43 protein-coding genes and 5 pseudogenes (2 of these 48 running past the window's edge) are annotated in these 57,671 nt (G+C 73.0%); 32 read left to right on the top strand and 16 right to left on the bottom strand.

What is annotated here, in order from left to right; all coding sequences use genetic code 11:
* The 7 genes and pseudogenes from OV079_RS09045 to argH all read left to right on the top strand — a co-directional run.
* A protein-coding gene (locus OV079_RS09045; RefSeq protein ID WP_267767482.1) for an N-acetylornithine carbamoyltransferase crosses the window boundary here: on the top strand, nt 1-494 show its 3' end. It extends 511 nt beyond the left edge of the window; 494 of the gene's 1,005 nt are visible here — the last part of the coding sequence; its start codon lies off the left edge, out of view; the stop codon is at nt 492-494.
* A 52-nt stretch (nt 495-546) separates the two neighbouring features.
* Nucleotides 547-1,776, top strand: coding sequence for an argininosuccinate synthase (locus OV079_RS09040; protein ID WP_267767480.1), 1,230 nt, complete (start codon nt 547-549; stop codon nt 1,774-1,776).
* Nucleotides 1,773-2,213: pseudogene (locus OV079_RS09035) on the top strand (M20/M25/M40 family metallo-hydrolase); the annotation flags it as partial. The gene OV079_RS09040 and the pseudogene OV079_RS09035, both read left to right, overlap by 4 nt.
* The gene (locus tag OV079_RS09030) at nt 2,108-3,145 is read left to right on the top strand and encodes a M20/M25/M40 family metallo-hydrolase (protein ID WP_338089059.1); all 1,038 of its coding nucleotides are present in this window, start codon (nt 2,108-2,110) and stop codon (nt 3,143-3,145) included. The pseudogene OV079_RS09035 and the gene OV079_RS09030, both read left to right, overlap by 106 nt.
* A 13-nt stretch (nt 3,146-3,158) precedes the next feature.
* Nucleotides 3,159-4,487: an acetylglutamate kinase gene (locus OV079_RS09025; protein ID WP_267767479.1), complete on the top strand. Its 1,329-nt coding sequence runs from the start codon at nt 3,159-3,161 to the stop codon at nt 4,485-4,487.
* A 235-nt stretch (nt 4,488-4,722) separates the two neighbouring features.
* Nucleotides 4,723-5,673 (top strand): N-acetyl-gamma-glutamyl-phosphate reductase, encoded by a 951-nt coding sequence (argC, locus tag OV079_RS09020; protein WP_267767478.1) that lies wholly within the window; start codon nt 4,723-4,725, stop codon nt 5,671-5,673.
* Nucleotides 5,674-5,930: 257 nt separating this feature from the next.
* Nucleotides 5,931-7,226, top strand: coding sequence for an argininosuccinate lyase (gene argH, locus OV079_RS09015; protein WP_267767477.1), 1,296 nt, complete (start codon nt 5,931-5,933; stop codon nt 7,224-7,226).
* Nucleotides 7,227-7,408: 182 nt separating this feature from the next.
* Here argH and OV079_RS09010 read toward each other — a convergent pair whose 3' ends face one another.
* Nucleotides 7,409-8,734 carry a hypothetical protein gene (locus OV079_RS09010; protein ID WP_267767476.1) on the bottom strand — a complete coding sequence of 442 codons (1,326 nt, stop codon included), beginning with the start codon at nt 8,732-8,734 and terminating at the stop codon, nt 7,409-7,411.
* Between the two features lie 337 nt (nt 8,735-9,071).
* The gene (locus tag OV079_RS09005; protein WP_267767475.1) at nt 9,072-10,301 is read right to left on the bottom strand and encodes an aspartate aminotransferase family protein; all 1,230 of its coding nucleotides are present in this window, start codon (nt 10,299-10,301) and stop codon (nt 9,072-9,074) included.
* A 519-nt stretch (nt 10,302-10,820) separates the two neighbouring features.
* Here OV079_RS09005 and OV079_RS09000 point away from each other — a divergent pair.
* The 4 genes and pseudogenes from OV079_RS09000 (at nt 10,821) to OV079_RS57485 (ending at nt 14,321) form a co-directional block, all read left to right on the top strand.
* Entirely contained in the window at nt 10,821-11,966 is a 1,146-nt protein-coding gene (locus OV079_RS09000; RefSeq protein WP_267767474.1) for an MlaD family protein, read from the top strand.
* Nucleotides 11,963-12,142, top strand: coding sequence for a hypothetical protein (locus OV079_RS08995; RefSeq protein WP_267767472.1), 180 nt, complete (start codon nt 11,963-11,965; stop codon nt 12,140-12,142). Before OV079_RS09000 ends, OV079_RS08995 begins: the two co-directional genes overlap by 4 nt.
* A gap of 82 nt (nt 12,143-12,224) precedes the next feature.
* Nucleotides 12,225-13,106, top strand: coding sequence for a hypothetical protein (locus OV079_RS08990; RefSeq protein ID WP_267767470.1), 882 nt, complete (start codon nt 12,225-12,227; stop codon nt 13,104-13,106).
* A gap of 172 nt (nt 13,107-13,278) precedes the next feature.
* Nucleotides 13,279-14,321: pseudogene (locus OV079_RS57485) on the top strand (TauD/TfdA family dioxygenase).
* Here the strand turns inward: OV079_RS57485 and OV079_RS08975 are convergent.
* Nucleotides 14,297-15,235 (bottom strand): bile acid:sodium symporter family protein, encoded by a 939-nt coding sequence (locus tag OV079_RS08975; protein WP_267767465.1) that lies wholly within the window; start codon nt 15,233-15,235, stop codon nt 14,297-14,299. The pseudogene OV079_RS57485 and the gene OV079_RS08975 overlap by 25 nt on opposite strands.
* Nucleotides 15,236-15,369: 134 nt before the next feature.
* On the opposite strand from OV079_RS08975, the gene OV079_RS08970 reads away from it, so the two are divergent.
* On the top strand, nt 15,370-17,184 hold the full coding sequence (locus OV079_RS08970; RefSeq protein ID WP_267767464.1) for a S10 family serine carboxypeptidase-like protein: 1,815 nt from the start codon (nt 15,370-15,372) through the stop codon (nt 17,182-17,184).
* Between the two features lie 78 nt (nt 17,185-17,262).
* Here OV079_RS08970 and OV079_RS08965 read toward each other — a convergent pair.
* A pseudogene (locus tag OV079_RS08965) lies at nt 17,263-19,052 on the bottom strand (phosphoenolpyruvate carboxykinase (GTP)).
* Between the two features lie 591 nt (nt 19,053-19,643).
* Nucleotides 19,644-20,432, bottom strand: coding sequence for a hypothetical protein (locus OV079_RS08960; RefSeq protein ID WP_267767461.1), 789 nt, complete (start codon nt 20,430-20,432; stop codon nt 19,644-19,646).
* A gap of 7 nt (nt 20,433-20,439) precedes the next feature.
* Here OV079_RS08960 and OV079_RS08955 point away from each other — a divergent pair, with 7 nt between their 5' ends.
* From OV079_RS08955 to OV079_RS08945, 3 genes are all read left to right on the top strand, one after another.
* On the top strand, nt 20,440-20,652 hold the full coding sequence (locus OV079_RS08955) for a hypothetical protein (RefSeq protein ID WP_267767459.1): 213 nt from the start codon (nt 20,440-20,442) through the stop codon (nt 20,650-20,652).
* 453 nt (nt 20,653-21,105) lie between these two features.
* Nucleotides 21,106-22,554, top strand: a complete 1,449-nt coding sequence (locus tag OV079_RS08950) for a Vgb family protein (protein ID WP_267767456.1) — start codon at nt 21,106-21,108, stop codon at nt 22,552-22,554.
* A 173-nt stretch (nt 22,555-22,727) separates the two neighbouring features.
* Nucleotides 22,728-24,233, top strand: coding sequence for an NHL repeat-containing protein (locus tag OV079_RS08945; protein ID WP_267767454.1), 1,506 nt, complete (start codon nt 22,728-22,730; stop codon nt 24,231-24,233).
* A 118-nt stretch (nt 24,234-24,351) separates the two neighbouring features.
* On the opposite strand, the gene OV079_RS08940 is transcribed toward OV079_RS08945, so the two are convergent.
* From OV079_RS08940 to OV079_RS08930, 3 genes are all read right to left on the bottom strand, one after another.
* A complete protein-coding gene (locus OV079_RS08940) occupies nt 24,352-25,758 on the bottom strand; it encodes a hypothetical protein (protein WP_267767451.1) in 1,407 nt (468 codons plus the stop codon).
* A 176-nt stretch (nt 25,759-25,934) separates the two neighbouring features.
* Nucleotides 25,935-28,523, bottom strand: a complete 2,589-nt coding sequence (locus OV079_RS08935) for a hypothetical protein (protein WP_267767448.1) — start codon at nt 28,521-28,523, stop codon at nt 25,935-25,937.
* Nucleotides 28,524-28,663: 140 nt separating this feature from the next.
* A complete protein-coding gene (locus tag OV079_RS08930; RefSeq protein ID WP_267767447.1) occupies nt 28,664-29,482 on the bottom strand; it encodes a TIGR02452 family protein in 819 nt (272 codons plus the stop codon).
* A gap of 110 nt (nt 29,483-29,592) precedes the next feature.
* On the opposite strand from OV079_RS08930, the gene OV079_RS08925 reads away from it, so the two are divergent.
* The 5 genes and pseudogenes from OV079_RS08925 to OV079_RS08905 all read left to right on the top strand — a co-directional run bounded on the left by OV079_RS08925 (nt 29,593) and on the right by OV079_RS08905 (nt 33,440).
* Nucleotides 29,593-30,447 (top strand): peptidylprolyl isomerase, encoded by an 855-nt coding sequence (locus OV079_RS08925; RefSeq protein ID WP_267767446.1) that lies wholly within the window; start codon nt 29,593-29,595, stop codon nt 30,445-30,447.
* Nucleotides 30,444-30,893 (top strand): hypothetical protein, encoded by a 450-nt coding sequence (locus OV079_RS08920; RefSeq protein ID WP_267767445.1) that lies wholly within the window; start codon nt 30,444-30,446, stop codon nt 30,891-30,893. Before OV079_RS08925 ends, OV079_RS08920 begins: the two co-directional genes overlap by 4 nt.
* Nucleotides 30,857-31,486 carry a HupE/UreJ family protein gene (locus OV079_RS08915; protein ID WP_267767443.1) on the top strand — a complete coding sequence of 210 codons (630 nt, stop codon included), beginning with the start codon at nt 30,857-30,859 and terminating at the stop codon, nt 31,484-31,486. The genes OV079_RS08920 and OV079_RS08915 overlap by 37 nt, the downstream gene beginning before the upstream one ends.
* Nucleotides 31,483-32,511, top strand: a pseudogene (locus OV079_RS08910) (DUF3604 domain-containing protein); the annotation flags it as partial. The gene OV079_RS08915 and the pseudogene OV079_RS08910, both read left to right, overlap by 4 nt.
* 41 nt (nt 32,512-32,552) lie before the next feature.
* Complete coding sequence (locus tag OV079_RS08905) at nt 32,553-33,440, top strand: DUF3604 domain-containing protein (RefSeq protein WP_267778487.1); 888 nt, start codon at nt 32,553-32,555, stop codon at nt 33,438-33,440.
* Nucleotides 33,441-33,758: 318 nt separating this feature from the next.
* Here the strand turns inward: OV079_RS08905 and OV079_RS08900 are convergent, their stop codons facing one another.
* The 4 genes from OV079_RS08900 to OV079_RS08885 all read right to left on the bottom strand — a co-directional run bounded on the left by OV079_RS08900 (nt 33,759) and on the right by OV079_RS08885 (nt 37,370).
* Nucleotides 33,759-34,607 carry a hypothetical protein gene (locus tag OV079_RS08900; protein WP_267767441.1) on the bottom strand — a complete coding sequence of 283 codons (849 nt, stop codon included), beginning with the start codon at nt 34,605-34,607 and terminating at the stop codon, nt 33,759-33,761.
* A 22-nt stretch (nt 34,608-34,629) separates the two neighbouring features.
* Nucleotides 34,630-34,845, bottom strand: coding sequence for a hypothetical protein (locus OV079_RS08895; RefSeq protein WP_267767439.1), 216 nt, complete (start codon nt 34,843-34,845; stop codon nt 34,630-34,632).
* 167 nt (nt 34,846-35,012) lie between these two features.
* Nucleotides 35,013-36,656, bottom strand: a complete 1,644-nt coding sequence (locus tag OV079_RS08890) for a DUF4215 domain-containing protein (protein WP_267767438.1) — start codon at nt 36,654-36,656, stop codon at nt 35,013-35,015.
* A gap of 162 nt (nt 36,657-36,818) precedes the next feature.
* On the bottom strand, nt 36,819-37,370 hold the full coding sequence (locus tag OV079_RS08885; RefSeq protein ID WP_267767436.1) for a ferritin family protein: 552 nt from the start codon (nt 37,368-37,370) through the stop codon (nt 36,819-36,821).
* 62 nt (nt 37,371-37,432) lie between these two features.
* Here OV079_RS08885 and OV079_RS08880 point away from each other — a divergent pair, with 62 nt between their 5' ends.
* From OV079_RS08880 to OV079_RS08870, 3 genes are read left to right on the top strand one after another with little or no spacing between them, the layout of a single operon-like run.
* Nucleotides 37,433-38,335 carry a LysR family transcriptional regulator gene (locus OV079_RS08880; protein WP_267767434.1) on the top strand — a complete coding sequence of 301 codons (903 nt, stop codon included), beginning with the start codon at nt 37,433-37,435 and terminating at the stop codon, nt 38,333-38,335.
* Nucleotides 38,336-38,389: 54 nt separating this feature from the next.
* Nucleotides 38,390-39,865, top strand: coding sequence for a flavin-containing monooxygenase (locus OV079_RS08875; RefSeq protein ID WP_267767432.1), 1,476 nt, complete (start codon nt 38,390-38,392; stop codon nt 39,863-39,865).
* Nucleotides 39,866-39,905: 40 nt separating this feature from the next.
* Nucleotides 39,906-40,325 (top strand): VOC family protein, encoded by a 420-nt coding sequence (locus tag OV079_RS08870; RefSeq protein ID WP_267767431.1) that lies wholly within the window; start codon nt 39,906-39,908, stop codon nt 40,323-40,325.
* Nucleotides 40,326-40,505: 180 nt separating this feature from the next.
* Here the strand turns inward: OV079_RS08870 and OV079_RS08865 are convergent, their stop codons facing one another.
* Together OV079_RS08865 and OV079_RS08860 are read right to left on the bottom strand one after the other, a co-directional pair.
* Nucleotides 40,506-42,332 (bottom strand): DUF2330 domain-containing protein, encoded by a 1,827-nt coding sequence (locus tag OV079_RS08865; protein WP_267767429.1) that lies wholly within the window; start codon nt 42,330-42,332, stop codon nt 40,506-40,508.
* Nucleotides 42,333-42,595: 263 nt separating this feature from the next.
* Nucleotides 42,596-44,611: a tetratricopeptide repeat protein gene (locus OV079_RS08860; protein ID WP_267767427.1), complete on the bottom strand. Its 2,016-nt coding sequence runs from the start codon at nt 44,609-44,611 to the stop codon at nt 42,596-42,598.
* 57 nt (nt 44,612-44,668) lie between these two features.
* Here OV079_RS08860 and OV079_RS08855 point away from each other — a divergent pair, with 57 nt between their 5' ends.
* Entirely contained in the window at nt 44,669-45,427 is a 759-nt protein-coding gene (locus tag OV079_RS08855; RefSeq protein ID WP_267767426.1) for a hypothetical protein, read from the top strand.
* Entirely contained in the window at nt 45,310-46,260 is a 951-nt protein-coding gene (locus OV079_RS08850) for a hypothetical protein (protein WP_267767424.1), read from the top strand. Before OV079_RS08855 ends, OV079_RS08850 begins: the two co-directional genes overlap by 118 nt.
* Nucleotides 46,261-46,650: 390 nt before the next feature.
* Here the strand turns inward: OV079_RS08850 and OV079_RS08845 are convergent, their stop codons facing one another.
* Nucleotides 46,651-46,800 (bottom strand): hypothetical protein, encoded by a 150-nt coding sequence (locus OV079_RS08845; RefSeq protein WP_267767423.1) that lies wholly within the window; start codon nt 46,798-46,800, stop codon nt 46,651-46,653.
* Nucleotides 46,801-47,057: 257 nt separating this feature from the next.
* Nucleotides 47,058-47,675: a 30S ribosomal protein S4 gene (rpsD, locus tag OV079_RS08840; RefSeq protein ID WP_267767421.1), complete on the bottom strand. Its 618-nt coding sequence runs from the start codon at nt 47,673-47,675 to the stop codon at nt 47,058-47,060.
* Between the two features lie 186 nt (nt 47,676-47,861).
* Here rpsD and OV079_RS08835 point away from each other — a divergent pair, with 186 nt between their 5' ends.
* From OV079_RS08835 to OV079_RS08810, 7 genes and pseudogenes are all read left to right on the top strand, one after another.
* Complete coding sequence (locus OV079_RS08835) at nt 47,862-48,764, top strand: heme/hemin ABC transporter substrate-binding protein (RefSeq protein ID WP_267767420.1); 903 nt, start codon at nt 47,862-47,864, stop codon at nt 48,762-48,764.
* A 367-nt stretch (nt 48,765-49,131) separates the two neighbouring features.
* The gene (locus OV079_RS08830) at nt 49,132-50,163 is read left to right on the top strand and encodes a FecCD family ABC transporter permease (protein WP_267767419.1); all 1,032 of its coding nucleotides are present in this window, start codon (nt 49,132-49,134) and stop codon (nt 50,161-50,163) included.
* Between the two features lie 694 nt (nt 50,164-50,857).
* Nucleotides 50,858-51,001 (top strand): annotated as a pseudogene (locus OV079_RS57480) (ATP-binding cassette domain-containing protein); the annotation flags it as partial.
* Between the two features lie 4 nt (nt 51,002-51,005).
* On the top strand, nt 51,006-52,616 hold the full coding sequence (locus tag OV079_RS08825) for an ATP-binding cassette domain-containing protein (RefSeq protein ID WP_267767418.1): 1,611 nt from the start codon (nt 51,006-51,008) through the stop codon (nt 52,614-52,616).
* The gene (locus OV079_RS08820; RefSeq protein ID WP_267767417.1) at nt 52,613-54,682 is read left to right on the top strand and encodes an MXAN_6640 family putative metalloprotease; all 2,070 of its coding nucleotides are present in this window, start codon (nt 52,613-52,615) and stop codon (nt 54,680-54,682) included. The genes OV079_RS08825 and OV079_RS08820 overlap by 4 nt, the downstream gene beginning before the upstream one ends.
* Nucleotides 54,683-54,920: 238 nt before the next feature.
* The gene (locus OV079_RS08815; RefSeq protein WP_267767416.1) at nt 54,921-55,805 is read left to right on the top strand and encodes a hypothetical protein; all 885 of its coding nucleotides are present in this window, start codon (nt 54,921-54,923) and stop codon (nt 55,803-55,805) included.
* Between the two features lie 611 nt (nt 55,806-56,416).
* On the top strand, nt 56,417-57,671 hold the 5' portion of the coding sequence (locus OV079_RS08810) for a RecQ family ATP-dependent DNA helicase (protein WP_267767415.1). It continues 176 nt past the right edge of the window; the window shows 1,255 of its 1,431 coding nt (coding positions 1-1,255); its start codon is at nt 56,417-56,419; its stop codon lies off the right edge, out of view.

Genomic DNA, 57,671 nt, shown 5'->3' with positions numbered 1-57,671 from the left:
TGACGTGGACGTACCACCCCAAGCCGCTCAACACCGCGGTCGCCAACTCGGCGCTGATCATCGCCGCCAAGCTCGGCATGGACGTCACCCTCCTCTGCCCCACGCCCGAGTACGTCCTCGACCGGCGCTACATGGACGCCGCCGCCGAGTACACCAGGGCCGCCGGCAGCACCCTCACCGTCACCCACGACATCGAGCAGGGCTACCGCGGCGCCGACATCGTCTACGCCAAGAGCTGGGGCGCGCTGCCCTACTTCGGCCGCTGGGACGAGGAGAAGCCGATCCGCGAGGCCAGCCGTCGCTTCATGGTCGACGCCGCCAAGATGGACCTGACCCCGAACGGCCTGTTCAGTCACTGCCTCCCGGTCCGCCGCAACGTCAAGGTCACCGACGAGGTCCTCGACTCGCCGCGCGCGATCCACATCGACGAGGCCGAGAACCGCCTGCACGTCCAGAAGGCCGTCATGGACGCCCTCCTGCGCGGCGCCCTCTGAATCCGTCCGCTCGCTGATTTCGCCCCGCTCGCTCGCTCCCAGGATCCCCCAGATGTCCCAAAGTACAGCTTCGAACAAGAAGGTCGTGCTCGCCTTCTCCGGCGGCCTCGACACCAGCTTCTGCGTGCCTTACCTGCGGGAGCGCGGCTACGACGTCGTCACCCTGTTCGTCGACACGGGAGGGGTCGACGACGCCGAGCGGGCCTACATCGAGCAGCGCGCGCGCGACCTCGGGGCCGTCGAGCACGTCACCGAGAGCGGCGCCCAGCCGATCTGGGACGACGTCGTCGTCCCGCTGGTCATCGGCGGCCAGCTCTACCAGGACGTCTACCCGCTGCTCGTCAGCGACCGCTACATCATCGTCGAGCGCGCCCTGGCGCTGTGCGACGCCCGCGGCACCCGCGTGTTCGCCCACGGCTGCACCGGCATGGGCAACGACCAGGTCCGCTTCGACCAGACCGTGCGCTCGCTCGGCGACTACGACATCGTCGCCCCGATCCGCGACATCCAGCACGAGCACCACGCCGTGCGCGCCTACGAGGCCGAGTACCTGCAGAAGCTCGGCCACCACGTGCGGCCGAAGACCGCCAAGTACAGCATCAACGTCAACCTGCTCGGCGTCACCGCCTCGGGCTCGGAGATCGACGAGTTCCAGGCCCCCGGCCCCGAGACCTGGCAGATGTGCGCGCGCCCGGAGAGCTGGCCCAGGCAGCCCGCGCGCATCGACATCGAGTTCGAGCGCGGCGTCGCGATCAAGCTCGACGGCGAGGCCATGCCGGGCCCCGAGATCCTGCGCCGCCTCAACGAGCGCCTCGGCGCCTACGGCGTCGGCCGCAACATCTACACCGGCGACACCACGATCGGCCTCAAGGGCCGCATCGTGTTCGAGTGCCCCGGCATCACCGGCCTGATGACGGCCCACCGCGCGCTCGAGGAGGCGATCCTCACCGCCAACCAGAACGGCTTCAAGCCGCTGGTCGCCAAGAAGTGGGTCGAGCTGGTCTACCGCGGCTTCTTCTTCGAGCCGCTCAAGGACGACCTCGAGGCGTTCCTGCGCTCCTCGCAGACCTTCGTGAACGGCACCGTCACCCTCGAGACCGCCGGCGGCGTCGTCACCCCGGTGGCGGTCCGCTCCGAGCACATCCTGCGCAACAAGGGCGCCGTCTACGCCCAGTCGGCCGACTGGGACGCCCGCGAGGCCGAGGGCTTCATCAAGCTGCTCGGCATGAGCTCGACCCTGTCCGCGCGCGTCAACCCGCGCCGGCGCCCCGGGCAGCGATGACCGAGGCCACGCTCCGGCGCACCCTCGAGCACCTGGGGCGCCTCGTCGCGTTCGACACCCGCAACCCGCCGCGGGCGATCGCCGGCGACGTCGGCCTGTTCGCCTACCTCCGGGACATGCTCCAAGGGTCAGGTCTCGCCTGCGACACCGTCGACCTCGGCGACGGCTGCGTCTACCTGCTCGCCGTCCGCGGCGCCCTGCAGGTGCTGTTCAACGTCCACGTCGACACCGTCCCGGCCGACCCCGGCTGGACGGCCGACCCGCACGTCCTCCGCGTCGAGGGCGACCGCGCGATCGGCCTCGGCGCCTGCGACATCAAGGGCGCCGCCGCCTGCCTCCTCAGCGTGCTCGAGACCACCACCGGCCCCGCCGCGGTGCTGTTCTCGTCCGACGAGGAGGCCGGCAGCAGCCGCTGCATCCGCGAGTTCCTGGCCCGCTCCGACCTGTCCCCGCGGACATCCGAGCCCGCGCGCGCCGACCTGTCCGCGCATGCCGACCTGTCCCCCCGGACATCGGACCTGTCCCCGGGCCAGCTGGCGCCGCGCGCCCCGACCTGTCCCCGCGGACATCGGACCTGTCCCCCGGACCAGCCGGCGCCGCGCGTCCCGACCTGCCCCATGGGCCAGCCGGTGCCGCTCCGCCCGTCTTCGCCGACCTGTCCACGCGGACCTCTGACCTGTCCCCGCGGACATCCACGCCGCGGCACCCGACCTTCCGCAGCGTCGTCGTCGGCGAGCCGACCCGCTGCCGCGCCGTCCTCGAGCACCGCGGGATCGGCACCGCCACCGCGGCCTTCTCCGGCACCGGCGGCCACGCCTCCGCCGCCCGGGCCCTGCGCGACAGCGCCGTCCACGAGGCTGTCCGCTGGGCCAGCCTCGCCCTCGCCCGCGCGGGCGAGAGCGAGGCCGCCGGGTCCGCCGGCTCGCTCCGCGGCCTGCGCCTCAACCTCGGCGCGGTCGAGGGCGGCCTCAAGGCCAACATGATCGCCAGCGCCGCCACCGTGCGCTTCGGCGTGCGGCCGCCGCCCGAGCTGCCGCCCGCGGCCGCTCTGGCCGAGCTGTTCGCGCTCGCGCCCGACCCCGAGCGCGTCCGCTTCACGCCCGGCTTCCTCGCCCCCCCGCTGCCCGCCGGCGGCCCCGGGCGCCTCGCCGACGCCCGCGCGGCCGCGGCCGCCCTCGCCGAGCGCCTCGGCCTCCCGCCCGGCGACCCGGTCGACTTCTGGACCGAGGCCGCCCTGTTCTCCGCCGCCGGCTGCGACGTCCTGGTCTACGGGCCAGGTTCGATCGACCAGGCCCACACCGCGGGCGAGTACGTCCCCCTGGCCGACCTCGTCGAGGCGGCGAACCGCTACCGCGCGATCCTGTCCTGAAGATCCAACGACCATGCCCAACCCCCGCGAGCTGATCGTCAAGCTCCTGCGCAACCTCGGCGGCCGCAAGGAGGTCGAGCAGTACCTCAAGCAGTTCTCGAGCGTCGAGCACAAGCGCTTCGCCGTCATCAAGGTCGGCGGCGGCCTGCTCGCCGACGACCTCGAGAGCCTCGCCTCCTCGCTCAACTTCCTCCACCAGGTCGGCCTCCACCCGGTCGTCGTCCACGGCGTCGGCCCGCAGCTGCAGGCCGCCTTCGAGGCCGCCGGCATCGACCCGACCGACTGGGCCCAGCGCACCTCGCCGCGGGCGCTCGAGCAGGTGCGCCGGGTGTTCCGCACCGAGAACCTGCGGCTCGTCGACATGCTCGAGGAGATGGGCGCGCGCGGTCGGCCGGTCGTCGGCGGCGTGTTCGCGGCCGAGCTCGACGACGACGATCGCGGCAAGGAGCAGCGGGCCCGCATCGTCCGCGTCGACACCGACGCCATCGACTCGAGCCTCAAGGCCGGCTCGATGCCGGTGCTCGCCAGCATCGGCGAGACCGCCGGCGGCCAGATCCTCGACCTCGGCCCCGACCTCGCCGCGCACGCCCTCGCGGTGCGCCTGCAGCCGTACAAGATCGTCCTCCTGCGCGCCAAGGGCGGCCTGCGCGACGAGTACGGCGACCTGCTCTCGGCCGTCAACCTCGCCGAGGACTACGAGCCGCTGCTGGCCGAGCCGTGGATGACCAGCAGCACCCGCCACAAGCTCGAGCTGATCCACGACCTCCTCGGCAAGCTCCCGCGCGCCTCCTCGGTCTCGATCACCTCGCCTGACCTCCTCGCCATGGAGCTCTTCACCCACAAGGGCTCGGGCACCCTCGTGCGCCGCGGCGAGCGCATCATCCTCCACGAGTCGCTGCAGAGCGTGGACCTGCCGCGCCTCGCCGGCCTGCTCGCCGCCGCGTTCGGCCGCCCGCCGGTGGCCGACTACTTCACCCGCAAGCCGTTCCGCCGGATCTACCTCGCCGACAGCTACCGCGCCGCCGCGATCCTCACCGACGAGGGCCCGATCCCCTACCTCGACAAGTTCGCGGTCACCGGCGAGGCCCAGGGCGAGGGCATCGGCGGCTCCTTGTGGCTGCGCATGACCCGGGAGACGCCGAAGCTGTTCTGGCGCGCCCGCGTCGACAACCCGATCAACCCCTGGTACTTCCAGCGCGCCGACGGCAGCTACACCGGCGGCGCCTGGACCGTGTTCTGGACCGGCATCACCGACTTCCCGACCATCCAGGAGTGCGTCGAGCGGGCCCTCGCCGCCCCGCCGACCCTCGAGGCCGCGCACACGATCGGAGACGCCGCGTGACCGCGCCATCTGTCGCCCTGGCCCCGACGACATGCTCGATCGAGCATGTCCCCAGCACCATGCTCTTCGCTACATGCCCCATGGGACATGGTACTCCCCGGCCCATCGGCGCGTCCTGCCCGCCGCTCGCCGCTCGCCCGCCCGGGACCGTGTTCCTCCGAGGGGTCCGCCAGCGCCGGGTGACGGCCCCGCTCGCCGCTCGCTCCTTCGTCGCCGACGCCTGCGGAGGTGCGCCGTGAGCCTCACCCTCGGCCTCGTCGGCGCCCGCGGCCACGTCGGCGGCGAGCTCGCGCGCCTGCTCGCCGGCCACGACGGCCTGCGCCTGGCCCGCGCCGCCTCGCGCCAGGGCGTCGGCGAGCCGCTCTCCGCCCACCTCGCCCACGCCCCCGCCGACCTTGTCCTCGAGGACATGTCCCCCGAGACAGTCGCCTCCTGGCCGGTCGACGCCGTCGTGCTCGCCCTGCCCAACGGCCTCGCCGCCGCCTACGCCGAGGTCCTGGCCGCCGGCCCGCGCGCGCCCGTCCTCGTCGATCTCTCGGCCGACTTCCGCTTCGACCCGGCGTGGGCCTACGGCCTGCCCGAGCGCCACCGGGCCCGGATCCGCGGCGCCCGCAAGATCGCCAACCCCGGCTGCTACGCCACCGGCATCCAGCTCGGCATCGCCCCGCTGCTCGAGCTGCTGGCCGGCCCGCCGCAGGCCTTCGGCGTGTCCGGCTACAGCGGCGCCGGCACCACCCCCTCGCCGCGCAACGACCCCGAGCGCTTGCGCGACAACCTCATGCCGTACGCCCTCACCGGCCACCTGCACGAGCGCGAGGCCAGCCACCACCTCGGCCACGCCGTCCGCTTCGTCCCGCACGTCGCCCCATTCTTCCGCGGCATCACCCTCACGATCACCCTGCCGCTCGCGCGCCCGCTGGAGCGCGACGCCCTGGTCCGCCGCTACCGCGACGTCTACGAAGGGGAGCCGCTCGTGCGCGTCACGGACGACATCCCCGAGGTCCGCGCCGCCGCCGGCCGCCACGACGTCACCATCGGCGGCTTCCAGGTCGACGACCGCCACGCCGTCGTCGTCGTCACCCTCGACAACCTGCTCAAGGGCGCCGCCTCGCAGGCGGTGCAGAACCTGAACCTCGCCCTCGGCCTGCCCGAGCGCCAGGGCGTGCCGCAGGATCCGAACCCCTGACCTGCCCGCGCGGCGCGCATCGCATGTCCCCAAGGCCAGGAACCACGCCGCCCGTCCGCTCCTGTCCCGAAAGCCAGGAGTCACTCGCCCGCCGCCGGCCCATCTCCTGTCCCCAAGGCCAGGATCGCCGCCCGCCCATCTCCTGTCCCCAAGGACAGAATCACCGCCGCCCGCCTCTCCTGTCCCCAAGGACAGGATCGCCGCCGCCCGCCACCGCCACCGACCGTCCGCCCGCCACCAGCCGCCAGGAGAACCGCATGAGCACCCGACCGCTATGGGACAAGGGCCAGGCCGCGCTCGACGCCGCCGCCCAGGAGTTCTGCGCCGGCGACGACGTCGTCCTCGATCGCCAGCTCATCCTCCACGACATCCGCGCCTCGATCGCCCACGTCCACGGCCTCCAGCGCATCGACGTCCTCGCCGCCGCCGAGGCCGAGGCGCTCGTGGAGGGCCTGGGCGCGCTCGCCGAGGCCGTGCGGGCCGGCAGCTTCGTGCTCGACGAGCGCTTCGAGGACTGTCACTCCGCGATCGAGTGGTACCTGAGCGAGCGTCTCGGCGACGTCGGCCGCAAGGTCCACACCGGCCGCAGCCGCAACGACCAGATCCTCGTCGCCATGCGCCTGTGGCTCAAGGACGCCCTGGCCGCCCTGCGCTCCCGCTGCCTCGACTGCGCCGACGCCTGCCTGCGGCGCGCCGAGACGACCCAGGACGTCGCTCTGCCCGGCTACACGCACCTGCAGCGGGCCGTCCCCTCGTCGCTCGCCGCCCTGCTCGCCGGCCACGCCGAGGCCTTCCTCGACGACGCCGAGACCGCCCGCGCCACGTCGAGCACCCTCGACTCGAGCCCGCTCGGCACCGCGGCCGGCTACGGCGTCAACCTCCCGCTCGACCGCGACGGCGTGGCCCGCGAGCTCGGCTTCTCGCGCGTGCAGGTCTCGCCGATCTACGCCCAGAACAGCCGCGGCAAGCTCGAGCTGCTGGCCGTCCAGGCGCTGCACCAGGCCCTGCTCGACGTCCGCCGCCTGGCCTGGGACCTGTCGCTGTACTCGACCGCCGAGTTCGCGTTCGTGCGCCTGCCCGACGCCTACACCACCGGCTCGTCGATCATGCCCAACAAGCGCAACCCCGACGTGGTCGAGCTGCTGCGCGCCGTCCCGTCGGTCACCGAGGGGGCGATGTCCGAGCTGTCCTCGCTGCTGTCGCTGCCGAGCGGCTACCACCGCGACCTCCAGGCCACCAAGGCGCCGGTCCTGCGCGCGTTCACCCGCGGCCTCGCCGGCCTCGCCCTCGTCCCCGCGCTCGTCCACACCCTCGAGCTCGACGCCCCCCGCATGGCCGCCGCCATCGACCCCGAGCTGTACGCCACCGACCGCGCGGTCGAGCTCGCCCGCGCCGGCGTGCCGTTCCGCGACGCCTACCGCCAGGCAGCCGCCGAGATGCACGACCTGAAGGACCGCTCTCCGGCCGCCAGCCTCGCGGCCCGCGTCAGCCTCGGCGGCCCCGGCAACCTCGGCCTCGACCGCCTGCGCGCCCGCCTCGACGCCCTCCGCTGAGCCGTCAGGACGGCCTGTCCCGAAGGACATGCCCTTCGAGACATAACACCAAGGACATGCCCGTCGAGACATGTCCGAAAAACCATCTCACCGACCGCGCCCGCGCACCGGCCTCACGTGAAGCGGTTGCTCGGCACCGGGCTGCCGGCGCGGTGGACCAGCCGCCACCTCGCGCACCGGCCTCACGTGAAGCGGTTGCTCGGCACCGGGCTGCCGGCGCGGTGGATCAGCCGCGACCCGCCCTCGCGGTGCAGCCCGGGGCGCAGGTCTGCCGGCAGCCCCGCCATTGCGCGGTCGATGCCCAGGACCACCTCGATCGGCGTCGCGCTGTCGTCCGCCACCGGCGTCGCCGCGACGAGCCCGCCCAGCTCGACCTCATCACGGTCGTCGGCCTCGGCCTCGGCGACCTTGCGCGTCGCCGGATCGTAGGTCAGCGCCCCGCCGGTGAACGGATGCCGCACGACCTGGGCCAGCACCGTGCCCACGTCGGGCGCGTACGCGAACGGCTCGATCCAGTCGGTCACGTGGACGAACAGCGGCCGCCCGGGCGCGTGCCGCCGCATGCCCCCGAGGAAGGCAGGATCCTCGACGACGTCGAGGCTCCACGCGACCACGAGCCCGCGCTGCCCCGGATCGTCCGCCCACGCCTCGACCGGCAGATCGAGCACCTGCCCCGCCGCGTGCGCGAGGATCCGGCTGGCCCGATCGGGGGCCGTCAAGATCCGCTCCGGCCGCCGCCCCAGCGCCGCCAGCAAGCGTTGCAGCCGATCGAGCCCGAGCCGCTGCAGCGCCGGCGAGTCGTTGAGGAACGCGTAGCGCCCGTGCATCGGCTCCGGGTGGCCGTGCGGCGACTCGTGCAACAACAGCGACCCGTTGAGCACCGCGTGCCAGGCCGTCAGCGCGTCGTCGCCGAGCCCGACGCCCGCGGCCACCAGCGCGTCCGCTCGCGCCAGCATCCCCGCCAGCGCGTCGCGCATGAACACCTCGTTCGGCGCGGTCACCCCCGCGAGCTGCCCCAGCCGCGCCCGCGGCCGCTCGAGGTCGCCGCACATCAACCAGTAGAAGCCCGACAGGTACGCCAGCAGCGGATCGTCGTCCGCCCGCCCCGAGGCCTCGACCACCAGCGCCGCCGGCCCGTAGTGCAGCAGATGCTCGAGCGCGTTCGCCAGCTCGCCGACGATCCCCGGCTGCCCCGGCGCGATCTGGTTGGCGCGCTCGAGCACGCTCGCCGCGATCGCGAACTGCCGCTGCTCCGCGAGCCACCAGCCGGCGTCGTAGAGCGCCCGCGGATCTTCCGGAGCCGCCGCCGCTCGCGCCAGGTCCACCACCCCGTCCCGCCCCGCCAGCTCGCGCGTGATCACGAGCGCTACCGCCATCGCCTCCGCGAACGACCGGGCGTCGAGCGATCCCCCGTTCGGGTAGCCGAACACCTGCGTGAGGGCCACCCAGCCGCCGGACGCGTCGCCGGCGGCCACCTGTTCGCGGATCGAGTCGAAGCTCGCAGTCATGCAGCCTCGACCATACCACGGCGCCCGCGGCCCGATCAGCGGGCTTTTTCGGCCCTCGCGGATGCTCCTTCGAACATGCCCGATAGGACATGTCCTACCTCGCCCGACCGCGCGTGACGTCGAGGACCGCGTGCGTCGGCTCGTCGAGGCGCGTACGAGCCGTGCGGTCGGCCCCGAGCCCCGGCATCGCCCGGGCGAGCGAGCTCCGGCTCCCCGGTCCGCGCCCCGCTCGACCGAGCGAAGGCCGTCACCTCTGGACCCGCATCGCCTCCTCGCGCCGCGCCCTGCGGACCGCGCCCGATCGCGCCGCGTCCTGTCCCTGAAGACAGGTTCGCCCTCAGCCGGCGAGCACCTTGGCGAACACCGCCAGCGCCTCGTCGATCTCGGCCGTCGTCACGATCAGCGGCGGCACGAAGCGGACCACGCGCGGCCCCGCGGGCACCACCAGGAGCCCGGCGTCGAGCGCCGCGCGGGCGATCTCGGCGGCCGTGCGCGGCTCCGCCGGGCCCAGCTTCGCGCCGAGCAACAGACCCCAGCCGCGCACCTCGGCGATCTTGCCCGGCGACGACTTCGCCAGCGCCTGCAACCCCGCGCGCAGCTGCTCGCCGCGCAGGCGGGCGTTGTCGACCAGCTTGTCCTTCTCGAGCGTCATCAGCACCGTCAGCGCCGCCGCGCAGGCCAGCGGGTTGCCGCCGAACGTGCTCGCGTGATCGCCGGGCTCGAACACGTCGCAGCTGCGCCTGCACAGCATCGCCCCGATCGGCAGCCCGCCGGCCAGGCCCTTCGCCAGGGTGATCACGTCGGCCTCGACCTCGAGGTGCTGGTGGCCCCACCACTTGCCGCTGCGGCCGACGCCGACCTGGACCTCGTCGAACATCAGCAGGATCCCGCGGGCGTCGCACAGCTCGCGGATCTTGCGGAACACCGCCGGGTCGCCGGGCCGGATCCCGCCCTCGCCCTGGAGCGGCTCCAGCAGCACCGCCGCCACCTGCTTGCGCTCGCGGTCGAGCTCGACGATCGCCTCGTTCAGCGCCGTCGCGTCGTTGAACGGCACGTGGACGAAGCCCGGCACCAGCGGGTCGAAGTTCTGCTGGTACTTCGCCTGCCCGGTGGCCGTCACCGTCGCCAGCGTGCGCCCGTGGAAGCTCGCCTGCGCCGCGATCACCACCGGCCGCTCGATGCCGAGGCGCGTGCGCCCGTACTTGCGCGCCAGCTTGATCGCCGCCTCGTTGGCCTCCGCCCCCGAATTGCAGAAGAACGCCCGCTCCCCGCCCCCGAGCGCCGCCAGCAGCGCCGCCAACGCGCCCTGCTCGGGGATGTAGAACAGGTTCGACACGTGGTGCAGCTTGCCGATCTGGCGCGTCACCGCCTCGACCAGGTTCTTGTGGGCATGTCCCAAAGTGCAGGTGGCGATCCCGGCCGCGAAGTCGAGGTAGGCCCGGCCCGTCGTGTCCCACACCCTGCACCCCTCGCCGCGCTCGAGCGCGATCGGGAAGCGGGCGTAGGTCGACATCACGTGAGCATCGAACGCCTGCGCGTCGAACGGGGCGGGAGACGAAGCGGACATGGCGCCGTGGACATTCCACATCGCGCCCCCGCTGTCGAGTAGCCGTCCGCAGGGGGCCTTGCGAGGGAGCCCTGGCGCGCCGCGCCGGCGCCGACGCGCGGGGACGCAGGCCGCGCTGACCGAGCCGATCCGCACCGTTCAGCCCGGCGCCGCGGCGCCCGGTCACGCCGTCCTGGATCCCTGCGACAAGGCAGCTCCGCCGCGCGGTTCGACCTCTTCTCCCCACGCCGAGAGAGACCCCGAAGCGCCGGCAGCAGACCTTCGACGCAGCCTCGCCTTCCCACGGCTCGACCCCCGGACACGTCCGGCCGTCGAGCTCGCAGGTCCGTGCTCGTCGAGCCGTCGACCGCTCCGTCCATCTCCGGCCTGCCGCTGCCTGACGCGACGGCCGACGACCCGCGAGCCTCGGCAAAACCTCGCCGCAGCGCGCGATCTCGGTCGCTCCGCCCTGTGCGAACGCCGCGGCGGGCCCGCTGAGGCGACCTCCTCACGCGCGGCCGGATCCGCTACGATCCCCGGATGGCCCGCCGGAGCGAGCAGAGCCGCAACCAACTCGTCGGGCTCATCGTCATCATCAGCGGCCTCGCCAGCCTCGTCGGCCTCGTCGTGTTCAGCCAGGGCAAGAACCTGTGGAAGGAGCGGGTCTCGATCACCGCCGACTTCCGCCAGGTCTCTGGTCTGCGTGAAGGCAGCGCCGTCCAGATCGAGGGCATGGAGATCGGCACCGTCGTCAAGCGCGAGTTCGTGTGGGTCGACTACCCGTGCGACCCGCAGACCGAGGACCGGGGCCGCTTCGGCCAGGGCCGCACCGACGACTGCGACCGCACCATGTTCTGCGCCGCCGAGGGTCGCTGCGCCGAGCTCGAGTCGTACTCCTTCAACAAGGACCTCCACGCCCCGTGCGAGGAGGACTCGCAGTGTGGCCAGGGCGAGGTGTGCGTCACCCAGGAGATGCGCCGGCGCTACCGCGGCGTGCTGTGGACCGGCGGCACCGGCATCTGCGACGGCTTCACCACCGATCACAGCCGGATCCGCGTGACCCTGTCTGTCTTTCAGGACAGCATGATGCACATCCGCGACGACAGCCGGGCCGCCATCTCGCAGAACGGCGTGCTCGGCGACCAGATCGTCCAGATCTCGGTCGGCCGCGGCGAACCGATCCAGCCAGACGGGCGGATCCAGACCACCCCGTCGATGTCCGAGACGATCGACGCCGTGAAGGAGAAGGTCGACGGCGGCTTCGTCAAGGTCGAGGAGGCCATCGGCGGGATCGCCGAGCTCGCCGCCGCCATGGGCGACGGCGAGACCGTCAAGAACATCCAGGACCGGCTCGCCGCCGGCGACGAGAACCTGCGCAACACCGCGGCCGGCAAGGGCATGGTCGGCGCCATGCTCAACGACGAGGACCTGCTGCGCAGCTTCGGCAGCTCGCTGCGCGGCGTGCAGGACGGCGCCGCCGACCTCGACCACTTCCTCGCCAAGGGCCAGAAGGCGCTGACGAAGTTCGACGACAGCATGCAGCCGCTGGTCGACGACGGCCGCAAGAAGATGGCCGCCATCTCCAACGCCCTGCACGACCCCTACAACGTCAACGTCTCGACCCGCCTGCTCTACGACTCGCAGGGCAAGATGCTCAAGAGCGTGCAGGACACCTCGGCAACGTGAACAAGATCGTCGCCGGCATCGAGCGCGGCGAGGGCACCATGGGCCGCCTCGTGCGCGACCCGAAGATCTACGACGACCTCGTCGAGTTCTTCCGCGGCTTCCAGCGCGACGGCAAGATCCAGTTCCTGATCCGCTGGGCCCTGTCCTCGGGTCGGCGCGAGCGTCCCGCCCGCTGACAGCCCCCTCGGACCGCCCGCACGCCCGCGGACCGGGCGAACTCTGGACCGCCCGCCCGCGCGTGCTAGCTCGCGCGCTGCGATGCCCAAGCTGTCCCACGAGGCGCTGGTCCAGCTCGTCCGTCACGCGCCGGCGCTCATCCCCGACCTCATGTGGCCGGGTGTCGCCGCGCCGGGTCCGGTCCGGATCAGCGCCGCCGAGTTCGTCGACCTCCACTTCGCCGAGCACCGCGCCGACGCGGTCCTGGGCCTCGGCGGCGCGCCCGAGCGGCCCGACGAGGCCCTCGTGGTCGAGGTCCAGGTCGAACGAGACCCGCGCAAGCGCTGGACCTGGCCGCTGTACGTCGCCGGCCTGCGCACGCGCCTCAACTGCCCCGTGACCCTCGTGGTCGTCTCGCTCGACCGCGACGTCGCCCGCTGGTGCGCCGAGCCGATCGACCTCGGCCGCCAGCGCAACGTCCTGCGCCCGTGGGTGCTCGGTCCCGAGGCCGTGCCCGCGGTCACCGACCTCGATCGGGCGCGCGAGCTGCCGGAGCTGGCGGTGCTGTCGGTCGCCGCCCACGCCGACGCGCCGGGCGTCGAACAGATCGCCCTGGCTGCGCTCGACGCGAGCCGCGAGCTCGACGACGAACGGGGGATCCACTACCCTGACTTCGTCGTCGGCCTGCTCGGCCGCGCGGCCCGCCTCGCCCTGGAGCAGCTCATGGCCACCAAAAAGCGCTGGGAACCGATCAGTGACATGTTCCGCAAGCCCTGGCTCGAGGGCATCGCCGAGGGCGAGGTCAAGGGTCGCGTCGCCGGCAAGGCCGAGCTCGTCCTGAAGCAGCTCCAGCTCAAGGGCTTCAGCCTCACCGACGCCCAGCGCCAGCGCGTCCTCGACTGCCGCGACGAGGCCGTCCTCGAGACCTGGGCCGCCCGCGTCCTGGTCGCCACGCGCCTCGACGAGGTCCTCACCGACGACTAGGCCGCGACGCTGTCCCAAAGGTCATCCGGGCGCCTCCCGGCGCTGCGCCTGCGCCCCGCCGCCCACCACGACCTGTCCCGAAAGCCATCTTCCCGCAGCCGACGATGGCGCGACCTCGCCCGGCCTCGTACACGCCGCGCCACGGTCGCCCGATCTGTGCCATCGTCGGCGCATGCGACTCAGCGAGATCCGCGGCCCCGGCGGCGGCGCAGTCCCGGTCGTCGAGCCGGACGGCGACGCCCGCGTCGACGCCTTGCGCGCCTGGCTCGACGCCGAGAAGACCTGGCTCTCCGGACAGCTGCGCAGCCACGGCGCGGTCCTGCTGCGCGGCTTCGGCGTGCGCGTCCCCGTCGACCTCGAGCACGTCGCCCGTGCCATCGAGCCCGGGCTGAAGAACGAGTACCTCGGCACCTCCCCGCGCGACGCCCTCAGCGAGTACGTCTTCTCCGCCAGCGAGCTGCCGCCCTACTACCCGATCCCGCAGCACTGCGAGATGTCGTTCCTGCGCGACCCGCCGCGGCGGCTGTTCTTCGCCTGTCTGGTCGCCCCGCAGGGAGGCGGCGGAGAGACCCGCTGTGCGACTTTCGCCGCGTCGTCGCCGACCTCGATCCCGACGTGCGCGACCGCTTCGTCCGCGGCGGGATCCGCATCATCCGCAACTACGACGGCCCCGACGGCGGCGGACGCTTCGACCTGTGGAAGCTCAAGCGCTGGGACGAGATGTTCTTGACCACCGACCGCGCGGTCGTCGAGGCCAAGTGCGCCGAGCAGGGCTTTCAGGTCACCTGGCTCCCGGGACAGCGCCTGCGCCTCGTCAGCGAGCACGACGCCCTGCGAGCCCACCCCGAGTCGGGCGAGCCGGTGTGGTTCAACCATGTCCAGGTGTTTCACGCCGCCAGCGCAGCCGCCGAGCTGCGCCGCGTCCATGCCCGTCAGGGCGACCTGCGGAGCCTCGCCCTCTCGCAGTTCGCCCGGCTCCTGATCGGCGCGCGGCGGCGCTCCACCGCGGCCGACGCCCTGCCGATGCACTGCACCTACCGCGACGGCCGCGAGATCGACGCGGCCGACCTCGAACACCTGCGCGACATCATCTGGCGGCACATGGTCGTGTTCCCGTGGCGCGCCGGCGACATCGTCGCCATCGACAACTTCTCCGTCTCGCACGGCCGCCTGCCGTACCGCGGTCCGCGTCAGGTCGTCGTCGCCTGGGCCTGAGCGTCCTCTTCGCGCAGCGCCCGGCGGCGCCACACGAACGCCAGGGTCAGCCCCGCGATCAGGTGCCACACGCCCCACCAGGCCGCGATCATCGCCGTCCCGCCGAGCCCCGGGAAGAAGTCGAACGCCAGCACCAGCGCCAGCCCGGCGTTCTGGATCCCCACCTCGACCGCGATCGCCCGCCGGTCGCGGCCCGGCAGCCCGGCTGTCCTTGCGACCAGCCAGCCCGACAGCAGCGCCAGCCCGTTGTGCAGCGCCACCGCCCCGCCGAGCAGCGCCCAGTGGTCGGCCAGGATCCCGACGTTGCGGCTCAGCCCGATCACGATGAACAGCGCCAGGCAGCCGACCGAGAACAGCTTGAACGGCCCGCGCAGCCGGTCCGCCAGCCCGGGCCGGCGCGCCGCCACCAGCATCCCGAGCGCCAGCGGGGCGCCCAGCACCGCCAGCACCGTCGTCACCAGCTCTTTCGGCGACAGCGCGACCGAGCGGACCAGCGCCGCCGTGTCCGCGGACATGCCTGACCAAAAGGCCAGGTTGAGCGGCGTCGTCACCACCGCCAGCACCGTCCCGATCGCGGTCAACGTCACCGACAGCTCGGTGTTGCCGCGGGCCAGGTGGGTGATGAAGTTCGACATGTTGCCGCCGGGGCACGCCGCCACCAGGATCATCCCCAGCGCCACGCTCGCCGGCGGTCGCAGCACCACCACCAGCGCGAACGTCAGCGCCGGCAGCACCACCACCTGTCCCAAAAGACCGACGACGGCCGCCCGCGGGTGCCGGAGCACCGCCGCGAAGTCGCGCGGGCGCAGGTCGAGCGCCACCCCGACCATCACCAGCGCCAGCACCACGTTGAGCACCACCAGGCTGCCCGGCTCGAACGCCAGGGTCACCCGATCGAGCTCTGCGCCGGTCATCGAGCCTCACCCTACCACCCCTGCGCGCGGCCTACGAGCGGCCTCGCCGCCTCTGCCCCCGCGTGCCCTCACCGCGTGCCTCGTCGTCCTCCGCCGGCGCGCACATGCGCGGCCCGCCGCGTTAGGCTCGATCCATGTCGACTCTTGCTCGCGTGGTCGCTGCGCTGCTGCTCCTCGCGGCCTGCCCCGACGCTCCTCCCGCCAGCGACAGCGACGGCACCTCGACCTCGACGACCTCGACCTCGACCTCCGTCGACCCCACCACGACCTCGTCGTCGACGACGACCACCACGACCTCGACCACCACCGAGGCCCCCGACCCCACTACCTCGACCACCGCCGCCGGGACCACCGCCGCCCCGACCGGCTGCGACGCCCCCCCGCCGTGCGACACTTGCAGCTGCGAGGACGACGTCTTCCACCGTCACTGTCCCGAGCTGTCCCCCGAGGCAGGTTATCTCGACGTCGACGGCGTCGACTACGAGATCGGCGAGGGCGACGTCGTCATCCCCATGACCAGCTCGCCGGCGCGGCTCTTCTACAGCTTCCACCCCGCCGACGACGATCCCGGCGACGCCCCGCTCCTGCTCCTCTTCAACGGCGGCCCCGGCGTGTCCACCGGCCTGATCCTCGCCGGCAACACCGCGCCCCAGACCCTCGGCGCCGATCTCGAGCCCGTCCCCAGCCCCGCCCCGTGGACCGCCCTCGGCCACCTCCTCTACATCGACGCCCGCAACACCGGCTTCTCGCAGCAATCGATCGCCGACCCCGCGCAGATGGGCCTGCGTTCGGCCGAGCTCAACAGCCGCAACTTCAACAGCTACCTCGACGCCGCCGACTTCGCCCGCGCCCTCCTGCGCTTCTGGGACGACCACCCCGCCCTCGCCGGGCGTCGCCTCGTCCTCGTCGGCGAGAGCTACGGGGGCATCCGCGCCTCGATCCTGCTGCACATGCTGCTGTTCCCGGCCCGCTACGAGCAGGGCCCCGGCCGCTACCGCGACCCCGCCCTCGCCGCGGCGATCGCCGCCCACCTCGCCGCGCGCTTCCCCGGCGACGAGCCCCCCGGCCCCGACCTCGTGGCCGGCGAGCTCGGCCACCTCGTCCTCGTCCAGCCCAGCCTTGCCGGCGCCGCCCAGCAGGCGCGCGCCGGTGACCTGCTCGAAGCGCCAGGTTCTCCGGTTCATGTCCTCGCGGACAGTCTCGGCCTCGAGTTCGTCGCCTGCGCCGCCAAGCCGGACCCGTGCGACCCGTGGGCCAACGTCATCAACTTCGTCGAGAACGCCGGCCGCAGCCGCTACGACATCGACGGCCCCGGCACCTGGCTCAGCGACCTGTTCGCCCGCACCCGCGCCGGCCTGTCGCGCCGCGACACCCTCGCCGCGGTCCTGCAGGTCGCGCCCGAGGCCATCGACGGCCTCGCCGCCGCCGATCGGCCGACCGCCTTCCGCGTGCGCAACCCGGGCGACTACCCGGCCGACGCCCCCGACCTCGCCGAGCACCTCGGCGCCCTGCCGGCTTGGGACCGCTTCTTCCTGCCGTTCTCGGTCGAGGCGCTCGACGGCTTCCGCGGCCCGGCCGCGATCATGGCCGGCGTCCACTCGAGCGACCCGCACTACGGCGCCCTGTTCCTCCACGACCTCGCCTACGCCCGCGTCTTCATCACCGACGCCGCCCGCGACCTCGCCGTGTGGGGCCCCTCGATCGCCCCCACCCTCGAGCTGTTCAAGAGCGTCGTCGTCGGCGTCGAGCACGTCGACGACCTCCCGCGGGGCAGCGAGCGGCCCGGCGAGCTGCACGTCCACTTCCGCCCCGACGCCTTCGCCGGCGAGCCCGACCCCGGCCTGCGCACGATCCGTCTGGCCCCGTACGACGCCTCCCACGCCGTCACCTACGACCGCCCGGTCGAGCTGCGCGCCGACGTCGCCGCCTGGCTGGCCGAAGCGCCATGACCTCATGGACATGCCCGATCGGGCATGCACGAAAGGGCATGGTCCGGAGACCATGCCCTTCCCATGGCTAGCGCGCGCTCACAGGCGGCTGATCAGCAGCTCGCGCTCGAAGATCATCGTCTTCGGCAGCGCCTCGGACAGCTCGAGGAACAGCTCCTCGTGCGACAGCGTCTGCTTCTTGACGCGGTCGCGGGCGTAGCCCATCAGCTCGTCCCACTGGGCCTCGGAGAAGTCGAGGCCGCGCCAGTCGATATCGTGGTAGTGGGGGATCCAGCCGAGCGGCGACTCGACGCCGATGGCCTGGCCGCGCGAGCGCTCGACCACCCACCGCAGCACGCGCATGTTCTGGCCGAAGCCCGGCCACATGAACTTGCCGTCCTGCTTGCGGAACCAGTTGACGTGGAAGATCCGCGGCGGCTCCTTCACGCGCTTGGCCATCGACAGCCAGTGGCGGAAGTAGTCGCCCATGTTGTAGCCGCAGAACGGCAGCATCGCCATCGGATCGCGGCGCAGCGCCCCGACCTGGCCCTCGGCCGCGGCGGTCTGCTCCGAGCCCATGGTCGCGCCGATGTACACGCCGTGCGACCAGTTGAACGCCTGGTAGACCAGCGGCACGTCGTTCATGCGGCGGCCGCCGAAGATGATGGCGCGGATCGGCACGCCGGCCGGGTTCTCCCACTCGGGGTCGATGACCGGGCAGTTGCGGGCCGGCGAGGTGAAGCGGGCGTTCGGGTGCGCCGCGTTGCGGCCGCAGTCGGGCGTCCAGTCCTTGCCGGTCCAGTCGATCAGGTGCTTGGGCGGCTCCTTCGTCATGCCCTCCACCACACGTCGCCGTCGTCGGTCAGCGCGACGTTGGTGAAGATCGAGTCGCGCGCGCACGAGATCATCGCGTTGGGGTTGGTCTCCATCGACGTGCCCGGGGCCACGCCGAAGAAGCCGGCCTCGGGGTTGATGGCGCGCAGGTTGCCCTCGGCGTCGGGCTTGAGCCAGGCGATGTCGTCGCCGACGCAGGTGACCTTCCAGCCGGTCATCTCCTTGGGCGGGATGAGCATGGCGAAGTTGGTCTTGCCGCAGGCGCTGGGGAACGCCGCCGTCACGTAGGTCTTCTTGCCGTCGGGGCCCTCGACGCCGAGGATGAGCATGTGCTCGGCCAGCCAGCCCTCGTCGCGGGCCATCGCCGAGGCGATGCGGAGCGCGAAGCACTTCTTGCCGAGCAGCGCATTGCCGCCGTAGCCGCTGCCGAACGACAGGATCGTGCGCTTCTCGGGGAAGTGGGTGATGTACGTGTTCTCGGGGTTGCACGGCCACGCCGGGCCGGCGTCGCCGGCCTCGAGCGGCTGGCCGACGGAGTGGACCGCCTTGACGAAGCGGCCGTCCTCGCCGAGCGCGTCGAGCACCGCCTTGCCCATGCGGGTCATGATCTTCATGTTGGCGACCACGTACGGCGAGTCGCTCAGCTGCACGCCGGTCTGGGCGATCGGCGAGCCCAGCGGGCCCATGCAGAACGGGATCACGTACATCGTCCGCCCGCGCATGCAGCCGTCGTAGAGCCCGTTCAGCTTCTTGCGCATCACCAGCGGGTCCTCCCAGTTGTTGGTCGGGCCCGCGCCCTCCCGGGAGGCGCTGCAGATGAACGTCCGGCTCTCGACGCGCGCCACGTCGCGCGGGTCCGAGCGCACCAGGATGCTGTTGGGGCGCTTCGCGGGATTGAGGCGGATCGCCGCGCCGCTCTCGATCAGCAGCCCCAGCATCCGATCGTACTCGGCGTCCGAACCGTCGCACCACTCGACGCGGTCCGGCTTGCAGCGCGCCGCCCACTCGTCCACAAAGCGTTGCAGCTCTTGGTGTTTCGTCTTGGTCTCGCTCATAAGTACCTCGTGCGCTCGGGGACTGTTATGCGTCGCCAAGCCTACCCCGGGGGGCCGGGTGGGGGTAAGAAAACTCAACCGTCGGCCATGCCGCGGACTTGGACTTCCAGCCGCCCGGGCGAACGGCGTCGGGCGCCCGCGCTGCGCGACGCGCAGGCGATTGCACGGGCGTGCCGCCGGGCCGCGTGACCGAACTCTGCCAGGGCGATCGCCGCCGGCCGAGGTCGCCGGGGCCCGCCTCGGCCGCGACACGTGCGTGCTGCCGACCCCTGCGACGCCGCTCTCGGCCCCGGCACTTTCCCTCGTTCGCGTCGGCCCGCGCGAGCGTCGGACCCTCGCCGTGCGCCCGCCGCACGTCGCCGGCTGCTCCCCGGACCGGACGCCGATCTCGCGCTGCGGTCTCGCCCGGACCACTGTCGGGCTCGCCGCCGCGGCGAGGCCTGCGCACCGCCGCACGCCGCGGCCTCGCCGCGCGGCATGTCTCATGGGACATGACTGCAAGGTCATGCCCTGACGGACACTTCACGCCCCGCGCCGCGCCCGGCCCGCCGCGCGGCTCCGAAGCACCTGTCCCCGAAGACATCTCCGCGCTCACTGCGGGATGAGCGGCGCGCAGGTCGACACCCCGGCGCCGACGATCCGCAGCGGCGCGTCCTCGACCACGACCTTCAGGTCCTGCACGCCGTTGCCGTCGCTGTCGTCGTAGTCGAGGTGGGTCACCTCGCTGGTGCTGTCGGACTCCTTGTCGGTGAAGAAGTAGAAGTCGCCGCCGAAGAACGCGAACGCGAACCCGCCGCCGGTCTTCACGCCGGGCAGCGGCGTCACCTCGATCGTCGCGCCCGTCGCCTTGTCGACCTCGACCAGCACCGACGGGTCCGGTCCGGCGAACAGGAACGCCCGGCCGTCGCCGGTGCCTGTCACTTCGGCCAGGCCGTAGTCGCTGAGCCCGTGCGGCACCACCGCCAGCGTCTCCGGGTCGACGCTGAAGAACTCGCTGACCATGTCGCCGTTCGCCACGCCGTTGTAGTGGTTGCCGTAGATCCGGTCGCACTTGTCGTCGGCGCTGTTCGACACGAACGCCATCCCGAAATTCTCGATCCCGTTCTGCAGCGGCGTAAAGCCGGGGTCGCTGCACTGCGTCGTGTCGGTGACGTCGATCTTGCGCAGCTTCATGTCGCTGTACTGCACCCACGCGAAGCCCTCGCGGTCGACCCCCATCGAGAACGTCGACGGCGCCAGGCCGCAGTCGGCCGGCCCCAGCAGCTCGAAGTCGTGCGTCTGCGGGAAGTACTTCCACAGCTGCGCCGTCTTCGACAGCACGAAGATCCCGTCGTCGAGCGGCACCTCGAGGTCCGGGCACGGGCACTTCTCCTCGACCACTCCGGTCGTGCTCGTCTGCTCCGTGGTCGCGGTGCTCGTGCTCGTGCTCGTGCTCGTCGCCTCGGTCGTCGTCGTCGTCGACGGCTCGCCGGTGGTGCTCGTGCTCGTCGGCGGGGCTGCTGTCGTCGGCGTCTCGCTGGCGGTTTCGCTGGCGCCCTCGCTGCCCTCGCCCCGGGCCCGCCGCTCTCGCTCTCGCTCGCGGCCGTGCTCGTGCTCGTGAGCCCCTGCCCGGTCACGCCGGTGATGCCGGGCCCCGCCGACGCGTCGGCGGTCGTATCGCCCGCGCTCCCGTTGCAGGCGGGGAGCAGCGCGGCGGCCAACAAGACGTAAGTCGTTCGCATGGCGGCACCATACCCTCCCGCCGGGCCCGCGCGTCGGCCCTGGAACGGCGGCCCGCAGGCCGGGGCGCCCCTCCGCGCAACCGCGGCACACGGCGCGCGCGACATCGCCGCGCGCGCTGGCAATGTCCGATCGGACATGTCGCATTCGCCAGGTGATGCCTCGCGGTCTCCCCGATCCGCGAGCGGGCTCGACCCTCGCGCTTGCAGACCGGCCCACCCGGGTTATGACCTCTGCCGAGCGCCTCGAGGCACGCGTGGATCCACACGACCCGCGCGCGAAAACCCCCGGGACAGCGCTTGCGGCGCGTTACCGAACCACCGATGGTATTTTCATGTCTCTTCCGTCTCGTTCGCACGTCCTCGGCGCCCTCGTGTCCCTCGCGCTCCTCGGCTGCGGCGACGACAAAGCCGGCACTGCGAGCGCGACCATGGGGACCACCACCGTCACCACCGCCCCGCCGCCGACCACCGGCGGCGGCACGCTGCAGCCGAACACGACGGACGGCAGCGCCAGCGGCGACGCCACCATGACGGGCACCACCACGACCACCGTCGGGGTCACCAGCACCGGCGTGCCCACCAGCACCGGCAGCACCACCGAGCAGGTCAAGTTCGACCTCGGCGTCCAGCCTGACGGGGGCAGCAGCGGCTGCAGCGGCAACGGCGGCGGCGGCGGCAAGCCCGAGTTCAGCTTCATATGGATCGCCAACTCGGTCGAGGGCACCGTCAGCAAGATCGACACCTTCACCGGCGTCGAGGTCGGCCGCTACGTCACCGGTCCGGACACCTCCGGCCTCGGCGACGCCAACAACGGCCCCAGCCGCACCTCCGTCAACCTCTACGGCGACGCCGCGGTCGCCAACCGCAACGGCGGCGTCACCAAGATCGCCGCGCGCCTCGAGGACTGCCCCGACACCAACGGCAACGGCGTCGCCGATACCTCGACCGGCCCGCTCGACGTCAAGGCGTGGGGCCAGGACGAGTGCGTCCTGTGGCACCACCCCACGCCGACCAACCCGCTCGCGTATCAGGAGGGCCCGCGCCCGCTCGCGTGGGTCGGCGAGATCCAGCCCGACAAGTGCCCGGCCAAGGACCCGCCGCTGTGGTTCGGCTATTACAAGCAGGGCCAGAACCTCGGCGCCTTCGAGCGGCTCGACGGCGCCACCGGTCAGACCCTCGACATGGTCGACGTCCCGTGGAGCGGCAACGCCTGGGGCCCCTACGGCGGCGCCGTCAACAAGGACGGCGACTTCTTCGTCACCGGCTGGTCGTCGGGCCCCGCGATCCGGATCGCCCACGACACGCTCGCAGTCACCGTCTTCGTCAACAACGGCTTCCCCTCCTATTACGGCATGGCGCTCGACGCCAAGGGCGAGCTATGGGTCGCCGGCTGCGACAGCAACATCTACCACCTCGATCCGGCCTCGCAGATCTGGACCGTCGTCGGCACCGGTCCCGGCTGCATGCGCGGGATCATGGTCGACAAGCTGGGCCGCGCGTTCATCGCCCACAACGGCTTCCCCGCCGGGATCGTCGTCGTCGACACCACCACCAAGACGATCTTGAACCCCAGCGTCCCGCTGCCCGGCGCGGTCACGCCCGTGGGGATCAGCATCGACGTCGAGGGCTACGTGTGGGTCGTCGACCAGGGCGGGTGGGCCTACAAGGTCGACCCCGAGACCTACCAGGTCGTCCTCCAGGTCATGGGCCTCAACCAGCCCTACACCTACTCGGACATGACCGGCGCCGGCCTCGACCTGGTCGTCAATCCGCAGGGTTGAGGCGCTTTACATGGCTCGGAGGACATGTCCCGGACGCCAGGTCCGGGCCCGCCGGCCCGGGCGCGCAATCGCTCTGTGCGAAATCGACCAGAGAGGATCCACTCATCCGCTGACAGGTTAATCCACGCGGACAACCACCCGAACTACCCCGCGCTTTCTGCATGATGGGAACCATGCAGAAGACAAGCGTTGGCAAGCGGTGGTTGGCGGCGCCCCTGGCGGTGGGGCTCGCGGCGTGCGGTGACTCGGGGACGGCGACCAGCACCGAGACGGCCGGGATGACCCAGGGGTCGACGCTCGACCCGACGATGGGGACCACGGCGACGACGGTGCCGACCAGCACCGACCCGACCAGCTCCACCACCGCTTCGGGCTCGGAGTCCAACGGCGAGACCACGACGACCAGCACGACCTCGCCGACGACCACGACCTCGCCGACCTCGACCGGGCCCGACACGACGACGACCACCCAGGGCGTCACGACGACGACCACCGGCACGACCTCGACGACGACCACCGAGGGCACCACCACCGAGGGCACCACCACCACCGGCACCACCGGCAACCCGGTGTGCGAGCCCGGCGACGGCATGGGCATGGGCCCGGTGGAGAAGAGCTTCATCTGGATCCCCAGCCAGGACCTGAGCGACGTCGCCAAGGTCAACACCCAGACGCTCGTCGAGGTCGCCCGCTACAAGACCGGCCCCGGCGGCAACAGCCCCTCGCGCACCGCCGTCAGCGTCGACGGCCGCTTCGTCGTCGTCAACAACCGCGAGACCGGCAACTCGTCGATGTTCGCCGCCAACCTCGAGGACTGCGTCGACAAGAACGGCAACGGGGTGATCGACACCTCGCAGAACAAGAACGACGTCCGCCCGTGGATGGCCGACGAGTGTCTGCTCTGGCACCACCAGTGGCCGTTCGCCGGCGGCTTCTCCAACGGCCCGCGCGGCGTCACCTGGACGCCCGGCACCTGGGACTACAACCTCTGCCAGTACGTCCAGCCCAAGGTGTGGCTCGGCTACAACGCGCCCGGCGGCGTCGCCCACTTCGTCCGCATCGACGGCGAGACCGGCACCATCGAGGAGACCATCCCGGTCCCCAACTGGAACGGCCAGGGCTACGCCCCCTACGGCGGCGCGCTCGACCCCGAGTTCCGCCCGTGGTTCGGCGGCCTGCGCGGCGAGTTCCTGCGCATCAACACCGACCAGAACCCGATCACGGTGACGCGCTGGACCGCGCCGTTCAACATCCAGTCGTACGGCTTCACCGTCGACGCCGACGGCAACCCGTGGTTCGCCGGCTGCTCCGGCCCGGTCAGCACCTTCGACCCCGACACCGAGCAGTACACCTCGGTCCCCGGCACCAACGCCTGCTTCCGCGGCATCACGGCCGACAAGGACCACGTGTGGGTCGCCTCCAACGGCCCGTGCGCGCTGCTGCAGATCGACCGCCAGACCAAGACGCTGGTCGCCAGCCACAACACCAACCCGTGCTCGACCGCGATCGGCCTCAGCATCGACGCCGAGAAGTTCGTGTGGCTGGTCGACCAGGAGGGCTGGGCCTGGAAGATCGACCCCGACAACGTCCCCGGCATGCAGCAGGTCCAGGTGCCCGGCAGCCACTACGTCTACTCCGACATGACGGGCGGCCAGCTGCAGAGCATCCTGCCGATGTGAGCCCCGCGGGGCCCCGCCCCTGCCGACGCGCCGAAGGGCATGTCCTCGCGGACATGCCCTTTCGCACATTCCCGAACGAGCATGTCCCTGGGGACATGCTCTCGGGTTCACTCGCAGGTCAGGTCGTCGTAGCTCGCCGGGATGGTCGCCACGGCCGCCGTCTTGCCATTGGCGCCCGGGAGGCCGGCCACGCTCGCGCCAGTCGCCGGGACGGTCCCACCGGCCCCGCCCTCGACGCGGCGCATGCCGCTGAACGTGTCGGCCGGCGAGAACACCTTGATCCGGCCGCCGCCGCCGCCGCCGCCCCCCAGGCCCACGTCTGGCCCGGCGTCTCGCCGAGCCCCTGGCCGCCGTTGCCGCCGCGCGCGTCGATCGTGCCGGCTCCGAGCACCGAGTCCGCGGCGACGACGATGCCCCCGCCCGAGCCGCCGCCGCCGCCCGCACGGTAGCCGCACGCGGAGTTGTCGCCCGGCGGCTCCTCGCCGCGCGCGCTCACCGAGCCGTCGACCTGCACCCAGTCGTTCGCCAGCAGCAGCACCGAGCCGCCGCCGCGACCGCCGCGGCCGCCCGCGTTGCTGCAGCCGCTCGAGTTGCCGGCCGCGCCGCCGCCGAAGCCGATCGCCACGTCCTCGCCCATGTCGGTGCCGCCGACGACCCCCACCGCTCCCCCGCAGTGCGAGATGGTCGCCTCGTCGCAGCTGTTGCACGGGTTGTTCATGCCGTACGAGTTGCCCGACGCGCCGCCGACCCCGCCGTAGCCCGCGCCCGAGCCGGCCTGACCGACCGAGCTGCCCGGCCCGCCGCCGCAGCCCTTGCCGGTGCCCTGGCCGCCGAAGCCGCCGACCGTGAGCTGCGCCGACGGGTTGCCGCCGGCCATGCCCGCGCTGTCGGCCACGATCTTGCCGCTCGCGCCGACGAGGATCGTCTGCGACTTCAGCGTCAGCGTGCCGGTGTTCGGGTCGCCGGCGTACTGCGGCACCGTGACCGTGCCGTCGATCTTCACCCACTGCGCGTAACAGTGCTCGCCGCCGAGCTCGATCGACGCGCCCTCCGGCACGTACAGCACGTCGCCGTTCTCGATCGCCTCCTCGTCGCACAGGTCGCCGACCCCGTCGCCGTCGCCGTCGCCCTGGTCGGGGTTCGGATCGCTCGCACAGTTGTCGCAGGCGTCGCCGACCCCGTCCTCGTCGCCGTCATCCTGGTTCGGATTGACGTCGTCGACGCAGTTGTCGCTCGCGTCCGGCACGCCGTCGCCGTCGCCGTCGTCGCCGTCACCGGTCGTCGACGTGCTCGTGTCGGTCCCGGTGGTCGTGTCCGTCGTGGTCGTGTCGGGCCCGGTCGTCGTCGAGGTCGTCGTGTCCGGCCCGGTCGTCGTCGTCGTGTCCGGATCGGTCGTCGACGTCGTCGTCGTGTCCGGCCCGGTCGTCGACGTGCTCGTCGTGTCCGGATCGGTCGTCGACGTCGAGGTCGTCGACGTGGTCGGCGCGTCGGTCGTCGGCCCGTCGGTCGTCGGCCCGGTCGTCATGGTCGTCGTCGACGTCGAGGTCGTCGTCGACGTGTCCGGGAGCCCCTCCGTCCCGGCGCCCGAATCACCACACGCGGCCGCTGCCGCGACAATCCATCCCCACCTGCTCACATTGCGCATCGCAGCAGTGTCACCAAACGCCTCCGTCGCCGCGACGGAGGCGTTTGGTTACGTCCTCAATGGCACTGCCAGTCGATGTCTCCGTCGAACACGTACATCACCCCCGAGTCGCCGAGGTTGATGTAAGCGAGGCTCTCGTCGAACTGGAACAGGAAGCTCGGATCGACGCCCGGGTCGCCGTCCTGCAACCACAGCGGTCCGCCGCCGACGAAGCCCGCCGAGCCGTAGACGATCCTGCGCACGCGCTTGGCTGCGCCCTCGAGCTCGCCGCCGCCGAAGATCTGCTCGGGCACGTCGAAGGCCTCGACGAGCAGCGCCGCCGCGTCCTCGATCGAACCGGGTGCGCGGCCCAGCTCCTCCTCGGTCGTCCACACCAGCGCGCCGTGGCGGTGACGCTCGCCGGTGTCGGGGTCGGGCAAGTAGAGCGACAGCGCTCGCGCGCCCGGATGCTTCGCGGCGAGCTCGGGCAGCTGCGCCAGATCGAGGGTGAGGACGTGCGTCATCGGCTCCTTGCGGTCGACCGGCGGCGTCACGATGCCGCGCGGCGTCCCGCCGATCCGCGCCACCGAGTCAGCCGCCGGCTCGGCCTCGCCGCGGCGCAGGCGGTAGATCCGGATCTTCGCCCCCGGCACGCTCGCCGCCAGCCGCCGCAGCTCCTGCTCCGGCGTCTCGACCGCCTTGCCGAGCCCCTCCTTGACCGCCGCGAACACGGCCGGATCGAGCGCCCGCTCGAGCTCCTTCATGAACGTGTTCTCGGCCGGCGCGTCGCCGATCGCCCGCAGCAGCGGCGCGACGATCTCGGGCCCGAGGGCGCCGAGCCGGTTGCCCAGCGAGCCGTGGCCGATCGCCTGCGGCTTCGCCATCACTGCCCCGAAGACCATGTCCAAAAGTTCAGGCGGCGTATCGGGCCGCAGCACCTTGACCAGGCGGTCCGGCTCGCCGGCGCAGCGCTCGCGGTTGGCGGCGACGATCTTGGCCCACCGCGCGAGCGGCAGCTTGTCGAGGAACGCCAGCACCGGATCGACCTTGCTGCCGCCGTAGTTGAACTGGATCTGATCGAGCTGCACGTGCTCGTCGAGCGCCGGGTCCCAGGTCTCGCCAGCCGCCGACGCCCGCGCCAGGATGTAGAGGATCGCCTCGCCGAACCTCGCCTTGAAGTCGGGCGCGGTGACCTGCTGCTGGGCGCGCGCCAGGTACGGCACGAGCGCCGGCGCGGCGTACCCGAGCAGCCCGGCCTCGGGGGCGTACTGGCTGGCGGCGAGGCGGCCGATCGCCTCCTCGACCAGCGCGGGGTCGAAGTGCACGTCGAGGAACGCGGCCACCTTGCCGAACCAGAACTCCTTGGCCAGCGTCGCGCGCAGGATCGCGTGCGTGCGCGCCGGACCGAGGATCTTCATCGCCCCGCGCAGCCGCGCGATCAGGACCGGCTCGCTCTCGTACACGCGGTCGAGGTCGATGCGCGCGTCCAGCTCCGCCGGGATCGCCTGGCCGGCCGCGTGCGCGCGCTCGATGCCGACGACCGTCAGGATCATCGCCAGGCTCTTCACCCGCTCGTCGTCGCCGCCGGCGTCCTGGATCGCGTCATCCTCCTCGCCGTCGCCCTCGCCCTCGTCGTCGCCGCCGTACTCGTCGAACTCGTCGTAGTCGTCGCCGTCGCCGTCGCCGCCGTACTCGTCGTCATCCTCGTCGTCGTCGCTCGCCGCCTGCGTCGGCTTCTCCGGCCGGATCTGCGGCACCGTGATCTTGAACGGCGCGGTGCCCTCCTCCGCCAGCTTGTTCGCCGCGGCGAACAGGGCCGCCGGCGAGTCGGTGCGCGCGTCGAGCACCTCGAACAGCGAGCTCGGGTTCCAGTAGCCGTCGCCGAACAGGTAGATCACGTCCGACAGCGTGGCCAGGCGCAGCCCGGCCAGGCCGTTGCGGCTGATCTCGCCGGAATGCTCGCGGAACCGCTTCACCCGCGGCAGGATCCACGCCAGCGCCTCCTCGGCCCACGACGAGCCGAACCGCGCCGCCAGCTGCTCGACGTCCTTCGTCGACTGCAGCCGCCACTCGACCAGCTCGCCGCCCTCGATCCACGGGCAGTCCCAGTTGCCCGCCAGCCCGCGCTCGAGGTGCTGCGCCACCAGGTACCGCAAGATCGTCACGCTCGAGTCCGACGGGATCGACTCGCCCGCGCGGGCGCGGACGAAGTCGATCGCCAGCTGCAGGTTCTCCGGCAGCTCGTCGCGCACTGCCTGCACCGCCGCGGGATCGGCCACGTACGCGGCAGTGATCAGATCGTTCACGGAGGTGAGCACCCCCGGCGTGTACGAGGCCCAGTCGCGCGCCTGACCCTTGTCGAGCACGCCCATGTCGGGGGGCAGGCGGCGCAGCACCGCGATGATGTCGGCGGCCGGCACGTCGTGGGTGTGCTCGCCGAGGATCCGGAACATCCCGGCGGAGCTCACGGTCTGCAGCACGAGGCCGTGGCGGACCAGGTGCCACAGCAGCGGCGCGGCCCGGTCGGTGCTCTTCCACAACAAGTTGTTGTGCTTGTAGCCGTTGGGATCGCCGAGCTTGTCGAGCTTCTGGCCGAGCGAGCGCAGCTGCTTCTCGGTGAGTTCTTCGAACGGGGGGATGGTCGACTTGGGGGGAGTCTTCTTCATCGACGCCAGCGATACCAGAACGGCGGTCGGCGCGCAGCCACGGGCGGAGCCGCGTCGACGCGGCAGCGGGCCTGTCCACCGGGGATTCGCGACATCTCGCCCCGCCCGCGCAGATCGTCCCTCGGGCTCCCGAGCCGCGCTCAGCCGAACACGCGCTCGAACGCCTGCAGCGTGGACCTCTCGCGGCTCTTGTCGTAGATGGCGAAGACCACCCGGGCGAACGACTTCGCGTAGGTCGAGCGCAGCAGGTCGGCGAACACCTGCGCCACTTCCTTCGGGTCGTTGCGGAACACCCCGCAGCCCCACGCCCCGAGCACCAGAGTGTGCTGCCCGTGCCGCGCCAGCACCCGCAGCACCCGCTCGGCGCGGCGCCGCAGCGCCTCCGAGACGTCGGCGCGACCGTTCGGCGCGCGGCGCAGGTGCTCGCCGGCGTTGGGCGCCGGCGCGGTCACGATGCCGACGTGGAACGGCCGCTCGAGCAGGTCGAGCCGCTCGTCGCGGAAGAACGGCACCCCCGGCGACCAGATGACGTGATCGGTGTAGAGCACCGACTCGTTGGCGCGGTTGACGTCGTAGTACTCGCGGGCCTCGAGTAGGCAGTGGTAGAGCGCCGAGCAGCGGGCGAGGTCCTCCTCCTGCGCCTTGGCCCCGCCGAGGAACCCGCCGCCGGGGTTGCGCGCCGACGCGAAGTTGAGCGCCGCGACCTCGGCCACGCCCTGCTGCTCGACCAGCTTGCGGGCCGCGCCGCCGGTCGTGTCGGCCCACACCTCGATCTTCGGCGCCTGCCCCGTCCCGGCCGGGATCGGCAGGTCGTCGAAGTCGCCGGGCCGGTACAGCACCGTCCCTTGCTGCGCCGCCGCGACCGCCTGTGCGATCGACACCACCTGTCCCGAAGGACCGGTGTACCTCCCGCGTTCGACGATCGCCACCGTGTCCTTGGCCAAGCCTGCGAGTGACATCCGGCGATGGTACCGGGTCGAGGCCCCGGACGCGCCGCCTCCCGGCGAAGCCCAGGTCCGCGATGCCGGCCCTTGCTCGCGGGGGCGTCGGCGGGGGACAATCCCGCGCATTGACCTGGCGCGCCCTCCTCCGCGAACCGCTCGTCCAATTCCTCCTCGTGGGGCTGGCCCTGTTCGCCCTGCACGCGCGCGTGCGCCCCGACCCCGACCGGGCCATGCGCGTCGATCCGGAGCGCGTCGCCCGGGCCCGCGCCGGGCTCGCCGAGCGGCTCGGGCGCGCCCCTGACGACCGCGAGCTCGCAGCCGCCCTGCGTGACGCGCTCGACGACGAGCGCATGGTCCGCGAGGCAGTGCGCCTCGGCCTCGACCGCGACGACCCCATCGTGCGTCGGCGGCTGATCCAGAAGCTGCGCCTCGCCTACGAGTCGACCGCCGACGTCGACGCCCGCGACGACGCCGCCTTGCTCGCCCTGCGCGACGCCGAACCGGCCCGCTACTCCGCGCCGGCCCGGCTCGCCCTGACCCAGGTCCTCGCCGCGCGCGGGCGCCACCCCGACCCCGAGGCCGCCGCGCGCGAGCTCGTGCGCCGCCTCGAGGGCGGGGCCGATCCTGCCGAGCTCGGCGACCCCGGCCCGCACGCCCGCCGCTTCGGCCTGCGCCCCGCCGGCGACTACGCCGGCATGTTCGGGCCCGAATTCGCGGCTGCGCTTTCGGACATGCCCGAAGGCACATGGTCGATCGTTCAGTCTCAGCTCGGGGCCCACGCGGTCCGCGTCGACGACCGCGCCCCGGCCGAGCTGCTGCCCCTGGCCGCCGCGCGCCCGCGGCTGGCGGCCGACCTGGCCGAGCGCCGCCGCGCCGAGGCCGTCCAGGCCGCCCTCGACGACCTGCGCCGCAGCGACCCCGCCGACCTCGACGCCCTGCCGGCCGACCTCGCCGCCGCGCTCACGGAGCAGGGCCTGTGAGCGCCTCGCCTCACTCGCGCCCCGCCGAGGCCCCGCCGTTGCGGCGCGGCGCGGAGCCTGTCCCTTCGGTCACCTCGCTCGCCCGCCTGGGCACCGCGGCCGCATTGACCTGCGCCGTCCTCCTCTTCGCCGCCCCGACCGCCCGCGCCCACGAGTTCCGCCCCGCGGTGCTCGTCCTCGAGGAGGGCGCCGACGGCCGCGTCGAGGGTCGCCTCGAGCTCCCGCCCGAGCCGGACGCCCGCGAGCTCGTCGTCGAGCTCCCGCCGGGCTGTCGCGCGCTCCCGGCCGCCCCGGGCCGGCTGCGCGCCGACTGCGGCCCGGGCGGCCTGCACGGCGAGCTCCGCGTCACCGGCCTGGAGCGCGGCGAGCTGATCGTCCGCCTGCGCCGCCACGGAGCAGGCCTTCGACCATGGTCCTCCGGCCAGGCCAAACCACGGTCCCGCTGACCCCGGACAGCGGCCCGCCCCCGGGCTACCTCGCCCTCGGCGTCGAGCACATCCTCGGCGGCGCCGATCACCTGCTGTTCGTCGCCGGCCTCACCCTGCTCGTGCGCCCGGCGCTGCGCCTCGCCGGCGCCCTCACGGCCTTCACCGCGGCCCACAGCCTGACCCTCGCGCTCGCGGCCCTCGGCCTGCTCGCGCTGCCGCAGCCGCCGGTGGAGGCCTGCATCGCGGTCTCGCTGATCCTCCTCGCCCGCGCCCTCGCCCGCGACGAGCGGCCCTCGGCCGGCGCCGCCTGGCGCCTCGCCGGCGCCTGCGGCCTGCTCCACGGCCTCGGCTTCGCCGGTGCGCTCGCCGAGATCGGCCTCCCGCCCGGCGCCGCGGTGCCGGCGCTGCTCGCCTTCAACGCCGGCGTCGAGCTCGGCCAGCTGCTCGCCGCCGTCGTCGTCCTCGCCCTCGCCGCCCTCGCCCGCGCCGCCCTCGCGGTCTTGCCCGCCCGCGTCCGCGCCCCGCTGCGCGCCCTCCCGGCCCTCGCCCTCGGCGCCGTCGCCGTCGCCTGGACCCTGGGGCGCGTCCTCGCCTTCTGGAGCCCCGCATGACGCCCCAGCGACCCCTTCGCCGTCCGGAGCGGCGCCTTCTGGAGCCCCGCATGATTCGCCTGCCCCTTCGCACATGTTCTCTGCATCCTGTCGTTTCGGGCATGTCCCTCGTGACATGCCTGATCGGCCCGCTCGCCTGCCGCGCCGAGCCGGAGCCGTTCGTCGACCGCCGCGAGGCGTGCAGCGACCGCAACCCGCAGCGCAACCTCTACTTCGGCGACCTCCACGTCCACACCTCGTACTCGTTCGACGCGTGGATCAACGACGTCCGCACCGACCCGGCCGGCGCCTACGCGTTCGCCCGCGGCGAGGAGGTCGCGGGGCACAGGCTCGCGCGCCCGCTCGACTTCGCGGCGGTCACCGATCACGCCGAGTACCTGGCCGAGGTCGAGGGCTGCACCACCCCCGGCTCGGCCGTCTACGACAGCGCCCGCTGCAAGGACTTCCGCGCCGGCAGCACCGCGGCGCTGGTCAACTTCGGCCTCGGCCTCGACGGCGACGAGGCCGAGCGCTGGGACGACCTGTGCGGCAAGGACGGGCTCGACTGCGACGCGCGGGCCGGCGCGGTGTGGCAGCGCGTGCAGGAGGCCGCCGAGGCCGCCTACGACCGCACCGCCGCCTGCCGCTTCACCAGCTTCGTCGCCTACGAGTGGTCCGGCTCGCGCATGCTGTCGAACCTCCACCGCAACGTCATCTTCCGCTCGAGCCGCGTGCCCGCCCTGCCGGTCACGCACTTCGAGGCGCCCACCGCCGGCGAGCTGTGGCGGCGCCTGCAGGGCGAGTGCCGCGACGGCGTCGCCGGCTGCGACGTGCTGGCGATCCCGCACAACAGCAACTGGTCGAACGGCAACCTGTTCACGCCCGAGCTCCCGGCCGGCGCCGACGAGGCCGAGCTCGCCGAGGTCCGCGCCGACCTCGAGCCGCTGCTCGAGATCTACCAGCACAAGGGCGACTCCGAGTGCTCGCCCGGGGTCGCCGGCCTCGGCCCGCCCGACGAGTTTTGCGAGTTCGAAAGCTGCGCGCGCTGCCGTTCGACGACTGCGGCGACGGCACCGGCAGCCAGGGCATGGTCGGCCGCGGCTGCGTCTCCCGCCTCGATTTCTTGCGCGGGATCCTCCTGGCCGGCCTCGGCGCCGAGCAGCGCCTCGGCGTCAACCCGTTCCGCCTCGGCGTCATCGCCAGCACCGACACGCACAACGGCACGCCCGGCAACGTCGAGGAGGCGACCTACCCCGGTCACTTCGGCGCCCGCGAGATCGACGCGACGGCGCGCCTCACCGGCAACGTCCCCGCCGGCGCGCGCAACGGCCCCGGCGGCCTCGTGGCCGTGTGGGCCGAGGAGAACAGCCGCGAGGCGATCTGGGACGCCCTCCGCCGCCGCGAGGTCTACGGCACCAGCGGCCCGCGCATGGCGGTGCGCGTGTTCGGCGGCTGGGACCTGCCGGGCGACCTGTGCGGCGCCGGTGACTTCGTCGCCGCGGCCGAGCGCGGCGTGCCGATGGGCGCGACCCTGCCCGATCGGACAGGTACTTCGGGGCCGGCCATCGCCGTCAGCGCGCAGATGGACCCGGGCAGCGCCGGCGCCCCCGGCTCGCGGCTCGAGCGGATCCAGGTGATCAAGGGCTGGCAGGACGAAGCCGGCGTGGGCCAGATCGCCGTGGTCGACGTCGCCGGCGGCCCCGACGGCTCGAGCGTCGACGAGGCCACCTGCGCGGCCGACCAGCGCGGCGCGGCGCTCCTGTGCGGCGTCTGGCGCGACCCCGACTTCGACCCCGCGCGCCCCGCCTTCTACTACGTGCGCGTGATCGAGGACCCTGTGTGCCGCTGGAGCTGGCGCGATTGCCTCAGCCTCCCCGAGGACGCCCGGCCGCCCGCGTGCAACGATCCGAACCTGCCGCGCACGCTCCAGGAGCGCGCCTGGACCAGCCCGATCTGGTACTCGCCGGGCGCTTGAGGCGATCGCGCACGCTCCAGGAACGCGCTCTGACCAGCCCGATCTCGCCCGGCGCTTGAAGCGACAGGTCCTTCAAGACATGCCCGATAAGGCATGTCTCCGCGGGCATGGCTGGAAGAACATGCCCCCAGGGACATCCCATTCGACGGCCGGTCGCCCTGCTTCCCGTCGGCTCGACGTCCTCGTCCGGGCGCATGTCCCCGGGGACAGGCGCCTCGACGCCCGCGCGAGCCGCTCTACTTGCCCGCGGTCTCCGGCTTGGCCCCGTTCGGTCGCCTGTCCCGAGAGACAGGCGTCTCGGGGGCCGCGCCGGTCGCTCTACTTGCCCGCGGACTCCGGCTCGGCCTCCTCGCCCTGTTTCCTGTCCCGAGAGACAGGCGTCTCGGCGGCCGCGCCGGTCGCTCTACTTGCCCGCGGTCTCCGGCTTGGCCTTCTCGTTCGGCTTGCCGTGCTTCGCGTTCGCGGCGCCCTTCTCGTCGGCGGCCTTGCCCGGCGGCTCCTTGTCGCCCGGACCCTTGCCCTCCGGCGCGCCCGCGGCGTTCGGCCCCTTGTCGTCCGGCGCATGGCCCTCCGCGGCCTCCTTGCCCTGCGGGCCCTTGTCGTCGGGCCCCTTGCCCTCGGGCCCGCGCGCGTCCGGTCCCTTGTCGTCCGGGCCTCGCTCGCCCGGCCCTTGCCCTCGGCCGGCCCACCGTGCGGCGGCCCGTCGATCTTCGCCTCGGCCGGCCCCTTGCCCTCCGGCGGGCCTTTGCCTTCGGACTTGCCCTTGCCCTTGCCGTGCGCCGCGTGCTCCTCGCGGATCGCCGCCGCCAGGTCGCGCCCGCGCAGGCCGGCGTCGAGCTTGGCCTGCACGAACGCGCCGAAGTTTTCGACGGGGCCGTGGTCGCGGGTCGCCTTGGCCGCCTCGTCGAGCAGCTCGGCGGCGTCGCCGGCCGCCAGCTTCTTCGCCTTGGCCGCCTTCAGCCCGGCCTTGACCTCGCCCTCGCCGACGCCCGACTTGCGCAGCGCCTGGGCCTTGAGCGGCAGCGTGAGCGCGCCGAGGATCCGCTCGTTGGGGGTGCGCCGGTCCTCGGCGCGCTCGCTCGCCTCGCCGGCGGCCGGAGCCGCGTGAGCCGCCAGCGGCGCGGCGGCGAGGCCGATCGCAAATACATGAAAGATCATGGTTCGCACGGGAAACCTCCTCGGTTCGTCGCTACTTCTTTTGCAGGCCGGCCTCGAACTGCTCCGCCATCGCGGGGTCGTCGGCGATCTCGTACATCAGCGTCTCCCACTGTTCGGCGGTCATCTGGTGCGCGCCGAGGATCTTCTCCGCCTCATCGGGCTTTTCGCGGAGCTCCTTGGCGATCGCCACCGCCTGGTCGACCTTGCCGCCGGAGCCGCCGCAGGCGACGACGAGCGCGAGAAACACGGGAACGAGTACGCGTATCATGATCGAGTCCTCGCGCCTGGGACCGCTCCGCTCGCCCGCGTTCCAACGCGTCGACGACATGTCCGCTCGCGCCCGTCCGTGCCGACCTCCTCAACCGGAGCGCGGCGGACAGGCCCGCCGCGCACCGCTGTTCTTCGCCGCTCGCCTCACTGCGGGACGACCACCACGCAGCAGCCCGTCTGGCAGAACTCGCCCTCGGGGCACTCGCTCGTGTCGACGCACGCCGTCACGCCGGCCTCGCAGGTCGGCATCCCGTTGCACTCGGGCGGCAGGTCGTCGACGTCCTGGCCGAAGCACACCTCGCACATCGCCGGCTCGCACTGGTTGGCGCACTGGGGGAAGAACGTGCAGCTGTTGCAGGCGTCGAGGTTGTCGAGGCTGCACTGCGGGTTCGAGTTGAGGTAGACGAACTGGTCGCCGATCTGGCAGCAGCCGAAGCAGTCGCAGCCGTTCGGGATCAGCGGCACGCAGACGTCGAGGCACTGGGTCGGCACCTTCGGCGTGCACATCTTCAGGTTCGGGTCGAAGCCGCAGCCGATGTCGGCCCCGGGGTTCTGCATGTCGCACTTCAGGTTCCACTCGCACTGGTCGTTGCCGACGCCGCTGTCCGCGTCCCAGTAGCAGTCGGACTTGCAGTCGAGGTTCTGCCCGGGCAGGCTGGTCTGGTACGACTTCTCGTCGTCGTCGCACGGCGTCGTGCACTCCGGGTCGGCGAGGTCGATCGCGCCGTCGCCGTCGTCATCGAGGCCGTTGCCGCACTTGTAGAGCTTGGTCCCGCACTTGAGCTCCTCGTGGCACTTCGCGCTGCAGCCGTCGAGGCCGATCGTGTTGCCGTCGTCGCAGGTCTCGTTCGGGCCGTCGAGGCCGTCGCCGCACACGTCGAGCTCGCAGTCGGCGTGGCACGCCTTGTCGTCGCCGTTGTTCGCCCCGTCGTCGCACCCCTCGCCGGGGCCCTTGTCGCCGTCGCCGCACACGTTGCTCTTGCAACCCGCCAGGCAGGCCTGGTTCGGCCCGTTGCTCGCGCCCCCGTCACACTGCTCCACGCCGGCGTGAATCAGCCCGTCGCCGCAACTCGCCGCCTGACACGCGGACGTGCACGCGCCCGCGTCGGAGTTCGCGTTGCCCTCGTCGCACGCCTCGTCCTCCGACACGATCGCGTCGCCGCAGCTCGGGGTCGTGCACGCGTTCGTACACGCGTCGGTGTCGACGGCGTTGCCGTCGTCGCACGCCTCGCCGGCCTGCACGCTGCCGTCGCCGCAGCTCGCAAGGGCGCACTGCGCTGTGCAGGCGTCCCCGTCGTCGAGGTTGCCGTCGTCGCAGCCCTCGCCCGGGCCCTGGTCGCCGTCGCCGCACACGTTGCTCTTGCACGTGCCGAGGCACGCCTTGCCCGAACCGTTGTCGGCGCCCGCGTCGCACTCCTCGCCAGCCTGGACCACCCCGTCGCCGCAGGTCGGCAGCTCGCAGAGGTGATTGCAGGCGTCGTCGGGCACCAGGTTGCCGTCGTCGCACGCCTCGCCCTCGTCGACGACGCCGTCGCCGCAGACCGCCGGGTTCGGCCCGGACGTCGTCGTCCCGTCGGTCGAACCATCGGTGGTCGTCGTGGCGAGACCGGTGGTCGGCGAACTCTCGGTCGCTCCGCCGGTCCCGGCCTCGGTCGCCTCGCCCGTCGTCGGCGCGGGCGAACCGGTGGAGTCGGCGGTGCTGGTCGCGGGAGACGACGTACTCATCGTCTGCGGCCCCGCGGCGGTGGTGTCGGAAGAGGTGCTCTCGGGCCCTCCGCAGGCCAACAAGCACCCACTCAGCGCTATACATACGGACACGATTCGACGGACCATCGCCCTTCTGACAGTCCGTGTCGGCCGATCCACGGCGATCGAGCGAGACGAGCGCGAGCGCAAAGAACATGTCCTCGAGGACAGACACCCGCGAGAGCGAGCTGCGCAGCGCTCGGATCACGCCTCGAGGCCGAGCACCGCGCGTCCGAGTTCGTGAGCAGCGCCGGTCGCCGCGAGGCTCGCAGGCGTCGCCAGCGAGCGGAAGGCTCGCTCATGGAAGCGCTCTTGCGGCAAGATCCTGGCGAACACCTCGCGGACGTCCGGCGGCGCCGCCGCGTCGCCGGCGATGACCTCGATCCGCTCGAGTCGCATCGCCTCCGCGTGCGCCCCGACGGCGCAGCCGGTCTCGAGGTCGGCGACGCCGGGCAGCGTCTGCTTCCAGTAACGGGCCTCGGGCGCGCCGACGAGCGCCGGCGCCAGACCGCGCGCCCGCAACAATTCGCCCACCCACGCGGCGTGGTCGCGCTCTTGCCCGGCGATCACCGTGAGCAGACGGTGAGCGCGGCTGCCCGGCATGGCGTGGGCGTCGCGCAGGTCGAGGATCCGCCGCGCGGCCGTGACCTCGCCGCGGTACTGCGCGAACAACCAGGCGTGGAGGCGCGAGGGGTCGGTCCGGGTCTCGGCCCACCAGACGGCCGAGCTGCGAGGGGCTGAAGCGGCGACGTGCATGCCCGAAGGGTGGCCCCGCGAACTATCGGCGTCGACTAGAATGCGTCGATATGTCATCGGTCGTGCCGATACTCGAGGGCGAGCTGCTGCGCGCGTTCGTGGCCTTCGCCGACGCCCTCAACTTCACCCACGCGGCGAGGATCGTCGGCCTGTCGCAGCCGGCCCTGTTCGAGCGGATCGCCCGCCTCGGCCAGGAGGTGGGCGCGTCGCTGTACGAGCGCGAGGGCCGGCAGCTGCGGCTCACCGAGGCCGGCGTGCGCGTGGCGGCCTTCGCCCGCGAGGAGCTGGCGCGCACACAGACCTTCCTCGCCGAGCTGCGCGGCGAGGCCCGCCGCGAGCGCGTCGTCCTGGCGGCCGGCGAAGGCGCGTACCTCTACTTGCTCGGCCCGAGCTTGCGGGCCTTCACCCGCGAGGAGCCCGACGCGACGCTGTGCCCGCTCACCCGCGGCGGCCCCGATGCCGCCGAGGCGGTGCGCGAGGGCGCGGCCCACCTCGCCGTCGCTGTCGTCGATCTGGTGCCCGAGGAGCTCGTCGCCCGCGATCTCGTGCGCACGCCGCTGTGCGTGGCGATGGCGGCCAGCCACCGCCTGGCCCGGCGCCGCCGCGTGCGCCTGGCCGACCTCGCGGGCGAACGCCTCGTCCTCGCGCCGCAGGGGCAGTCGCACCGCGCCTTCGTCGGCCGCGCGCTGGCCGGCCTGCCGGGCGCCACCGCGCCGCCGATCGAGGCCGACGGCTGGCCGTTGATGCTGCACCTCGCGGGCCTCGGCCTCGGCGTCGCCATCGTCAACGGCGTCTGCGACCTGCCGCGCGGCGCAGTCGCCCGCCCGGTGCCCGAGCTCGGCCACGTGACGTACCGGCTCATGTGGCGCCGCGGCGCCAGCTTGCCGCCCGCGGCGTCGCGGCTGCGCGAACGGCTGGCCGCGCTCGAGGGTCGCCCCGCGTCGCGCGCCGCGAGACCGACGTGAACGTCCCCGCCGGCCCCCAGCCCGGCGCCGCACCACACGCTACACTGCGCCCCGATGTCCGACTCCACCGCCAGCGCTCCCCGCGACGTCGACGTGGTCATCGTCGGCGCCGGCTTCTCCGGCCTGTGCATGGCGATCCAGCTGCGCCGCGTCGGCATCACCGACTTCGTCGTGCTCGAGAAGGCAGGCCGCGTCGGCGGCACGTGGCGCGACAACACGTACCCCGGGGCAGCCTGCGACATCCCCTCGCACCTGTACTCGTTCTCGTTCGAGCAGAACCCGGACTGGACGCGGGCCTTCCCGCTGCAGTCGGAGATCCAGCAATACCTCGAGCGCTGCGCGGACAAGTACGACGTCCGTCGTCACATCCGCTTCGGCGCCGAGGTCGAGCACGCCGCGTTCGACCGCGCCGCCGGGCGCTGGCACGTGCGCACCCGCGGGGGCGAACGCTTCTCCGCCCGCGCCCTGGTGCTCGGCAACGGGGCGCTGCACCTGCCCGCCTACCCCGACCTGCCGGGGCTCGAGACCTTCGCGGGCAAGACGTTCCACTCGGCCCGCTGGGACCACGACTACGATCTGTCCCAAAAGACAGTCGCCGTCATCGGCACCGGCGCGAGCGCGATCCAGTTCGTGCCGCAGATCGCCCCGGTCGTGCGGCGCCTGCACCTGTTCCAGCGCACCCCGGCGTGGATCGTGCCCAAGCCCGACCACGCGATCGGCGAGCTCGCGCGCCGCGTCTACGCGCGCGTGCCAGCGCTGCAGCGGCTGGTGCGGAGCGGCCTCTACTGGCAGCACGAGGCGCGCGCGCTGGCCTTCCTGCGCCCGCGACTGATGCGCCTGGTCGAGCCGCTGGCGCGCCGGCACCTCCAGCAACAGGTCGGCGATCCGCAGCTGCGCGCCCGCCTGGCGCCGGACTACCGCATGGGCTGCAAGCGCGTCCTGATCTCCAACGACTTCTACCCGGCGCTGACGCGGCCCAACGTCGAGCTCGTCACCGACGCGATCGAGCGCGTCGAGCCGACCGGCGTGCGCACGCGGGACGGGGTGCTGCGCGAGGTCGACGCCATCGTCCTCGGCACCGGCTTCCGCGCCACCGACTACCTGTCCGCGATCGAGATCGTCGGCGCCGACGGCCAGGAGCTGAACGAGCGCTGGCGCGGCGCGCCCGAGACGTACCTCGGCATCACGGTGTCGGGCTTCCCGAACCTCTACCTGCTGATGGGCCCGGGCACCGGCCTCGGTCACAACTCGATGATCTTCATGATCGAGGCCCAGGTCCGCTACGCGCTGCAGTGCATCACCACCCTGCGCGACCGCAACCTGCGCGCGCTCGACGTCCGCCCCGAGGTCCAGAGCGCCTTCGCCAGCGAGCTCTACGAGCAGCTCGGGCGCACCGTGTGGTCGTCGGGCTGCAAGAGCTGGTACCAGACGGCCGACGGGCGAGCCGCCGCGTTGTGGCCTGGCTTTACGGTCAGCTACTGGCTGCGCACCCGGCAGCTCGATCTGCGCGACTACCAGCCCGTCGCCTGAGTCGGCGTTGCGCGCGCCGGGTGATCGGCTACGGTGAGGCATGCAGCTCCACCGCGGCCGCCTGATCGATCACATCCACCTCGTCGTCGCAGACCTCCCCGCGGCCAAGCGCTTCTACGCCGCGGTGCTCGGCGCCCTCGGCATCCCGCGCGGCGGCGAGGCCGACGACCACGTGTGGTACGACGAGCTCTTCATCTCCAGCGCCGAGAGCAAGGCCGCCCTGGGCCAGCTGACCGGCCGGGTCCACCTCGCGTTCCAGGCCCCCGACCGCGGCGCGGTCGAGCGCTTCCACACCGCCGGCCTGGCCGCGGGCGGCCGCGACAACGGCACCCCGGGCGAGCGCCCCTACCACCCCGGCTACTTCGCCGCGTTCCTCCTCGACCCCGAGGGCAACAACGTCGAGGCCGTCTTCCACGGCCCCGCCAAGTTCTCCGCCCGCTCGGTCGTCATCGACTTCTGAGATTCTTATAAAATGGGCATGTCGTGAAGGACATGTCCTCGCTCACGTGTCGTGGAGGACATGCCCTTGCGCGCATGTCCCCGGGCCATGCGTCGGCGACCGGCCACGGCCGCCGCCGCGCAGATCGTCCGGACTTCGCTCTCGCCGTCGGCGCTGAGCGGCGGCGGGGCTGCTCGCCGTTCAGCGTCGGCGGCGACCTCTTGCCAGCAGACCCAGCCCCGCGAGCGCGAGCAGGCCCCCGCCCGGCCCGCCGTCGCTGCGGCAGCCGCAGCCGGCGGCGTCGTTCTGCCCGCCGCCGCCGGTGGCAGAGTCGGGCCCGCTGCTGCCCGAGCTGTCGGTGTCCGTATCGCTGGCGCTGGTCGTCGGCGCGCCCTCGGGGAAGCGGGGCCAGCCGTGGGCCAGGTTCCACTCCTCGATCTTCTTGTTGATCGCGGCCGTGTTGTTGACGAGGTGCATCGGCTTGCCCTTGAGGGCGACCTGCTGGACCTCCTCGGCCCACCACATCTCGCCGATGAAGTCCGGCCAGGGCCCGCCGCCCGGCACGAAGATCTCGCGCTCGTCGGGCAGCGTGACCACGCTGTTGCCGTCGCACAGGTTGTACTCGGTGGCCGAGCGGAAGCTCGGCACCTCCGGCAGGTCCGGGTTGATGTGGAAGATCGGGTCCGCGATCATCTCGTTGGGCGAGATGACCGTGTACATGCGCGTCAGGTACGGGTAGGTGTCGATCAGCTCCTGCGCGCGCTCGCCGGGGGCGATGATCCGGCTGTCGAGCGCCTGCGCGAACGCGCTGCCGTCGCCCCACGCCATCGCGTCGATCTGGTCGGCGTAGGCCGGCAGGTTGGCGTAGAACTCCTCCGCCGACAGGCCGTCGGGCACCGGCAGGAAGTCGTTGAGAAGGCTCTCGACCAGCGGGTGGTTGTAGAAGCAGAAGTCGGCGCCGAAGCAGTTGGCCAGGCCCTGATCGTTGAGCGTGCTTACGACCTGTTCGGGCGGCAGACCGACGAACGCCGACTCGTTCCACGACGTGCTGTAGAAGTTGAACGCGAACGGCTGGACCACGCTCGACGGCCCGGCGTACTCGGTCACGAACGCCAGGCCCTCGGCCTCGAGGTCGTCGACCGCCTTGGTGATGACGTCCTTGTAGTTGGCCGCGAATTGCAGCCAGTCGATCTTCAGCGGGTTGACGAGGACGTGGCGGTAGTTGGTCGGCGCCGCGCGGCTATTGCCGAGCACGAACACGCGGATGTCCATGTTCTCGATCGACGCGAACCGCGTCAGCCGCAGCGGGAAGCAGTTCTCGTTCGACGGGTAGCGCAGCACGATCGGGTGCACGTCGCCGCCGTCCGACCCGGCCGCCAGCTTGAGCGCGACGATCACCTGGCCCTCGTCGAGGTACTGCTGCAGCACCATCTCCGAGCCGTCGATCCACTGATAGTCGTTGTCGATCAGCCACTGCTTGATCGGCTCGATCGTCTGATCTTGCAGCACCACGATCTCGAACGCGCCCGCGGTGGTCTTGAACACCACCGGGTCCTCGCCGCCGCTGTCGTTGCCCTCGGTGCCGGTGCCGCCGTCGCCGCTGCTGAGGCCCGGGTCGCCGTTGCTCGCGCTCGAGAGGCCGCCGGAGATGCCGTCCTCGCCGCACACCTCGAAGGTCTGCTGCAGCTGATACGTCGGCACCGACGAGTTCAGCAGCGCGTCGAACAGCGGCTGCGAGCCGACCTCGAACTCCGGGATCTGGGCGATCGGGATCAGCCACGCGAACTTCTGCGCGTTGGTGTTGGGGTCGATGCTGATCTGGATGTGGACCTCGACCTCGTTCTGATTGAGGACGAAGAGCACGTTCTCGCCGTCCTGATTGACGGGCATCGAGTTCGGCAGGCCGCCGTCGCAGAACACGCCGCCGCACGCCTCGGCCGCCTGCGGCGTCGCCCAAGTCCCGACCGCGCCGAGGACCACACACGCGCCGAGGATCCGGCTCCAACAATTCCAATTAAGGCTTCGCATTACGGACACTCCCGCTCGCCAGGTTCGCTGGTAAAAGCCCCGCACCGGGGCAGTCGCCCGGGGGGGCGACAAGTCAGCGGAAATCAGGCTGAACCACTTCGCGCCGATGCACCACGCCGGGCGCGGGCCCTTCGCTCACGACATCGCTGACGAACAGCGTTACTGGAGCCCAGCCTCGCGCCCCACAAACGCCGACGACGCGCACCCCGGAGCTCTCCGGCATGCGCGTCGTCGCGGTTTCCGGCCGGGTCGCCCGGCGCGGCTCAGTTCTGGCGCTGCCGCGGCGGGGGCAGGCTGTCGAGGATCCGCTTGAACTCCGGGTGGTCCGGGATCATCTGCAGCGCCGCGCCGCAGACCTGGCGCGCCTCGTCGAACATGTTGGCGTCGCGCATCGCCGAGGCCAGGTTGACGACCGGCTCGATCTCGCGCGGGTTGATCGCCACGACCGCGCGCAGGTGCTCGACGGCCTCGCGCGCGCGGCCCTGCTTGCGCAGGATCGCCGCCATGAGGTTGCGGATCTCCGCGTCGTTCGGGCGCAGGCGGACCGCGTCGTTGAGGTGCGACAGCGCCGAGGCGTCGCCCTCGCTGTCGCGCACGGCCAGCGCGAGCATCAGGTGCGGCTGCCAGTAGCGCGGGTCACGGCCGATCATCTCGCGCAGGAACTTGGCCGCGGCCAGGTGCTTCTGCGGGTCGCCGCTGCGCACGTAGTCGATGGCCTGGTCGTAGCGGTCCTCGAAGCTGTCGACCTCGAGGGTGAGGATCGCCCGGCGGGCGAACGCGTCGTCGTCGAGGCTGCGGCGCTGCAGCTTGAGGATCGCGTCGAGGTACGGGCGGGCGCGGGCCGGCTCGTCGCCCTCGAGGTACATGCTGGCGACGTAGCGCAGCACGGTCGCGTTCTCGGCGTGCTTCTCGGCGGCGCGCAGCATCAGCACGGTCGCCTTCTCGAGCTTCTCCTCCTCGTGGAGGTCGAGCAGGATGTCGAGCGTGCTCTTGTGGATCGACGGCTGCTCGATGGCCTGGGCCAGCAGCGCGAGCGCCTCGTCGCGGTCCTCCTGGATCTTCTTCGGGTCCTCCGCGGTGGTCTCCCACAGCACGTTGGCGAGGTCGCCGTAGGCGCTGGGGACCTTGCCCTCCTCGACGGCGCGGCGGAGGAACGGCTCGGCCTCGTCGAACTGGTCGTTCTCGATCAGCAGGCTGCCGAGCTGGGCCATCACCACCGGGCCCTCGTTGCCGTTCTCGACCGCGAACTGGGCCACCTTGAGCGCGTTCTCGAGGTCGCCGGCGGCGCGCAGGGTGTCGACGAAGCCGGCCGCGACCGCGGCGTTCTGCGGGCCGAGGTTGATCGCCTGCTGGAACGCCTGCACCGCCGAGCCGAGGTCGCCGACGCGGCGCAGCACCAGCGCGAGGTGGTGCCACGCGCCCTGGTCGTTCTTGCGCTTCTGCGCGGCGATCGACAGCGCCTGCACCGACAGCGGGATGGCGGCCTGGTCGGGCTGCCCGGCGATGAGGATGTCGGTCATCGCGTGCAGCGCCTGCATCGTCACGTCCATCTCGGGCGCGCGGCCGAGGGCGTCCATCAGCGGCGACAGCAGCTGGTCCGAGGTGGTCGGCACGCAGCGGCCCTGGAGCGCGCTGAGGTTGCCGAGGCCGACCAGGAACGAGATGATCGCCTGCACGTTGGCGGTGCCGAACGCGTCCTGCCAGGTCGGCTTGGCCACCGACTTGCCGAGCGCGCCGGCGATCTTCTGCGTCAGCACGAACACCTCGCCGGGCAGCTGATCGGCGGTGGTCTCGGCGGTGAAGGTGTCGACGGTCTCGAGCGCGGGCCCCGGCTTGATGGCGACCAGGCGGGCGGTGAGCGTGACCTTGTCTTCCTGGGCGAACATGTCGGTCGCCAGGCCGAACTTGGCGTTGGCGAACCGGCCAATGCCCTCGAGCGCGCGGTCGTCGGTCCACGGCTCGCGGAAGATCATCAGCGCCGGCGCGCGGCGGCCGTTCTGCTCCTGGATGGCCGTGAACACCGGCGCGGCGGCCCGGACCCCGGCCTCGGCCAGCTCCTGGGCCCAGAAGCGCTGGATGCCCATGCCGAGCGGCGCGCCCTTGCCCTCGTTGGTGCACGAGACCGGCAGCGTGACGAGCTCGATCGCCTGGGCCGCCTCCTGGATCTCCTCCTCCGAGGCTGCGCCCTCCTCCTCGTCGCCCTCCTCGAACATCAGCTCGCCGGGCTCGAGGTCGCCTTCGGTGTCGTCGTAATCAGGGTCTTTGGGGTCGCCGGACATGAGGCGCGAAGCCTGCCAAACCCGCACCGGGCGCGCAAGGCTGGTACCCTGGGGGTGGTGGTCACGGCGACACCAGGCGGGGGAGTGAAGTCACAAGCCACGGCCCCGCGCGCGCCCGCGGGCCCGGGCGTCCGCGGGCTGACCGGCGCGGCGGCCCTGGTCGTCGCGTGGCTGGCCGCTTGCGGCCCGCCCACGGTCGACGCGCGCGCGCTGTGGATCGCGTCGGAGCGCGACAAGGGGGGCGCTCGCACCCTGGCGATCTACGACGCCGGCCGCTTCGTCGAGCGCGAGCTCCTGCCCGCCGCTCCCGGGCCCGAGGCCGACGTCCAGCCGCTGGTCGTCGAGCTCGACCCGCGCGGCCAGGGCGCGCTGATCCGGGCCGGCGACGGCGGCTGGCAACATGAACTCGGGGACAGCTTCGGCACCCTCCGCGCCGGCTACGTCGACCTCGTCGGCGAGCGCACCCTGCCGCTCGCCCTGCCCGCCCGCCTCGCCCCCGACGCCACCGGCTTCGCCCCCGCCGGCGGCGCGCTGTGGTGGACCGCCGGCTGCCCGGCCGAGCTGCAGCTGGTGCCGCTGTCGCCGCGCGTCGCGACCCCGACCGCCGGCGAGCCGCCCGCTGTCGTGCCGCTCGCCTGGCCGCTGCCGGCCGGCTGCGCCGAGGTCTGGGGGCCGTGGGCGCCCCCGACGCCCCGGTCGTGTTCGTCCTCCAAGGTGTCCCCGAGGACGGGTTCTTGCGGCCAGGTCCCAACGGACATGTCCTTGCGCTCAGGTACCCGCGGCCCAACGAGGGCTACGACGCCGCGCCCACGCTGACCGAGCTCGGCGCGGCCCGGCTCCCCGACGTCCCGCTGGCGCGGACCCAGCGGGTGCGCTGCGCCGGTCCCGGTCCGAGCTGCGGGCTCGCGGCGGTCGACCCCGACGGCAGCGCGCTGAGCGTGGGCGGGGCCGACGGCAGCTGCCGCGTGTGGCGCTGGGCCGTCGGCGAGCCCGAGGCGGCGTGCGCGGTCGCGGCCGACGCCCCCGAGTGGACCGACCCCTCGCGCCTGATCGCCGCAATCTCGCCGCGCCACTACGTGTTCCGCGACGGCCTGGTGGTCCGCCGCTACGACCACACCACCGGCGAGAACGACGGCCGGCCGCTGATCGGCGACACCGGCGAGCTGTTCACCCGCGCCAGCGCCGACGGCCGCGCCCTGCTGTTCGTCACCACCCGCGGCGCCGCCATGCGCGTCGACGAGGCCCGCCTCGAGCTGCTGAGCGCGGAGCAGTCCCCCTGCGTCGGCGGCCAGCCGCCGGTCGCCTCGCCGAGCGCCCGCTTCGCCGCCTGGACCTGCGTCAGCGACACCCAGGACGTCGGCGGCCTGACCGCCGGTGAGATCGTGCGCGTCTCGTCGGCCGGCATGGAGCGGTTCCAGGGCGTGCCGATGTGGGCCCTGGCGATCGACGACGACGGCGACCTCCTGCTCCACAGCCGCGACGACCAGGACTTCAGCCTCGAGCTGCTGCCGCCCGCCGCCCCGCGCAACCTCTACGTGCTGACGGCCGACGGCGAGCTCGCCCGCGTCGACGCGCTCGAGCCCGACCCCGAGCTGATGCGCGGCACCGGCCCCGCCGTGTTCCGCTGGATCGCCGCGCAGGCGCTCTGACGCGAAGAGAATGCCCTGAAGGACATGTTTCTGAGAGCATGACCTCGCGGCCATGTCGTCCAAGACATGCGTCGCCGCGCGTCGTGAACGCCGATGCGGCAGCAGGTCAGCCCGAGAGGAGCGACCCATGAGCGCCGGACATGCCCTCCAAGACATGCGACGCCGCGCGTCGTGAACTCCAGTGCGGCAGCGGGTCCGCTCGTGAGAGCGTGAGCGACCCATGAGCGCCGGACATGTCCTCCAAGACATGCGACGCCGCGCGTCGTGAACTCCGGTGCGACGGCCTGTCGGCCCGAGGCAGCGCGAGCGACCGAGGGCCGAGAGCGGCCCTCGCGGATCGTCCCGCTGCGCCGGCGAGGCCGACGCCCGCCGCGAACGTCGAGTCCGATGTCAGTGCGGCCAGGCCCCGCGGGCCGGCCCGTCGATCGGCGTCGTCGCCTCCGCGCGGCCGATCGCGTGGCCGCGGTGGAACGCGTCGTCGATCAGCAGCGCCATGCGCAGCGCGTCCTCGGTGAAGCAGGCCACCACGTCGGCTGGCACCCCGGCGTCGCGGGCGAGGGCGAACTTCCGCAGCAGCCGGCGCGCGCGGCGGCAGGCCGGTCGGGGCCGGCGCGACGTCGGCGACGACCGCCAGCACCGCGCGCAGCACGTCGGGCGTCACGCCGTCGGCGACGAGGTCCCAGGCGGCGGCCTCGATCCGCTGCAGCTGCTCGGTCGCCGCAGCGTCGAGGCCGCAGCGGCGCACCATCAGCGCCATCAGCGAATTGTCGGGGGTCGAGGGGCGCGGCATGGGACTCCTAGAAGAAGCGGGCGTAGTACTCGACCACCAGCTGGACATCGAGCTCGAACGGGGCCCCGTCGCCGCGCGGGGTGCCGACCATCTTCACCCGGCGGTGCGGCAGGTCGCACTCGAGCCAGGCGGGCAGCGGGATGCGGGTCGGCGTGGCCACCGCGCGCTGGACGATGTCGAGGTCGACGCTGCGCGGGCGCAGCGTGATCTCGGCGCCGGTGCGCACGCGGAACGACGCGATGTCGACGCGGTGGCCGTCGACGCGGATGTGGCCGTGCGTCACCAGCTGGCGGGCCGCCGGGATCGTCGGCGCCAGGCCGGCGCGGAACACCACGTTGTCGAGGCGGCGCTCGAGGTACTCGAGCAGCACCTCGCCGGTCACCCCCTTCGCCGCGATCGCCTCGGCGAACAGGCGCCGCATCTGCCGCTCGGTGACGCCGTAGTTGAAGCAGAGCTTCTGCTTCTCCGCGAGCTGCATGCCGTAGGCCGAGGGCCGCTTGCGCCGCGCCTGCCCGTGCTGTCCGGGTGGATAGGGCCGCTTCTCGCGCGACTTGGCGGTCAACCCCGGGAGGTCGACGTCGAGGCGGCGGAGGATGCGGAGACGAGGTCCGGTGTAACGACTCATGGTGCGCTTCCGAGCGAGAGGCAAACTGATATCAATTTTCAAAATCACATGTCAAGTCCCCGCGATGACCCTGTGGGGGGCGGTTTGAAACGAAGGCTCAAGAAATTAACTTTGATTTCCATTTTCAAAATGTGTTACCGACAAGCCTGGACCGACCGCCTCGCGGTGTCATCGGCCTGGAGCTGCATGTCCGCCTCGACCGTCCTCCGCTCGCTCGTCCTCGCCCTCGCGCTGGTCCCGGCCTGTGCTGTCCCCGGGGACAGCCCGGCGCCCGCGGCCGCGCAGGTCACCGCCCCGCAGCGGATCGTCACTCTCGGCAGCTCGATCACCGAGGCCGTGTTCGCGCTCGGGGCCGGCGATCGCGTCGTCGGCGTCGACCTCTCGAGCCTCTATCCCGAGAGCGCCGCCGCCCTCCCGCGCGTCGGCTACTACCGCCAGTTCTCCGCCGAGGGCGTGCTCGGCCTGCGCCCCGACCTCGTGCTCGCCAGCAGCGAAGCCGGTCCGGCCACCGCGCTCGAGCAGGTCCGCAACGCCGGCGTCCGCCTCGAGCTGGTGCCGGCGGGCGAGAACCTCGACGCCGCCCGCGGCAACATCACCGCCGCGGCCGCCGCGATCGGTCGGCCGGAGGCGGCGGCCGAGGTGCTCGCCGCGCTCGCGGCCGACCTCGCCGAGGCCGATCGGCTGCGCGCTCGCGTCACCTCGCGCCCGCGCGTCCTGTTCATCTACGCCCGCGGACCGGGCCGTCTGCTCGTCGCCGGCCGCGAGACCACCGGCGCCGAGCTGGTGCGCCTGGCCGCCGCCGACAACGCCGGCGACGCCCTGACCGGCATGCGCCCGTGGAGCGCCGAGGCGGTCGTCGCCGCCGCCCCCGAATTCGTGGTCCTGCCGTCGCGCGGTCTCGAGAGCCTCGGCGGCGTCCCGGGCCTGCTCGCCCTGCCCGGCCTGGCCGAGACCCCCGCCGGCCGTGCCCAGCGCGTCGTCACCGTCGACGACCTCAAGCTGCTCGGCTTCGGCCCTCGCGTCGGCCAGGGCGTCCGCGAGCTGCTGGTGGCCCTGCACCCCGAGCTCGGCGAGGGAGCCGCCCCGTGAGGCCTGTCCGATCGCACATGTCCTCGAAGGCAGAGCCGCCTGTCCGCTCGCGCATGCTCTCAAGAGCAGCGCAACCTGTCCGCTCGCGCATGCTCTCAAGAGCAGCGCAACCTGTCCGAGCGCGCATGTCCCCGCAGGCAGGACGCGTCCTGGCCCGCCCGCACGTGACGCCCGCGTCCGTCGACGCCGAGTCCCGGCGTCCCCGCCCATCCCCGTGCGACCCCCCAGCCCCTCGCCCGCACTGCGCGCACGTGACTCCGGCGTCCGGCACCTCCGAGTCCCGGCGTCCCTGCCCGTCCCCGGGCGACTCGACCACGCCCCGTCCGTCCCGCCCAGGAGCCGCCTTTTGATCCCGGTCCAGGCGAGCATGCCCGCCGGGACGGTCCGACGCGTCCGCCCAGTCCTGCTGGGCCTCGCCGTCCTCGTCGTCCTCGGCGTCCTGCTCGAGCTGGCCGTCGGCGCCGCCGCGCTCGACCTGCCGCGGGCGGTCGCCTGCCTGGTCGCCCCCGATCCGACCTGCGACCCGAGCGACCACTACATCCTCACCGCCCTGCGCCTGCCGCGGGCCATCGGCGCGGTCGTCGTCGGCGCCGGCCTCGCGGTGGCCGGCTGCGCCATGCAGGGCCTGTTTCGCAACCCGCTGGCCGACCCGACCCTCGTCGGCGTCAGCAGCGGCGCCGCGCTCGGGTCCGGCCTGGCGATCGTCTTCGGCCGCGTCCTCCCGGTCCTGCCCGGCGGCTTCACCCAGCCGGTCCTCGCCTTCGCCGGCGGCCTCATGGCCACCTGGCTCGTCCACGCCCTCGCACGCGTGCGCGGTCAGACCTCCATGGTCGGCCTGCTGCTCGCCGGCATCGCCGTCACCGCCCTCGCCGGCTCCGCGCTCGGCCTGCTCAGCTACCTCTCCGACGACCGCCAGCTGCGCGACCTCAGCCTGTGGCTGCTCGGCGGCCTCGGCGGCATCACCCGCGAGGTCGCCCTCATCCTCGTCCCCCTGGTGGCCCTGAGCGGCGGCCTGCTGTGGCGCCGCGCCCGCGACCTCGACGCCCTCCTCCTCGGCGAATCCGAGGCCTTCCACCTCGGCGTCGACGTCGAGCGCCTGCGCCGGCGCGTGATCACCGAGGTCGCCCTCGCCGTGGGCGTCTGCGTCGCCTTCACCGGCATCATCGGCTTCGTCGGCCTGGTCGTCCCGCACCTGCTGCGCGGCCTCGTCGGCCCGCGCCACCGCGTCCTGGTCCCCGCCGCCGCGCTCGGCGGCGCCGGCCTGCTGCTGTTCGCCGACGCCGCCGCCCGCACCATGCTCGCCCCCGCCGAGCTCCCGGTCGGGATCCTGACCTCCCTCCTCGGCGCTCCGGTGTTCCTCACCCTGCTCGCCCGTGTGCGCGCCACGGAGCTCGTGTAATGGTTTCTATAAATAAAGCTATATCAATGACATGGATAGACATCATTGATGTATCGAGCGAAGCCACGCCAGGGCTCGACAGGGCGCCCCGACCTGTCCTGAACGCCATATCTCCCTGTCGCCCTCGCGCCGCGATTGCAGGCCAAGCCGGAACGCCGCACGGCCTGCCCTGCGAGCCGGCTCGCAGGGAGCTCCCGGCAAACCTGTCGAGACTGGCCGCGACAGCGGCCCAGCCAGGCCCAGGCCGACGCGCGCTCCCTCTCGCGGACGACCTCCTGCGCGGCCCCGGCGGACGCCATCCCTGGGCCGCAGCTCGTCGGACGGCTCTTTCTCGAGTCGCCCCGTCAGGCGATCGGACCCGGCCTCGGGAGCCCGTCCCGCTCGGCGGTCGTGTCCCATCCGCGCTCCAGCGGCCGCAAACCCGCCCGAACAGCAGCCACGCGCAAACAGCTCCCGCCGCACGGAGACCCGCAGGCGTCGTCCCGTTCGGAGCTCCGCCCAGCCGCTCGCTCGCGCACTCGCCCCCGGCCGTCACAACCGACCGCTCGACGACGGTCGCCGCACCGATCAGGCTCGAAAAAGCATCGCATGGGCAAGCACTTCGGCGCTCATCTCTCAACCACCACAGCATACTCCCGGCGAGCCGACCTGTCCCGAGAGCCATCCACCCTTCCAGCGCACCGCGAGGCCCGGCATGAGCCTCGAGGCCACGCGGGTCCGCGTCGACGTCCGGGGCGCCGTCTTGCTGCGCGACCTCTCGCTCGTCGCCGAGTGCGCGCGGGTGCTCGCCGTCGTCGGCCCGAGCGGCGCGGGCAAGTCGACCCTGCTGCGCGTCTGGGCGGGTGAGCAGGCCGCGAGCGCCGGCGACCTCCGCTTCGACGGCTGCCCGCTCGGCCAGCTTCCCCGGCGCCCTCGCGCGCCTGCGGGCCGTCCTGCCGCAGGCCACCGCCCTGCGCTTCCCGCTCACCGCCCTCGAGGTCGCCACCCTCGGGCGGCTCCCGCACCCTGGCCGCGGCGAGACGCGACGCGACCGCGACATCGCCTGGGCCGCCCTCGAGCTGGCCGAGGTCGCCCACCTCGCCGACCGCCTCGCCCCGACCCTCTCCGGCGGCGAGCAGCAGCGCGTCCACCTGGCCCGGGTGCTCGCCCAGATCTGGGAGCCCACCCCCGAGCACCCGCGCCGCTACCTCCTGCTCGACGAGCCGACCGCCAACCTCGACCCCGGCCACGCCGTCCGGATCCTCGCGCGCCTGCGCCAGTTCGTGCGCGCCACCGACACCGCCCTGGTCCTCGTCCTCCACGACCTCGGCGCCGCCAGCCAGTGCGCCGACGACCTCGCCCTCCTGCACGCCGGCCGCTGCGTCGCCCACGGCGACCCTGCCGCCGTCCTCACCCCGGAGCGCCTTCACGACTGCTTCGGCGCCCGCTTCGACCTCGTGCCCGCCCCGGCAGGCCGCGGCTTCGCCGTCCTCCCGCGCCCCCCGACGACCTCCAATGCTGACCGCCGACCTGCCTCGAAGGCCAGCCTCAGGTCGCCGCGGTCCCCGCCCTCACTCCCACCCGCGAGTTCCGCGCACATGTCCCTCACAACCTGTCCCAAGATTCACCTCATCCTCTTCGCCCTGCTCACCGCCTGCGGCGACTCCGGGCAGGGTCCCATGTCCGACAGCGAAGCCACGACCGGCGGCGATGCCACGACCGGCAACGATGCCACCTCCGGCACCGCTGCCGATCCCGGCACCGGCGGCGACCCCATGACCACGGCCGAGCCCGGCACCACTGACGGCCCCGACGAGCCCTCGGACGCCTGCCCGCTCGTCGAAGTCCCCTGCATCGACGCCGCGATCCAGGACCTCTCCTTGCAGGACGACAAGGTCAGCGACGCCGAGGTCACGAGCGCGCAGGACGGCCCCGACTGGGTCTCGCGGATCGACGCCTCCGCCGGCGGGACCATGGCCGCCGCCATGAACCCCTGGGTCTACCTCCGCTTCACCGACGTCGGCCTCGAGCGGGTCGACCTCGACGACGTCGCCGCGCTCGAGAGCGGCGCGTGGGACATCGCCGCCAAGCGCTACGGCATCCGCGTCAACAGCGGCAGCTCGGGCCCCTCGTGCGTCACGGTCGCCATGCCCGCCGGCGACTACGCCGACCTCGACGCCGCCCCGCCCGACGCCGAGTTCGCGCCGGAGGCTTACTACGACGACGCCTGCCTCCTTCAGGAGGACGGCTCCGGCCTGCCCGGCAGCCCTGCCTACCGCATGGCCGGCTGGTGGGGCTACACCGGCTGCGTCACCACCACCGGCTTCCCCTACGCCCTCCGCCTCGCCGACGGCCGCGCCGTCAAGCTGGTGATCGAGGCCTACTACGAGGCCGGCCAGGACGACTGCAACGACAACGGCACCATGGGCACCGGCCCCGCGCGCATGACCTGGCGCTGGAGCTTCCTCCCGTGAACCCTCGCAGCTCCGCACAACCCGACGTCGATCGCGTCGTCGGCGACCGCGAGGTCCCGGGCATCGACCCGGCGACCGGCCCCGCCCTCACCTCCGCCATCGACGCCACGGGCACCGCCCTCGCCACCGGAATCGACCTCGCCACCGGAATCGACCTCGCCACCGGAATCGACCTCGCCACCGGCCCCGCTCTCTCGCACGGGCGGCCGCCCTTGCGATGCGCATCCGGCCTCGTCCACCTCGCCGCGCTCGCGGCGGCGATCATGCTCCCCGGCCTCGCGCGCGCCGAGCGGCCGACCGAGGGCGGCCTCTGGCCATATGACCCGAAGGACATCCTCGCCACCCACGATCACCCGGGCGGCGGCCTGCGCGTCCACTACAGCGTCGACGGGCCGAGCGTCGTCCCGCTCGCCGACCTCGACGCCGACGGCGTCCCCGACTACGTCACCCGCGTCGCCGAAACCGCCGCCGAAGTACTCGCCCTCTACCGCGACGTCTTCGCCCTCCGCCCTCCGCGGACCGAGGCCGAGCACGACCTCGGCCCGCTCGGTGGCAGCGACGCCCTCGACATCTACCTCGTCGACTTCGCCGGCGCCGCCGACGGTCACTTCGGTCACGACGCCTGCGACCCCGACGCCTGCGCCGGCCATCTCCTGCTCGAGAACGACTTCGCCGGCTACGCCTACGCCGACCTCGCCGAGGCCGTCGACACCGTCGTCAGCCACGAGCTGTTCCACGCCGTCCAGGCCGCCTACGTCGTCGACCTCCCGGTGTGGTTCTCCGAGGGCACCGCGGTGTGGGCCGAGCGGGCCTATCGCCCCGGCTCGCGCGACTTCCTGCGCCTGTGCGACGCCTACCTCGCCGACACCGGCCGCTCCCTCTTCAAACCGCCCGCCGGCCCCGTCCCCGCCTTCGCCTACGGCACCGCCCTGTGGTGGGACTTCCTGATCGACCGCCACGGCCCCGACCTCGTCGACGCCCTCCTGCAGCTCGGCGAGGCCCCCGATCTGCCTGTCGCCCTCGCCGAGCTCCTGCGCGAGCGCAGCGACGACCTGCGCCTCGCCTGGCTCGAGTTCAGCGCCTGGAACCTCGCCACCGGCCCGCGCGCCGGCGCCCGCGACAGCTACCCCTACGCCGGACAGCTCGCCGGCGTCACCGCCGAGCAGGACGCCTCGCCGCTCGCCGACGACGATCGCTTCTTCTCGCTGACCGCCCGCTACTACCGCCTCGATCACCCCGGCGGCCCGCTGTGGTTCGGCCTCGCCGCGCCCGCGCCGGGCCTCGAGTTCGCCCTGCAGGCCGTCGCCGGCGGCGCCGCGGACGGTCCGGTCGAGCCGCCGCAGCTCGCCTGGGACGGCGCCGATCCCGAGCCGCGGATCCTCGCCGACCTGCCCCCCGGCGGCTACTGGCTGGCCGTCGTCAATCCTGTCCTCTCGGACATGTCGATCCAGGCCCACCTGTGCGCCGCCGCCACCCGCGACGCCCTCGCCTGCGTCGACTCGCTGCCCGCCCCCGAGGCCACCGGCGCCGCGGACACCGGCGACACCACCGCCGACGCCGACGCCAGCGACACCGACACCGACGCCAGCGACACCACCACCGACGACCGGACCCTGTGGACAGCGACAGCTGCGGCGGCTGCCGCACCGGCAGCCCCGGCCTCGCGGGCCTGCTCTTCCTGCTCCGGCGCCGGCGCCGGAACGTCCCCGCGCGCATGCCCTGAGCCCCCTCGAGCTGCTGCCGCGAATACATGTCCCCAAGAACATGTCTTGAAAGACACCCAAGTTCGAGCCCGCCACCACCACGCGAAGACACCCCAGGCTTCAGCGCATCCAGCCGTCGAGCTCCCGCATCGCGCTGCATCTCGCGCCGGCCTATCTTTTAAAACATGTCCTGAGCGCCATCTCGCCGCGACGGCCTTCGCTCTGGAGGTTTTCCGAGGCCCGAGATCCCCGCATTCCTGGCCGCGCGCGCCGAGGTCTGGTTCGGCCGCGCCTGCACCATCCTCGAGACCGAGACCGTCGCCCCGCGCCTGCGTCGCGTCCGCTTCGGCGGCGCCGCCCTGAAGCGCTGCGGCCGGCGGCCCGGGCACGAGGTCGAGGTGCACCGCACCGCCCGGCCTCCTCGCGTCCTCTGGCAGATGCCCTCGCGCCTCGGAGGCTGGCGCCCCGCCTCGCTCGCGCCGCACCCGCGCTCGCCCGAACGACGCCGATCTGCCCGCTCCCGACGAGATCCTCCCCGCGTCTTGCAGCCGGCCGTCGCACGGCGCACTCTGGTCCTGTCGGCCGCGGCCGAGCTGTCCCGATGCACCTGTCCGAACATACAGCTGCCGCCAGCCTCGGCGCCGCGCTCGCTCGCTCCGCGCGGGGCGTCGCCGTCTCCGCGTCCCTCGCCGCCTTGCTCGCCTGCCGCCCGCAGGCGGCCGAATCGAGCGAGCCGCGCAGCCCCCCGCCGCTGTTCGTCGCCACTCCCGACCGCCTCTACACGACCGCCCCGCTGAGCGACGGTCTCGCCTTCGTCCCGGTGACCGAGAAGTCGGTCTCGCGCCGGCCCGGCCAGGTCGCAGTCGCCATCAGCTACCCCGAGGTCGACCTCCCCGACGACGACCGCGAGCGCGAGCTCGCCGCGCTGATCCGCGAAGCCGCCGCTCTCGACGCCTGGACCGACGAACGGCTCGAGGGCAAGGTCGGCACCGTCGAGGTCACCTGCGTCACGCCGCTGGCGACCACGCAGATCGTCAGCCTCGTGTGCGAGCGCATCGACGCCACCGTCGACCCCAAGGCCGCCGACGCCGAGCCCGCACCGCCCGAGCTCGTCGCCCGCACCTTCGCCGTCGACGGCGCCCACGTCGTCGCGCTGACCTGGGCCGACGTCCTGCTGCCCGCCGTGAGTCCGCGCCTCGTCGTCATGGCCGCCCTCGACGGCCACGACGCGCGCGACACCTGGCTCTCGGGGCAGTGCGCCGCCGGCGAGCCCGGCTTCAGCGTGTTCGCCTCGGGCCTCGACATCTGGCCCGACCGGCGCACCCCGGAGTGCCCGCAGCTCACCCTCGATCGCCAGCGGATCGCCCCCTTCGTCGTGCCCAACGGCCTCCTCGCCCGCGTCTTCCGCCTCGGCGGCGCCCCGGCCGAGCCCGTCGATCCTGCAGCCGAAGCCGCCGCCGAGGCCTCCGCCGAACCGGCGCCCTGAGCCGCGCGAGCGTCCTCCGCTCCGCCTCGTCCCGTCGCCGAACCTCTGCTGCCCGGCCTCCGCCGAATCGGCGCCCGGAGCCGCGCGAGCGTCCTCCGCTCCGCCTCGTTCCGTCGCCGAACCTCTGCGGCCCGGACTCCGCCGAACCGGCGCCCTGAGCCGCGCGAGCGTCCTCCGCCCCGCCTCGTCCCGTCGCCGAACCTCTGCGGCCCGGACTCCGCCGAACCGGCGCCCTGAGCCGCGCGAGCGTCCTCCGCCCCGCCTCGTCCCGTCGCCGAACCTCTGCGGCCCGGACTCCGCCGAACCGGCGCCCTGAGCCGCGCGAGCGTCCTCCGCTCCGCCTCGTCCCGTCGCCGAACCTCTGCTGCCCGGACTCCGCCGAACCGGCGCCCGGAGCCGCGCGAGCGTCCTCCGCTCCGCCTCGTCCCGTCGCCGAACCTCTGCTGCCCGGCCTCCGCCGAACCGGCGCCCGGAGCCGCGCGAGCGTCCTCCGCTCCGCCTCGTTCCACCGCTCACCTCTGCCCCCGTGCCGCGGCCAAGCTCTTCGCCCGCGCTCGCGCGCACGAGCCCGCACGCCCGCCGCGCCGGCCCCTGCGCGATGATGCTTGCGCGTGCGCGCGCGAACGCCCACCCTGTCGGCCCGTGACCTCTCCTGGCGCCCACGAGCACGACGCGACGGTTCGGCCTGCCGGCTCCGGCGGGGCGCGTCCGAGCTCGCGCCCGCCGACGCTCCCGACTTCCTCGGCGCCCTGCAGCGGCTCGGCTACCACGCCTTTCGCCCCGGTCAGGCCGAGGCCATCGAGGTCCTCATGCAGCGGCGGCGGCTGCTGCTCGTCGCGCCCACCGGCGGCGGCAAGAGCCTCACCTTTCAGCTCCCGGCCAGCGCCTTGCCGGGCACCACCATCGTCCTCTCGCCGCTGATCGCCCTCATGGCCGACCAGGTGCGGGCCCTCGAGGCGCGCGGCGTCACGGCCACCTTCCTCGCCAGCACCCTGCCCGGGCCCGAGATCAGCGCCCGCCTCGGCGCCATGGCGCGCGGCCACTACAAGCTCGTCTACGTCGCCCCCGAGCGGCTCGGCGCGCCCGCCTTCCGCGACATCTGCCGCCGGATCGCCGTCCCCCTGATCGCCGTCGACGAGGCCCACTGCATCAGCGAGTGGGGCCACGACTTCCGCCCGGAGTACCTGCAGATCGGCGAGCTCCTGGCCGACCTCCCGCGCGCCCGCGTGCTCGCCTGCACCGCCACCGCCACCCCGGTGGTGCGCGACGAGATCCTGTCGCGGCTCGGCCTGCCCGCCGACACCCCGCAGATCGTCCGCGGCTTCGCCCGCCCCAACCTGGCCCTCCACGTCGCCGAGGAGGAGGACCGCCGGTCGCGCGAGAAGCTCGTCGATCGCACCCTCGAGGTCGCGCTCGGCCGCGGCCCCGGCAGCCGCCCGCCGGCACATGCCTCTCAGGACATGCCCGCGGGGACAGCCATCGTCTACGCGCCGACGCGCAAGGTCACCGAGCAGGAGTCGGTCCGCCTGGTCGCCCGCGGCTGGCGGGCCGAGGCCTACCACGCCGGCCTGGAGGGCCCGCAGCGCGAGAAGGTCCAGGCCCGCTTCTCGCGCGGCGAGCTCGACGTCGTCGTCGCCACCAACGCCTTCGGCATGGGCATCGACCGCGGCGACGTGCGCGCGGTGATCCACCTGGCCCCGCCGGGCTCGATCGAGGCCTACTACCAGGAGGTCGGCCGCGCCGGTCGCGACGGCCAGGACGCCATGGGCCTGCTCCTCATCGCCCCCGGCGACCTGCCGCTGCGCCGCCGCTTGATCGAGCGCGGCGGCGGCGACGACAGCCCGCCCGACCCGGCGGTCGTCGAGC

Origin of the sequence: Nannocystis pusilla (assembly GCF_026626665.1) — a bacterium.
Lineage (GTDB): Bacteria > Myxococcota_A > Polyangia > Nannocystales > Nannocystaceae > Nannocystis > Nannocystis pusilla.
The sequence above is the reverse complement of the archived record's forward strand: the minus strand, read 5'-3'. Positions and strand labels throughout refer to the sequence as shown.

Excerpts from the sequence above, each read along its gene's own strand:
- OV079_RS09040 (WP_267767480.1), top strand. The coding sequence starts at position 547 with ATGTCCCAAAGTACAGCTTCGAACAAGAAGGTCGTGCTCGCCTTCTCC.
- OV079_RS09025 (WP_267767479.1), top strand. The coding sequence starts at position 3,159 with ATGCCCAACCCCCGCGAGCTGATCGTCAAGCTCCTGCGCAACCTCGGC.
- argH (WP_267767477.1), top strand. The coding sequence starts at position 5,931 with ATGAGCACCCGACCGCTATGGGACAAGGGCCAGGCCGCGCTCGACGCC.
- OV079_RS09010 (WP_267767476.1), bottom strand. The coding sequence starts at position 8,734 with ATGACTGCGAGCTTCGACTCGATCCGCGAACAGGTGGCCGCCGGCGAC.
- OV079_RS09005 (WP_267767475.1), bottom strand. The coding sequence starts at position 10,301 with ATGTCCGCTTCGTCTCCCGCCCCGTTCGACGCGCAGGCGTTCGATGCT.
- OV079_RS09000 (WP_267767474.1), top strand. The coding sequence starts at position 10,821 with ATGGCCCGCCGGAGCGAGCAGAGCCGCAACCAACTCGTCGGGCTCATC.
- OV079_RS08990 (WP_267767470.1), top strand. The coding sequence starts at position 12,225 with ATGCCCAAGCTGTCCCACGAGGCGCTGGTCCAGCTCGTCCGTCACGCG.
- OV079_RS08975 (WP_267767465.1), bottom strand. The coding sequence starts at position 15,235 with ATGACCGGCGCAGAGCTCGATCGGGTGACCCTGGCGTTCGAGCCGGGC.
- OV079_RS08970 (WP_267767464.1), top strand. The coding sequence starts at position 15,370 with ATGTCGACTCTTGCTCGCGTGGTCGCTGCGCTGCTGCTCCTCGCGGCC.
- OV079_RS08950 (WP_267767456.1), top strand. The coding sequence starts at position 21,106 with ATGTCTCTTCCGTCTCGTTCGCACGTCCTCGGCGCCCTCGTGTCCCTC.
- OV079_RS08945 (WP_267767454.1), top strand. The coding sequence starts at position 22,728 with ATGCAGAAGACAAGCGTTGGCAAGCGGTGGTTGGCGGCGCCCCTGGCG.
- OV079_RS08940 (WP_267767451.1), bottom strand. The coding sequence starts at position 25,758 with ATGACGACCGGGCCGACGACCGACGGGCCGACGACCGACGCGCCGACC.
- OV079_RS08935 (WP_267767448.1), bottom strand. The coding sequence starts at position 28,523 with ATGAAGAAGACTCCCCCCAAGTCGACCATCCCCCCGTTCGAAGAACTC.
- OV079_RS08930 (WP_267767447.1), bottom strand. The coding sequence starts at position 29,482 with ATGTCACTCGCAGGCTTGGCCAAGGACACGGTGGCGATCGTCGAACGC.
- OV079_RS08915 (WP_267767443.1), top strand. The coding sequence starts at position 30,857 with ATGGTCCTCCGGCCAGGCCAAACCACGGTCCCGCTGACCCCGGACAGC.
- OV079_RS08905 (WP_267778487.1), top strand. The coding sequence starts at position 32,553 with ATGGTCGGCCGCGGCTGCGTCTCCCGCCTCGATTTCTTGCGCGGGATC.
- OV079_RS08885 (WP_267767436.1), bottom strand. The coding sequence starts at position 37,370 with ATGCACGTCGCCGCTTCAGCCCCTCGCAGCTCGGCCGTCTGGTGGGCC.
- OV079_RS08875 (WP_267767432.1), top strand. The coding sequence starts at position 38,390 with ATGTCCGACTCCACCGCCAGCGCTCCCCGCGACGTCGACGTGGTCATC.
- OV079_RS08870 (WP_267767431.1), top strand. The coding sequence starts at position 39,906 with ATGCAGCTCCACCGCGGCCGCCTGATCGATCACATCCACCTCGTCGTC.
- OV079_RS08865 (WP_267767429.1), bottom strand. The coding sequence starts at position 42,332 with ATGCGAAGCCTTAATTGGAATTGTTGGAGCCGGATCCTCGGCGCGTGT.
- OV079_RS08860 (WP_267767427.1), bottom strand. The coding sequence starts at position 44,611 with ATGTCCGGCGACCCCAAAGACCCTGATTACGACGACACCGAAGGCGAC.
- rpsD (WP_267767421.1), bottom strand. The coding sequence starts at position 47,675 with ATGAGTCGTTACACCGGACCTCGTCTCCGCATCCTCCGCCGCCTCGAC.
- OV079_RS08835 (WP_267767420.1), top strand. The coding sequence starts at position 47,862 with ATGTCCGCCTCGACCGTCCTCCGCTCGCTCGTCCTCGCCCTCGCGCTG.
- OV079_RS08830 (WP_267767419.1), top strand. The coding sequence starts at position 49,132 with ATGCCCGCCGGGACGGTCCGACGCGTCCGCCCAGTCCTGCTGGGCCTC.
- OV079_RS08815 (WP_267767416.1), top strand. The coding sequence starts at position 54,921 with ATGCACCTGTCCGAACATACAGCTGCCGCCAGCCTCGGCGCCGCGCTC.